We start from the raw sequence: 56,507 nt of genomic DNA, 5'->3' as shown, positions 1-56,507 counted from the left end.
TTGCCGACGTTCTGGCTCTGCGAGTAGGTGTTGCCGTTGTAGATGATGTTCACTGACTGGATGGCGTCATCCACTTCGCTGTGGAAGAGGGCTGCGCTGCCCTGTACGCCCGGCAGTATCTGGTCAGCGATGCCCAGTTCCAGATTGAGCGCGCGTTCCGGTTTCAGCCAGGGGTTGGAAAGGGCGCCGCCGAAACGCGAGGAGAAGCGCTCGAACATGGTGGGGAAGCGGGTGCGGTCGGAGGCGGAGAGATAAGCCTTGCCGGTGTCGCTGTAGCGATAGATGACGGCGGCCTGGTAGTTGGTGGCCCAGCGATCCGAGCGCGGCTGGTCGAACAGCACGTTGCTCGCATATTCCTCCGCCTTGCGCGAGAGGCGCGCGTCGCGGCTGATGCCGGCGACTAGGTCCCATTTCGGCGTGATGTGTACCGTGTTCTCGAAGGCGGCGGAGAAGACTTCCTCGGTGGTCTCCTGCTTGGGCTCGGTGAATCCGCTGCTATGAGTCAGCTGCCATTCCTTGTGCTGGTCGCGCCGCCAGTGCACAGCCGCTTTCATCGTGTTGTAGGGAACGAGGTCGGTGCCGAACTCCACGCTGACGCCGCTGGCGTTGTCGTCGTAGTAGCTGGTCCAGTTCTTTGCGCTCAGGCTGGCGTTGGTGTAGGCCACCAGGTCGTTGTCGAACTTGTTGTAGTAAGCCTTGGTATTGAGGTAGCTCTTGCTGCCGAGCTGGGTGTGGGACAGCCAGTACAGGTTCCAGGTATCCCAGGTCGGCCAGTCCCAGGTGCTGACGGGTGAAGTGCCGGTGACCGAGCCGGCGCCGTGCTTCTCGCCGCTCTGCTTGACGAAGTTGAGTGAGTACTCGTCGGTAGCGTTCGGGGTGAGCGCCGCCTTCAGGTTGACGCGCCAATCTTTCTTGGAGGTGTTGTTGCGTTCGCCCTTGTCCTGTACGGCGGTGGGCTTGAAGTCGTCGGAGAGCGACCAGGAGCGCGAGTCGCGCTGCTCGACGCTGCCCTGCACGTAGAACATCTCCTGCCGGCTGCCGACGCTGGCGTAGGTGGTATTGCCGTTGTAGTCGCCATCGTTGGCGAACGCGGCGGAGCTGCGCAGTTCCGCTTCGAAGGGCTTGACCGGCTTGCGGGTGACGAGGTTGATCGCGCCGCCCATGCCGTCCGGCCCGTTCAGCACCGAGACGTAGCCCTTGGAGACCTGGATCTCGGCGAGATCGGGGGTCAGGAAGCGGTCGAAGTCGATGCGGTTGTCGGCCGGCAGGTAAAGGCGGATGCCGTCCAGCAGCAGCGGCACCTGCCAGCGGTCGAAGCCACGCACGCTGATCAGCGCCTCATTGCGGTTGCCGGCGCCGGCGGTGGTGCTGACGCCGGGGATGAGGTTGAGCGCCTCCGCCAGGCCATCCTTGTTGAAATCCCACATCTCCTCGCTGCCCAGGGTGGCGGTGCCCAAAGGGGCTTCGTCCTCGGCGGTGGAGGTCACCGTGATCTGGCCCAGGGTGAAGACCTTCTTGTCGCTGGACGAGCTTTCGTCGGCGGCACAGGCGGGGCCGGAGAAGCCGAAGGCGATGGACAGCGCCAGCAGGCTGAGGGCGGGGAGACGATTCATGCTTGTCGAGTCCTTGTGAGGATGGGGCCGGAAGCCGCTCATGCCATCCGCTCTGGGGCATGCCACGGGTTGAAAGCAATTTCGCAATATATGTGCCAATACAACGGTAGGCGTGCCGGGTCCAGGCCAGGTCCCGCCGCGGGAGCGGCTTGGTCGTGCCCTGCTCTTATTGCGCATTGGCGCCATTCATTGCCAGCGGGCGGAGTCCAGATGGCAATGCGAAGGGACGCTCCGTGGCTGCTGATTCCTATGTCTTAGGGACAATGGAACCGGCATCGGAAGCATCACCCTTCATGGCTGGCGGAAAGGCGACATTCTAGAAGGATCGTTGTTAACTTTGATACATAGCGATGAAGGTATCCCTCGTGACGCCCATGCCACGAAGAGCATGACGAAGGTGGAAGAGCGCCATCTGGGAAAAATGCTGCGGGTTTCTGCCAATGCCTGCCGGACGAGCCAAATGCAAAGCCCGCTATCACCAACAGGCAACAGCGGGCTGAGTGCGACCGGAGGCGGAGAGCCGCCGGACGAGGCGTATTACTGGCCGGCGATCTTGGGAAATACCGCCTCGCGGATCTTGGCCTCGGTGAGCGCGGGGGCGCAGCACTCGATGAAGCGCAGGGCGTAGCCGCGCAGGTAGTGGCCGCGGCGCAGGGCGACGCGGGTGGTGTTGAGTTCGAACAGGCCCTTGCCGTCGATCAGCGTCAGGCCGGCGTCGCGCTGGGGGTGGAAGGCCATGGCGGCGATGATGCCGACGCCCAGCCCCAGCTCCACGTAGGCCTTGATCACGTCCGCGTCCAGCGCCGACATGACGATGTCCGGCACCAGCCCGGAGCGGGCGAAGGCGGCGTCGATGCGGTTACGGCCGGTGTAGCCCTCGTGGTAGGTGATGATGGGGTACTCGGCCACCGCATCCAGCGTCAGCGGGTTGAGGCGGGTCAGCGGATGGTCTGCCGGCACCGCCAGCGCGTGCTGCCACTGGTAGAAGGGGAAGGTGACTAGGTCGTCTTCGTCGCCCAGCGCCTCGGTGGCAATGCCGATGTCCACCTGGCCGCCGCGCAGCAGGGAGACGATCTCCTTGGGGCCGCACTGGTGCAACTCCAGGTGCACCTTGGGAAATTCCTGCTTGAAGCGCGTCACCACCGGCGGCAGGGCGTAGCGCGCCTGGGTGTGGGTGGTGGCGATGGCGAGGTGGCCCTTGTCCTTCTGCGCGAACTGCTCGCCCAGGCGCTTGATGTTCTGGGTGTCGAGCAGGATGCGCTCGACGAAGGGCAGCAACTCCTTGCCTGGCTCGGTGAGGCCCAGCAGGCGCTTGCCGCGGCGGACGAAGAGCTCGATGCCGAGCTCGTCCTCCAGGTCCTTGATGTGCTTGGAAACGCCGGATTGCGCGGTGTAGAGCGCGTTGGCCACCTCGGTGAGGTTGAAGTTGCGCTTCACCGTTTCGCGCACGATGCGCAGCTGCTGGAAGTTCATGATCAGGCTGCCTCGCGTGGGAATACGCGCAGTTGGGAGGGCACCAGGCGCACCCGCTGGCCCTCGGTGAGCGCCAGCTCGGCCAGGCGCTCGCGGCCCAGCACCACTTCGTAGTGGCGCGGCTGGCCTTCGGCGCCGGCGATGGCGTCCAGTTCCACCCGCACGCTGGCGCCGAAGGCCAGCACGCGGGCGACGGTGGCCTCGACGCCCTGGGACGAGCCGAGGTCGGTGACGATGTCCAGTTCATGCGGGCGGGCGAAGCCGACCACATCCACGCCGTGGGCGGCATCGCGGCCGTCGTGCGGCAGCACCGCCTCGCCGACGCGCACATGCTCGCCGTCCACCCGGCCGTGGAAGAGGTTCACCGCGCCGAGGAAGCCATAGACGAAGGGCGTCGCGGGATGCTCGTACACCTGCTGCGGGGTGCCGACCTGCTCGACCTTGCCCTTGTTCATCAGCACCACCCGGTCCGCCACTTCCAGCGCTTCTTCCTGGTCGTGGGTGACGAAGATGGAGGTGACGTGCAGCTCGTCGTGCAGCCGCCGCAGCCAGCGCCGCAGCTCCTTGCGCACCTGCGCGTCCAGCGCGCCGAAGGGCTCGTCCAGCAGCAGCACCCGCGGCTCCACCGCCAGCGCGCGGGCCAGTGCGATACGCTGGCGCTGGCCGCCGGAGAGCTGGGCGGGGAAGCGGTCGGCCAGCCAGTCCAGCTGCACCAGCTCCAGCAGGCGATGCACCCGCTTCTTGATCTCCGCTTCGTTCGGCCGCTCCCTGCGCGGCTTCACCCGAAGCCCGAAGGCCACGTTCTCGAACACCGTCATGTGGCGGAACAGGGCGTAGTGCTGGAACACGAAGCCCACCTGGCGCTCGCGCACATGGGTGCCGGAGGCGTCTTCGCCCTCCAGGATCACGCGGCCGGAGTCGGCGGTTTCCAGCCCGGCGATCACGCGCAGCAGCGTGGTCTTGCCGCAGCCGGAGGGGCCGAGCAGGGCCACCAGCTCGCCGGTGGGAAAATCCAGGGAGACCTGGTTGAGGGCGGTGAAGGCGCCGAACTGCTTGTGGATGTTTTCGACCTGGATGCTCATGGCGGACTTCCTTATTCGCTTTCCCTGGACTGCTGGCCGGCCTTCCACTCGATGAAGGACTTCAGGCCCAGCGTCACCAGCGCCAGCAGCGCCAGCAGGGAGGCCACCGCGAAGGCGGCGGCGAAGTTGTATTCGTTGTAGAGGATCTCGACGTGCAGCGGCATGGTGTTGGTCTGGCCGCGGATGTGGCCGGAGACCACGCTGACCGCGCCGAACTCGCCGAAGGCGCGCGCGTTACACAGGATCACCCCGTACAGCAGGCCCCACTTGATGTTGGGCAGCGTCACCCGCCAGAAGGTCTGCCAGCCGGAGGCGCCGAGCACGGTGGCGGCTTCCTCCTCCTCGCGGCCCTGGGCTTCCATCAGCGGGATCAGCTCGCGGGCGACGAAGGGGAAGGTGACGAACACCGTCGCCAGCACGATGCCGGGCACCGCGAAGATGATCTTGATGTCGTTGGCCGCCAGCCAGCCGCCGAACCAGCCGTGGGCGCCGAACAGCAGCACGTAGATCAGGCCCGCCACCACCGGCGACACCGAGAACGGCAGGTCGATCAGCGTGGTGAGGAAGTGCTTGCCGCGGAACTGGAACTTGGCGATGCACCAGGCGGCGGACACGCCGAACACCAGGTTGAGCGGCACCGCGATGGCGGCGGTGATCAGCGTGAGCTTGATCGCCGACAGCGCATCGTCGTCCGACAGCGCGGTGAGGTAGGTCACCCAGCCCTTGCGCAGCGCCTCGGTGAACACCGCCACCAGCGGCAGCAGCAGGAACAGCGCGAAGAAGGCCAGCGAGATGCCGAGGAGGGTCCACTTCACCCACGGGGCTTCGCGGGTGGCGGCATTGTTTTCGTAGCGGCGGGCGTCGGCCCGGCCGTGCAGTACGCCTGCGGCAGCCATCAGCGGTTCCTCCCGGTGCGCTTGGCGCTCCATGCCTGGAGCAGGTTGATGACGAGCAGCAGCGCGAAGGAGAACACCAGCATGACCGCGGCGATGGCGTTGGCGCCGGCGTAGTCGTACTGCTCCAGCTTGGTGATGATCATCAGCGGGGTGATCTCCGACACCATCGGGATGTTGCCGGCGATGAAGATCACCGAGCCGTATTCGCCCACCGCGCGGGCGAAGGCCAGCGCGAAGCCGGTGAGCAGCGCCGGCAGCAGGATGGGCAGGATGACCCTGGTGAAGGTCTGCCAGCGTTGCGCGCCCAGGCTGGCGGCGGCCTCTTCCAGCTCCGTCTCCAGGTCTTCCAGGATGGGTTGCACCGTGCGCACCACGAAGGGCACGCCGATGAACACCAGCGCCACCAGCACGCCCAGCGGGGTGAAGGCCACCTTGAGGCCCAGCGGTTCCAGGATGCTGCCGACCCAGCCGTTGCCGGCGTACAGCGCGGTGAGGGCGATGCCGGCCACCGCGGTGGGCAGGGCGAAGGGCAGGTCCACCAGGGCGTCGATCAGCTTCTTGCCCGGAAAGGTGTAGCGCACCAGCGCCCACGCCAGCATCAGGCCGAATACCGCGTTGATGGCCGCGGCCAGCAGCGAGGCGCCGAAGGAGAGCTTGTAGCTGGCGACCACCCGCGGCGCGCTCACCACCGCCCAGAACTCGGACCAGCCCAGCGTCGCCGTCTTGAGAAAGACCGCAGACAGCGGGATCAGCACCAGCAGCGACAGATAGACCAGCGTGTAGCCCAGCGACAGGCCGAAGCCGGGCAGCACGCGGGTCTGCCGCGTCGGGTTGAACAAGGTGGCAGCGGACATCAGCGATTCACCACGATCTGGTCATAGATGCCGCCGTCGGCGAAGTGCTTCTTCTGCACATCGGCCCAGTTGCCCAGCAGCTGTTCCACATAGAAGGCCTTGATCGGCGGGAAGCGGTCGGCGTTGGCCTTCAGCACCGCTTCGGAACGCGGGCGGAAGAAATGCTTGGCGATGATCTTCTGGCCCTCGTCGGCATAGAGGAAATCCAGGTAGGCCTTGGCTTCGGCGGCGGTGCCGCGCTTGGCGACCACGGTTTCCACCACCGCCACCGGCGGGCTGGCGTCGATGGTGATGGAGGGATAGACCACGTCGAACTTGCCCTCGCCCAGTTCCCTGGCGATCTGCGCGGCCTCGTTTTCGAAGGTCACCAGCACGTCGCCCAGGTCGCGCTGGGTGAAGGTGGTGGTGGCGCCGCGGCCGCCGCCATCCAGCACCGGCACGTTGCGGAACACCTTGGTGACGAAATCGCGCGCATCGGCCTCGGAGCCGCCCTTGGCGATCACGCTGCCCCAGGCGGCCAGGTAGGTGTAGCGGCCGTTGCCGGAAGTCTTGGGGTTGGGAACGATGACCGCCAGCCCGGGGCGGGCGAGATCGTTCCAGTCCTTGATGCCCTTGGGGTTGCCCTTGCGCACCAGGAACACCGAGTAGGTGGTGTAGGGCGTGGCGTCGTGCGGGAAGCGCTTGCGCCAGTCGGCGGCGACCAGGCCGCCGCGATCGACCAGGATGTCGATGTCGGTGGACTGGTTCATGGTGATCACGTCCGCCTCCAGCCCGGCCGCCACCGACAGCGCCTGCTTGCTGGAACCGCCGTGGGACTGGTTGACGGTGACTTCCTTGCCGGTCTTGGCCTTGTACCAGGTGGTGAAGGCCGGGTTGATGTCCTTGTACAGCTCGCGGGTGACGTCGTAGGAAACGTTCAGCAGCGTGGTCTGGGCCTGCACGGCAGGGGCGATCAGCAGGGCGGCGAAGCCGGCGGCGGCGATCAGGGAACGGAGACGCGGTTTCATGCATAGCCTCTTTGTATGGGGTTCGCGCAAGGCTATTGCGAGGGGAAAAGAACAGGAATTGATATGGCGGAATTTCTATAGACTCAAAAAAGAATATAGATGTAGGGCGCCCAGCGTCGGGCCGATGCGCAAGACCAGAAAGCCATTTAAAACATGCGCTTATGCCTTCATGGGGAGCGCCATGCTGGAAATGAAGAAAATCTGCGAAGAAAATCGCTTCCGTTGATATGGGGCGATGAAGCCGGGCAGGACGCTTCCTGGCGCGCAACTTGCACTGCCTTTCCGCAGGATCGTGAAAGGGCGCTTGCACGGCAGCCGGCGTGCGCGTGGCCGCCCAGCCTCTCCGCGCCCGCGTCCGCTTCACGACAACATCGCCCCTTGCCTCAGGAAACCGCCATGTCCGGAAAGCTCGAAACCCTGTCCGACGAGAACCTCAGCGAAGAAACCATCGCCCGCCTGGTGCAGGTCTTCTACGACCGCGCCCGCCTGCATGACGACCTCGGCCCGCTGTTCAACGCCGCCGTCGGCGACTGGGACCACCACCTCGGCATCGTCGCCGACTTCTGGTCGCAAGCCTTGCTCGGCACCGGCCGCTACAAGCGCCATGCCTTCCCGGTGCACATGAACCTGCCCATACAGCGGGAGCACTTCGACCACTGGCTGGCGCTGTTCCGCGAAGCGGCGGAGGAAGTGCTGCCGCCCAACGCGGCACGCACCGCCATCGGCCGCGCCGAGTTCATGGCCGAGAGCTTCCGCGCCGGGCTGTTCCCGTTCGATACCCCGCTACCGCCCCGCAGCGGAGGCTGAGCAGAGCGGCTGCGGCGAGCGTTGGAGGCCGCCGCCCCTGGCGGGGCGCCCCCTCTCCCCAGCCCTCTTTCGCGCGGGGAGGGGCCGGGGGAGAGGGGGGCCGCCGCTGAGCGCGCTCGGGCCCTTCTCAAAATCGCCCGACCGCCAAATGCGCACACAAAAGCTATATAAAAAAACAGTGTAAAGTCGCGCGATGTTCTTCCCGCTTTCCCCCGCGCTCTACTACCTGGCCAACTTCCATCGCGCGTTGGAGTGGCTGGGCCGCCATCACCTGGATCTGATGGATGACGCCGAGCGGGATTTCCTGCGCCGCTTCCCCGCCTTGCCGCTGCCCGCCCAGGCCCTGCTGGTGCGCATGGTGATGCGCAAGGGGCCGCACTTTCGGGCCGGCAAGCTGCGCTACGCAGAACTGGGCTGTCCGCTGCGGGCGGCGGAGGCGCTGCTGGGGGCCGGCTGGGTCAGCCGGGAGGCGCTGCTGACGGTGGCGGAGGTGGCCGGGCTGCTGCGGCGGGAGGAATTGCTGCAGCACTTCGGTTCCCATCTGCCGCGCCCGCCCCGATCCAAAGCCTTGTTGACCGCCACGCTGGCGGAGGCGCTGCCGGGCAGCCGCCCCTTTGCCGACTGGTGCCCGGCGGCGACGGAGGTAGTGCTGAGCCTCACCGTCGCCGGGCTGTGCGAGCGCCTGCGGCTGATGTTCTTCGGCAACCTCGCCCAGGACTGGTCCGAGTTCGTGCTCGCCGACCTCGGCATCTTCCGCTACGAGACGGTGGAGATGGCGCCCGGCGCGCGCGGCTTCCGCAGCCGGGCGGAGGTGGAGGCGCACCTGCATCTCTACCGCTGCCGGGAGCGGCTGGCGGCGGGCGAGGCGGTGGCTGCCCTGTGGCCGGAACTGGGGCCGCGGCCGGTGGACAGCCCCCATCTCGCCCGCCGCCACGGCCGCCTGGCGCTGGCCCTGGGGCGGCAGCTGGAGCGCGAGGGTGAGCTGGAGCAGGCGCTGGCCCTTTACCGCGAGGCGGGCGGCGAGGGCAGCCGGGTGCGACGGATTCGGGTGCTGGAGCGGCTGGAGCGGCATGCGCAGGCGCATGCGCTGGCGCTGGAGGCGATGGCGGCTCCCGAGAGCGGTGCCGAGGCGCAACTGGCCGCCCGCGCGCTGCAGCGGCTGTCGCCACGGCTGGGCCTGGGGCGGCTGCCGCGTGCGCCCAGGGCGGAGGAAGTGCGCATCCCGCTGCGGCTGCCCAGGGCGGCCGGCCGGGTGGAGGAGGCGGTGCGGGCGCATTTCCACACCGCAGAGGCGCCGGTGTTCTACGTCGAGAACACGCTGATCTGCAGCCTCTTCGGCCTGCTGTGCTGGGAGGCCATCTTCGCCCCGGTGCCGGGCGCCTTCTTCCACCCCTTCCAGGCGGCGCCCGCCGACCTGCACGACGGCGCTTTCCGCCAGCGCCGCGCTGCCCTGTTCGATGCCTGCCTGGCCCGGCTGGCGGATGGCAGCTACCGGGATGCCATCCGCCACAACTTCGCCGCCAAGCAGGGCATGCAGTCGCCCTTCGTGTTCTGGTCGATGCTGACGGAAGAACTGCTGGAACTGGCGCTGGCCTGCCTGCCCTCCGCACAGCTGCGCGCCTGCTTCGAGCGCCTGCTGCTGGACCTGCGCGAGAACCGCGCCGGCATGCCGGATCTGATCCAGTTCTGGCCGGCGCAGCAGCGCTACCGCATGCTGGAGGTGAAAGGGCCGGGCGACCGTCTGCAGGACAACCAGAAGCGCTGGCTCGCCTTCTGCGCCGAACAGGGCATGCCGGTGGCGGTGTGCTACCTGAGCTGGGAAGGCGAAGGCGGGGAGGCGGAAGCGTGAGCGCCGCCGTCGGGCCGGCGCTGTCCGCCGTGGCGGAGCCGGCCTGCGGGCAGCACCGGCCAGCCGAAGCGGCCTCCGGCCAGCCAGCCCCTCCCCCCGAGCCTGCCGCCGGACTTGGCGCTGGGGAGGAGGCCGGCGCAGCAGCGCTCCTGCGCGTCGCCGTGCGCGAGCTGTGCGAATTCACCGCCAAGGCCGGCGACCTCGATCTGCGCTTCACCCCGTCGCCCACCGCGCAGGAAGGCATCGCCGGCCATGCGGTGGTGGTCGGCCGGCGCGGCGCGGGCTATCTGGCCGAAGTTCCGCTGCGCGGCCGCTACCACGAACTGCAGGTGAGCGGCCGGGCGGATGGCTACGATCCCGCGGCCGGCGTGCTGGAGGAGATCAAGACCCACCGCGGCGATCTCGCCCGCCTGCCGGACAACCACCGCCGGCTGCACTGGGCGCAGCTGCGCATCTACGGCTGGCTGCTGTGCGCCGAGCGCGGGCTGGCCGGCATCACGCTGGCGCTGGTGTATTTCGACATCGCCAGTCAGCGCGAGACGGTGTTCCGCGAACAGGCCGACGCCGCCACGCTGCAGGCCTTCTTCGACGAGCACTGCCGCCGCTTCATCGCCTGGGCGCGGCAGGAGGCGGCGCACCGCGCCGGGCGGGATGCAGCGCTGGCGGCGCTGCGCTTTCCCCACGCTGAATTCCGCCCCGGCCAGCGCGCGCTGGCGGAGGCCGCCTATCGTGCCGCCCGCGACGGCCGCTGCCTGATGGCCGAGGCCACCACCGGCATCGGCAAGACCCTGGGCACGCTGTTCCCGCTGCTCAAGGCCATGCCCACGCAGAAGCTGGACCGCCTGTTCTTCCTCAGCGCCAAGACGCCCGGCCGCCAGCTGGCGCTGGATGCGCTGGACCAGCTCGGCGCGCAGTGGTCCGCCAGCCGCCCGCGGGTGCTGGAGCACATCGCCCGCGACAAGGCCTGCGAGCATCCGGACAAAGCCTGCCATGGCGACAGCTGCCCGCTCGCCCGCGGCTTCTACGACCGCCTGCCGGCGGCGCGCGAGGCGGCCTTGCGGACCGCTCGGCTGGATCGCGCCACGCTGCGGCAACTGGCCGCCGCCCACGGCCTGTGCCCCTATTACCTGGCGCAGGAGCTGTGCCGCTGGGCCGACGTGGTGGTGTGCGACTACAACTACTACTTCGACGCCGGCGCCTTGCTCCACGGCCTCGCCCAGGTGCGCGAATGGAGGGTGGCGCTGCTGGTGGACGAAGCCCACAACCTGGTCGAGCGCGGGCGCGCGATGTACAGCGCGGTGCTGGAGCCGCGCGACTTCGACCTCGCCAGGAAACTCGCGCCGGCAACGCTCAAAACCCCGCTGCGCCAGTTGCAGCGGCAATGGAGCGCGCTGGCGCGGGAGCACGCCGAGGCCAGCCACTGCGTGCTGGCGCAGCCGCCGGCCCAACTGCTCGATGCGCTGCAGCAGGCGGTGGCGGCGGTGGGCGAGCAGCTCGCCGAACAGCCGGAGGGCATCGCGCCGGAACTCCTGCGTTTCCACTTCGACATGCTGCGCTTCTGCCGCCTGGCGGAGGATGCCGGCGAGCACTCCTTCTTCGACCTGGAGCCGCGCGCGGCGGCCGGTGGCCGGGTGCAGGCGCGCGTCGGTTTGCGCAACCTGCTGCCGGCGCCTTTCCTCGGCCCGCGCTTGCGCGGCGCGCATTGCGCGGTGCTGTTTTCCGCCACGCTGCAGCCGGCGCACTACCATGCCGACCTGCTCGGCTTGCCGGCGGACCACGCCCGCATCACGGTGGAGTCGCCCTTCCGCGCCGGGCAGCTGGATGTGCGGGTGATCGCCGACCTCTCCACCCGCTACCAGCACCGCCAGCGCAGCCTGCCCGGGCTGGTCGGCTTGATGGCGGCGCAGTTCGCCCGGCGGCCGGGTAACTACCTGGCCTTCTTCAGCAGCCACGACTACCTGCGCCAGGCGCATGAGGCCTTCGCCGCCGCCTGGCCGCAGGTTCCCGCCTGGGCGCAGGTGCCAGGGATGGACGAGGCGGCGCGGGCGGCATTCCTGGCCCGCTTCCGGGAGGGGGGCCGCGGCATCGGCTTCGCGGTGCTGGGGGGCGCCTTCGGCGAAGGCATAGACCTGCCGGGCGAGCGCCTGGTGGGCGCCTTCATCGCCACCCTGGGCCTGCCGCAGATCAACCCGCTGAACGAGGAGATGCGCCGCCGCCTGCAGGCGATGTTCGGCGCCGGCTACGACTACGCCTATCTCTACCCCGGCCTGCAGAAGGTGGTGCAGGCCGCCGGGCGGGTGATACGCACGCCGCAGGATCGCGGCTGCGTCCATCTCATCGACGACCGCTACTGGCAGCCGGCGGTGCGCGGGTTGCTGCCGGCGTGGTGGAAGGTGGCGCGCTGCAGGGCGGCGGAGGTGGGGCGGCCAGGCTCGGCCGACGCCGCGTGTGGCGACGGCGGATCAGGGGGATAGGGCGCGCGGGGCAGGGGGAGCGAAGGTCGCTCCCGCCAGGCACCGCCCGGAGTTCAGTGCCGCCTGTCCTTGCCCTCGGTGGCGTAGAACTCGCGCTTGACGGCGTACATCTGCGCATCGGCGGTGTGGATGGCCTTGGACAGGGGCTGGTCCTGCCCGCAGGTGCCGACGCCCAGTGAGAAGCTGAGCGGCGCACCGGTGTAGAACTGGTTGTTCAGCGTGGTTACCGCGTTGATGCGGTTCACTACTTCCTGCACGCCACGCTCGTCCACCCCGGGCAGCAGCACCGCGAATTCGTCGCCGCCTATGCGCGCCGCGCACACGCCGTCGCCCACCGCTTTCTTCAGCACCTCGCCGGCACGCCGCAGCAGGCCGTCGCCGGCGGCGTGGCCCATGGTGTCGTTGGAAGTCTTGAGGCCGTTGAGGTCGGCGATGACGACGCTGATCGGGTAGGGGCCCTTGCGTGCCAGCCGCATCAGTTCCTCGTCGTAGTAGGCGCGGTTGTACAGCTTGGTGAGGGCATCGTGGCGGCCGAGGAATTCCAGGTAGGCCTCGGCCTTCTTGCGCGCGGTGATGTCGGTCAATGCAATCAGCACCCGGTCCCAGCTGTCCTCGTGGCCGGGCAGCACCGAGAACTGCAGGAAGACGTTCACCTCGCTGCCGCCCAGGGCGTAGTTCACCGTCTCCCGCTGGTGCATCAGCTTGCCGTTCCACAGGTCCAGCAGCTGGCCGGTGAAATGCTCCAGCATGTCGTCGCGGAACACCTTGTCCAGGTTGGCCAGCAGTTCCTCCTTGCTGCGGGCACCGAACAGCGTCAGCGTCTGCTGGTTCACGTCTATTACCTGGATTTCCTGGATGCAGCGGCTGACGAAATCCGGGTGTACGTCCAGGAAGACGCGGAAGTCGGTGATGCCGGCGTCGCGCACGCCCTGCAGCAGGTGGCGTACGCCGCTGAAGTTCTCCACCCACAGCGACACCGGCGAATGCTCGAACAGGCCGCGGGCGTACTGCTCGGAGAACTTGAGCCCGCGCTGGGCGGAGACCTTGTCGGAGATGTCCTCCAGCGAAATCATCACCCGCTTCCAGTCGTGCTCATGGCCGGGGAGGATGCGGGCATTCACCTGCACGTCGATGCGGCGGCCGTCGAGCGCGTAGTTCACGCTCTGGCTGTTGAAGCCGGCGTGCCCTTTCCACAGCGCGGCCATGTCGCGGGCGTGCTGGTCATGCATGTCGTCGCGGAACACCGCGCCCAGGTTGGCCACCAGGTGGGCGAGGTCGCGGGCGCCGAACATCTGCAGGGTGCGCTGGTTCACGTCCAGCACCCGGATCGCCGCCGAGCAGGCTTCCACCTGTTCCGGGAAGGCGGCGAAGTAGGCGTCGATGTCGGCGATGCCGGCGGAGCGCCAGTCGTCGAACAGCGCCTTGATCGCCGAGAAATCCTCCAGCCACAGCGAGATCGGCGCCAGCTGGAAGAGATCGTGGAAATTCACATCGTGGGTGGAGACGGGAGAAACGCGGGGGGAGGTACTCATGGCCAGGGAGACTTTCGGAAAGGGCGGCCGGCAGAGGCTGCACGGTGATGATTTATATCACTTTCGGTCGATTCCGAGCGCTTATGTTCGTTTTGCCGGGAGGCGGCGCAAGGGCAGGGTAAGGCCGCAAGGGCCGGCGTAATCCCTCCCCAGGCCACCAGCGTGCCGGCCATCCCGCCCGATGGCGCTGACCTCAGCAAAACCCATTCCTGTATATCCACGCGCCTCCGAGGTGGTATGCGGTTGCAATTGAACCGTGGGCCGCGGCGCCCACCTAACCTGTGGCTTTTCCCCGATGCAGCGGGCACTTGCGCGAAGCAAGCCGCCTGCTGACGGCACGCCGCCCCACCGCAGAGGAGACCCGCCCATGTCCAGCCCCTTCCCCCGCCATCTCGCAGGCGTCATCCGCACCGCTTCCGTGGCTTTCGCCATCACTGCCAGCACCACCGTCTTGGCCCAGGCGGTGCCGGACGCGCCCATCGGCTACGGCCCGGCACCCGAGCTGCCCGCCCCGGAGCGCTCGCTGTTGCCCACCATCAACGTCGCCCCGGCCAAGGGCTGGGCAGGCGACACCCAGCCGGTGCCGGCTGCCGGCCTGCAGGTGGGGGCCTTCGCCCGCGGCCTGGACCACCCGCGCTGGCTGTACGTGCTGCCCAACGGCGATGTGCTGGTGGCGGAGACCAACCGCCCGCCCAAGGAGAGTTCCGGCGGGCCGATGGAATGGGTGCGCGGCCTGTTCATGAAGCGCGGCGGCGCCGTCACCGAGAGCGCCAACCGCATCAGCCTGCTGCGGGATGCGGACGGCGACGGCGTGGCCGAGCTCAAGACCGCCTTCCTGCAGAACCTGTCCTCGCCCTTCGGCATGGTGCTGGTCGGCGACGCCTTGTACGTGGCCAACGCCGACGCGCTGATGCGCTTTCCCTACCGCGAGGGCCAGACCGAGATCAGCGCGCCGGGCGAGAAGGTGGTCGACCTGCCGGCGGGCATCAACCATCACTGGACCAAGAACGTGGTCGCCAGCAAGGACGGCAGCAAGCTCTACGTCTCGGTCGGCTCCAACAGCAACATCGCCGAGAACGGCATGGAGGCGGAGGAGAACCGTGCCGCCATCCTGGAGATCGACGCCGCCAGCGGCCGCAGCCGGCTGTTCGCCTCCGGCCTGCGCAACCCGGTGGGCATGGACTGGGAACCGCGCACCGGCACCTTGTGGACCGCGGTGAACGAGCGCGACGAGCTGGGCAACGACCTGGTGCCGGACTACATGACCTCGGTGAAGGACGGCGGCTTCTACGGCTGGCCCTACAGCTATTTCGGCCAGCATGTGGATGAGCGGGTGGAGCCGCAGCGGCCGGAGCTGGTGGCCTCGGCCATCGTGCCCGACTATGCCCTCGGCTCCCACACCGCCTCGCTGGGCCTGTGCTTCGCCGCTGGCTCGCGGCTGCCGGCGCCCTTCACCGAGGGTGCCTTCGTCGGCCAGCATGGCTCCTGGAACCGCAAGCCGCACAGCGGCTACAAGGTGATCTTCGTGCCCTTCGCCGACGGCAAGCCGCAGGGCATGCCGGTGGATGTGCTCACCGGTTTCCTCAACGCCGAGGGCGAGGCGCTGGGCCGGCCGGTGGGCGTGGTCATCGACGGGCGTGGCGGGCTGTTGGTGGCGGACGATGTCGGCAACGTGGTGTGGCGGGTGAGCGCCGCCGCGCGTTGAGTTCCCCCTCCCGGCCCGCCCCGGGAGATCGTAGGTTTTTGGATATAAGTCAAACGCTTGTGCCAGCTCCTCGGCTACTCTCCTGCCCCCAATCGGCATTCTATTTGCTTTATGCCGGGCGGGACGGAGATCGCGGGAGATGCTGACGTATCGGTAGATCTTCGCCCCGGAAACGGAAATCCGCCAACAGCCGGCCGTGATGTCCACGGCCGGCGCCGGTTCGAGGCAAGAATCTGCAATGAGAAAGAATACGACGCTGGTGATATGGCAGGACAGCTACGCGCTGGGCCTGGAAGAGATCGACCATCAGCACAAGATGTTGTTCGACATCATGAACCGCCTGTGGGTGGCCATCCTCGACCATGCCGAGGGGCGCCGCCTGGCCAACATCCTGGAGGATCTGGAGCGCTACACCGTGCTGCATTTCACCGAGGAAGAGACCTTCATGCGCTCCATCGACTATCCGGACTTCGACGGCCACGTGGCCTACCACCGCAAGTTCGTACGCAAGCTGATGGAGGAGAAGGAAGCGGCGCATGCGGGGCGCACGGTCAGCCTAGAGCTGATCCATTTCCTGCGCGACTGGCTGGTGAATCACATCCTGGTCGAGGACAAACGCTACGCGGCGCAGTTTCGCAGCGAGAAGCGGAGCAGTTCGCTGCTCGGGCGTTTCTTCGCCCGCCTGCGCTGAGCGCCGGCGCCGTGTGGCAAAACGGACAGCTCATGCCCGCCGCATGGCGGGTGCCGCGCAAGAAGCCGTCATGACGTTGTCCCGGTTGCCGGGCGATCTTCAAACCGGGGCCGGCCTGTGAACGCCGCCTTGCCACCTTCGTCGCCTGGAGGAGCGCTGGCACCGTTGCCTCCGTGAACGCCGCACTCCCCCTTTCCCCGATTCCCAGGCCAGCCTGCGCAGCCGCCTCACGCTGTGGTTCGCCGGCCTCCCCCATGCTCACCCTGCGCAGCACCGGCATCTATGTCGTCCGCATCGCCACCGGGCTGATGAAACAGGCCTGCGGCGACGCGCCGCCGGGTATCGCCGAGGTGGGTGGCATCACCATCAGCGTCGGCTTGGCGCTGGCCTCCGGCCGGGACGGCGAAGCCGGCGTGCCGCTGAAGCGCGTCGACCATGCGCTGCGCCAAGCCCAACATGCCGGTTGCAACCGGGTGGTGAAGGCGCCGCCGCCGGTGCAGGAAGCGGTGCTGAGCGACTGAGGCGGCGCTGGCGTTCCTGCCCGCCCGCGGGCTCAAGCCCTCGCCCGGTGCTTCCGTCCCAGGCGTGCTGCCCGGGGACCGGCGTTCGTCGTCTTTGTTGCCGGCAGGCCCTTCGGCTCCGCTTGGCATGGCGCCTTCGTCATGCCTGGCCGAGCTGGCCAGGGGGCGATCCGGCAGCCAGGCCGCCGTTCCCGTGCCCACTCGCCCTCAGGCCCTCGCCAGTTTCACCACCCAGCTCACCAGCTCGCCCTGCCGGTGGGCGCCGGTCTTGCGGAAGACGGACTTCAGCTGCGCCCGCACAGTCTCCAGCGCCACCTGGCGTTGCTCGGCGATGCGCTCCAGGCTGTCGCCCTGGGTCAGCATCGCCGCCAGCTCGGCCTCGGCGGCGGTAAGGTGGTAGAGGCGCTGCAGGCGGGCGCGCAGGCCGCGTGGCTGGCCGTGCACCGCGGTGAGCCGCAGCAGCGCGAGGCCGGGTTTGCCTATCAGTGGGCTGGCGATGGCGACCCAGGTGCCGGCGGCACCGCTGGTCTCGATCAGTGCTTCGGCCTCGCAGCGGCCGCGCAGGCTCTCCAGTACCAGCTGGCGCAGCGGTCGCAGCAGCATCTCCTCGCCGCGGCTGCGGCTGGCGTGCTTGCGCAGTCCGCTCCACAGCTCGCCGTTTTCCTCCAGCGCGGCGAGGTTGGCCCAGATCACCGACAGGTGGGCGTCCACCACCACCAGCGGCGTCGGCAACTGGGCGGCGATGTCGCAATTGCGCCGGCGGGCCCCGGCGCCGCTGTCGTCGAAGCCCAGTGGCTGCGGCATGGCGTTGCCGATGCGCCAGTGGTGGATGAGCTTGTCCAGCTCGCGGCCCTGGTCGACGCTGAAGGGCGCGGCGCCGGCGAAGCGCTGGAAGCCGAGCAGCCGCAGCGAGCCGTCCGGCAGCTGCCAACGGGCGGCGGCTACATGGCGGATGCCGTTGGGGCGGATGTAGCCGTCCATCAGCTCCCGCTGCGCCAGGTAGGCGGGATGGTTGTCGGTGTCCAGGATGAGGGCGCGGCCGGCCGGGCGGATGGCGAGCAGGCTGGCGAGTGGGTCCAGCCGGGAGTAGTGGTCGCGGTAGGCCAGGGCGGCGCTTTCCTCGTGGCCCCGGGAAATCAGCGTCTGGGTGCCGTCGGGGTGGCGGGTGAGCATGCCGTGTGCTTCGGCGCCCAACATGTCGGCGATGTGCGCCAGCCATTCGGCGGCGGCCTCGTCACGTAGCGTGAGGCTGTCCATGCTGTTCTCATCTGCGGGGCTGATGCCTAACCGTAGCGCTGGAGAGGAACGAAGGCATCTGACTTTATGCATAGTGCGTCGGCCAAGAAACCCGTTCTGGGGAAATGGTCAAGCAGGGTGGATGCGCTGCAACGGGGCAGGCCGCCCGTCCGGGGAAAGCAATCTGGCTGCACGCGGCGCTTGGCCGCTGCCGCTTAAGAGGTATGACACCTATCGTGGCAGGGACGCCTGCCGGGCGGGTGTTGGCAGCGGGAAGGCGCTCGGCCGGCGGCTAGTGGTCTGCGGCCAGTTGTCAGTGCAGCCTGCCGCGGCGGCGGCAGGCTTCCACCCTTCAGCTGCGGGGCCGCAGCTTTCTGGCGGCGAGCAGGGCGCCGCCGAGCAGCAGCAGGCCGGCGCTGCCGGGTTCGGGCAGGGTGCGGGGATCGGGGAAGGGGGTGGCGGCCACATCCAGCCAGTTGCTGGCGATCTCTTCGAAGCCGTCCGGCGTTTCCCGGTACCAGAAGAAATCGACGCGGCCGGTATCCAGCGCAGGGATGTCGGCCGGCAGGGCGCTGCTGTCCAGGTAGCTGTGCAGCACGCTGGCGGGATCGCCGGACAGCCAGTTGCCGAGCAGGATGAGGGTGATCTGCTCGCCCAGCACGTCGAAGCTGAACATGATGCGGTCCGCTTCCGCCTGGTGTGGGGCCGCGCAGCCGCCGTCCGCGGTGGGATGGATGCAGCGCAGGTAGTCGTTCCACACCGCGATGTGGCCGTTGGTGACGGTGCGGGAGACCAGGCCGGTGTCGAAGGTCCATTCGGCGATGGCGTTGCGGTAGAGCAGGCGGTCGCCGAGATCGCCGGGGCCGCGGGAATCGACGATCTCGCTGGCGGCGGTGTCGTAGGTGATGCTGCCGGCCACGTGCCGGCCGATGCCCTGGTCGGCGATGCGGCCGCCGAAGTAGAAGGTCACCGGTGCGGCCTGGGCGGCGCCAGCGAGCAGCATGAACATGGCGGCGGCGCCCAATGCCCGGCCGGATCTTTTTTTCAACATTGCCTCCCTCCTGATGGTGGCGGCCGCCGGCGGCGGCCGTGGCTGCGATATAGCAGCGGATGGAGCCGTCATGGCGCGGAATGGCAATGTGTTACGACTGGGCTGCCTGAAGTGGGGCGTCGGCGCCGCGGAGCGCCGCATCCAGGCGCTTACGGCAGGAAGCGGTAGCCGACGCCGGTCTCGGTGATCAGGTGGCGGGGCTGCGAGGGATCGGCCTCAACCTTCTTGCGCAGCCCGGCCATGAACACCCGCAGGTACTGGGTGTCCGCCTCATGGGCGGCGCCCCATACCGCCTTCAGCAGCTGGCGGTGGGTGAGTACCCGGTCCGGATGGGCGCACAGGTGGGTGAGCAGGCGGTATTCCAGCGGGGTGAGGTGCAGCGGCTCGCCGGCGCGTTCCACCAGCCGCCGCGGCAGATCGATGCGGATGTCGCCGAAGCTGAGGATGGCGCTGTCGTCCACGCTGTTGCGAGCGCGGCGGCGCAGCAGGCTGCGTACCCGGGCGAGCAGTTCGCCGGTGCCGAAGGGCTTGACCAGGTAGTCGTCGGCGCCGCTGTCCAGGGCCTTGATCTTCTCCACCTCGGCGCTGCGGGCGGACAGCACGATGACCGGCATCTCCGACCAGCCCCGCAGGTCGCGGATGAAATCCACGCCGTCGCCATCCGGCAGGCCCAGGTCCAGCACCACCAGGTCGGGCCGGCGGGTGCCGGCCTCGATCAGGCCGCGCTTGAGCGAGGCGGCTTCGAACACCTGCAGGCCCTCCGCCTCCAGCGCCATGCGCACGAAGCGCAGGATGCCGGCGTCGTCCTCGACGATGAGCACCCGGATGGAGGCCTCGCTCATGCGGCGCTCCCCGGCTCGTCGGCCTCAACGGGAGCCCGCAGTGCCGGCGGCTCGCCACGCGGCAGGCGCAGGGTGAAGCGGGCGCCGCCTTCCGCGCGGCTGGCGCCGGTGATGTCGCCGCCGTGGGCGCGGGCGATGGCGCGGCAGATGGCCAGGCCGAGACCGACGCCGCTGGTGGCGCTCTCCCGGGTGCCGCGCTCGAACTTGTTGAACAGCGCTTCCTCGCGGCCGGCCGGCAGGCCGGGGCCGTGGTCGTCCAGCCACAGCAGCACGCTGTCGCCGGCCACGGCGGCGGCGATCTCCAGCGGTGTACCCGCCGGTGTGTATTTGGCCGCGTTCTCCAGCACGTTAACCAGCACCCGTTCGATAAGGACGGCGTCGATATACACCAAGGGCAGCGCGTCCGGAAGGGCGACGCCGACGCTGCGCCCGGCCAGCGCAGGCCGCGCCGCCGCCAGCGCGCTGCCCACCACCTCCTCCAGCGGCTGCCACTGCCGGTTCAGTTGCACCGCGCCGGCTTCCAGCCGGGCCATGTCCAGCAGATTGGAGACCAGCGCGTTCATGCGCAGCGCCGAATCGCGGATGGCGTCGGCGATCTCCAGCGCCTGGCCGGCCACCGGCGGCCGCGCCAGCGGCAGCGCTTCGGCGAGGCCGACCAGCGAGGCCAACGGGGTGCGCAGATCGTGGGAGATGGCGGCGAGCAGGGAGTTGCGCAGCCGCTCCGACTCCATCTGCAGCGTGGTGCCCTGGGCGACCTCGATGTAGTGCAGCCGCTCCAGCGCCAGCGCCAGCAGCGAGCCGCAGGTCTCCAGCAGGCGGCGCTGCTCCGGCGTCGCCAGCCGGACGGCGTCGGGCGCCTGCAGCGCCAGCACGCCGCGCACCCGCATGGAGGCGCGCAGCGGCAGGTAGAGGGTGGCGCCGGCGGGCAGGGTGTCGGTGCCCGGGCCGGCGGCGCTCTGGTGGTCGTAGCACCACTGGGCGACGGCCGCGTCCAGTTCCGGCGGTTCGCCGGCGCTCAAGGGCGCTTGCAGCGCATCCTTGTCGTCGGCCACCAGCAGGGCGGAGCGGGCGTCGAACTCCGCCGCCAGGAAGCGGCCACCGATCTCCGCCACCTGCTCCGGCAGCAGCGCGGCCGACAGGCTGCGCGACATCTCGTACAGCGCCCGCATGCGGTTCTCGCCTTCCTGGGCGACGCGGGCCTGGAAGCTGAGGCGGGCGGTGAGCTGGCCTATCACCAGGCCGACCAGCAGCATCACGCCGAAGGTCACCAGATACTGGATGTCGCTGACGTTGAAGGACAGCCGCGGCTGGACGAAGAAGAAGTCGAAGGCCGCCACCGACAGGAAGGCCGCCAGCACCGCCGGCCCGCGGCCGCAGCGCAGGGCCACGCCCACCACCGCCAGCAGGAAGAGCATGACGATGTTGGGCAGCTCGAACACCGGGAACAGCAGGCCGGCGAGCAGCGCCGTCAGCCCGCAGGCGGCGGCGCTGACGGCATAGGGGCGCCAGCGCCGGCCGCGCGCCGCTGCACCGGCCTCGTTGCGGGCACCGTCCGCCGGCGTATGGCGGCGAGGCGGGCGGGCGATCTGCATCACGTCCAGCTCCGCGCCCAAGTCGCCGAGGCGCTCCGCCAGGCCGCGCCGCCAGGGCGGCAGCCGGCGCCGGCGGCGGCCGATCAGCACGCGGGCGAGGTTGTGCCGGCGGGCGTACTCGACCACCGCGCCGGCCACCTCCTGGCCGGCCAGGGTGGCGGTTTCCGCGCCCATCTCCTGCGCTAGCCGCAGCAAGCGCAGGGCGCGTTCGCGGGCCGCCTGCGGCTGGCGCTGCACCGCCGGCGTCTCCACGTGCACCGCATGCCAGGGCGCATCCAGTTGGGCGGCGAGGCGGGCGGCGGAGCGCAGCGTCTTGTCGTCGTCCTCGGCGGTGCCCAGGCAGACCAGCAGCGCCTCGCGGTTGCCGTAGGCCGGCGGCGGCGCGCCGCGCTGGCGGTAGCGCTGCATCTGGCTGTCCACCCGGTCGGCGGTGCGGCGCAGGGCGAGTTCGCGCAGGGCGATGAGGTTGCCCTTGCGGAAGAAGTTGCGCACCGCCTGCTCGGCCTGCCGCGGCAGGTAGATGCGGCCTTCCTTCAGGCGCTGCAGCAGGTCGTCCGGCGGCAGGTCGACGATGACGACTTCGTCGGCGGCGTCGAACACCCGGTCCGGCACCGTCTCCCACACCCGGATGCCGGTGATGCCGCCGACGATGTCGTTCAGGCTTTCGAGGTGCTGGACGTTCATCGTCGTCCACACGTCGATGCCGGCCGCCAGCAGTTCCTCCACGTCCTGCCAGCGCTTGGGGTGGCGGCAGCCGGCAAGGTTGGAGTGGGCAAGCTCGTCCACCAGGATCAGCGCCGGGCGGCGGGCGAGGCCAGCATCCAGGTCGAACTCCCCCAGCTCGCGGCCCTTGTAGGCGATGCGCCGCGGCGGCAGCCGGGCGAGGCCGGGCAGCAGGGCCTCGGTTTCGGCGCGGCCGTGGGTTTCGACGATGCCGATGAGGATGCCGCCGTCCGCGGCGCCGCTGGTCTCACCGGGCACCGCGGCGAGCGCCCGGGCGGCGCTCAGCATGGCGTAGGTCTTGCCCACGCCGGCGCAGGCGCCGAAGAAGATCTTCAGCCTGCCGCGGCCTGCGCGGCCGCTGGCCTCCTGCACCTGGGCGAGCAACTGGTCGGGGTCTGGGCGCTGTTCAGGCATTTGCGGTCATCCTACGCCGGGGCGATTGTGGCGGGGATTGCATTGGCGGCATCAGTTCCGCGCGGCGCGCTTGCCCGCAGCCAGCTCGTCCAGCGCCAGGTTCAGCTGCAGCACATTCACCTGGGCTTCGCCGAGGAAGCCGGACAGCGGCTGCTCGGCGTGTTCCGCCAGCAGGCTGCGCAGTGCCTGCGGCGGCAGGCCGCGCGCCCGCGCCACCCGTTCCAGCTGGTAGCCGGCGGCGGCCAGGCTGATGTGCGGGTCCAGGCCGCTGGCGGAAGTGGTGGCCAGGTCCGCCGGCACCGGCCCCGGCTGTTCCGGGTGGGCGGCGCGCAGGGCGGCGACGCGCGCCTCCACTGCCCGCAGCAGCGCCGGATTGGTCGGCCCCTGGTTGGCGCCGCCGGAGGCGGCGGCGTTGTAGGGCAGGGGCGCGGTGGCGGAGGGCCGGCTCCAGAAATATTCCGGCCCGCTGAAGGACTGGCCGATCAGCGCCGACCCCACCGGCTTGCCCTCGCGCAGCAGCAGGCTGCCGGCGGCCTGGGCGGGGAACAGCGCCTGCGCCAGCGCGGTGATGAGCAGCGGATAGGCGAGGCCGGTGAGCAGCGAGAGGGCGAGGAAGAGCACGAGGGCGGGGCGCAGCAGGGAGCGGTGGGGCAGGGTGGACATGGGGTGACTCCGTGGGATCCGGCGAGGGGAGGAAGGCGGTTTCGATACGGGGCGAGCGGCCTGGGCCCGCCTTGGCTCAGGCCCAGCCGGCCGCTGCCAGCCCGAGGTCGATCAGCTTGATGCCGGCGAAGGGCGCCACCAGCCCGCCAGCGCCATACACCAGCAGATTGCGCCGCAGCAGCGCGGCGGCGCCCACCGGCCGGTAGCGCACGCCCCGCAGGGCGAGCGGAATCAGGGCGACGATGATGAGGGCGTTGAAGATGACCGCCGACAGGATGGCCGAGCCGGGGCTGGTCAGCCCCATCAGGTTGAGCGTGGCCAACTGCGGATAGGTGCCGACGAAGGCGGCCGGGATGATGGCGAAGAACTTGGCGATGTCGTTGGCGATGGAGAAGGTGGTGAGCGAGCCGCGCGTCATCAGCATCTGCTTGCCGGTCTCCACCACTTCGATCAGCTTGGTCGGGTTGCTGTCCAGGTCCACCATGTTGCCGGCCTCCTTGGCCGCCTGGGTGCCGGTGTTCATCGCCACCGCGACGTCGGCCTGGGCCAGCGCCGGGGCGTCGTTGGTGCCGTCGCCTGTCATCGCCACCAGGCGGCCGGCGTCCTGGTAGCGGCGGATGAGGCGCAGCTTGTCTTCCGGCGTGGCCTCGGCGAGGAAGTCGTCCACCCCGGCTTCGGCGGCGATGGCGGCGGCGGTGAGGCGGTTGTCGCCGGTCACCATCACCGTTTCTATGCCCATGCGGCGCAGCTCGGCGAAGCGCTCCTTGATGCCGCCCTTGACCACGTCCTTCAGTTCGATGGCGCCCAGCACCCGGCCGCCGTCGGCCACCACCAGCGGCGTGCTGCCGCGGCGGGAGACTTCGTCCACCGTGGCCTGCACCGCCGGCGGGAAATGGCCGGCCTGGGCTTCCACATGCCGGCGTATGGCTTCCGCCGCGCCCTTGCGCAGCTGGCGCGCGCCCATGTCCACCCCGCTCATCCGCGTCTGCGCCGAGAAGTGGACGAAGCTGGCGCCCAGCGCGGCGATGTCGCGCTCGCGCAGGGCGAAGCGCTGCTTGGCCAGCACCACGATGCTGCGGCCCTCCGGCGTTTCGTCCGCCAGCGAGGCGAGCTGGGCGGCGTCGGCCAGTTCGCGCTCGGAGATGCCCGGCGCCGGCAGGAAGGCTGCAGCCTGGCGGTTGCCCAGGGTGATGGTGCCGGTCTTGTCCAGCAGCAGCACGTCCACATCGCCGGCGGCTTCAACCGCGCGGCCGGAGGTGGCGATGACGTTGGCCTGCATCATGCGGCTCATGCCGGCCACGCCCACCGCCGACAGCAGGCCGGCGATGGTGGTGGGGATGAGGCAGACCAGCAGCGCCACCAGCACGGTGAGCGTCACCGGCTGGCCGGCGCCGGCGGCCGCCACGCTGAACAGGGAGAAGGGCAGCAGGCTGGCGGTGACGACCAGGAACACCAGGGTGAGCGCCACCAGCAGGGTGGAGAGCGCGATCTCGTTCGGCGTCTTCTGCCGGCGGGCGCCTTCCACCATGGCGATCATGCGGTCGACGAAGGTTTCCCCGGGATTGGCGGTGACGCGCAGCACGATCCAGTCCGACAGCACCCGGGTGCCGCCGGTGACGGCGCTGAAATCGCCGCCTGCCTCGCGGATCACCGGCGCGGATTCGCCGGTGATGGCGGATTCATCCACCGAGGCCACGCCGGCGATGACCTCGCCGTCGGCCGGGATCAGGCCCTGGCTGTCGTCGCCGGCTTCCACCCGTACCAGGTCGCCGCGGCGCAGCGCGTTGGCGGCGATGCGCTCGCCCTCGCCGCGGGCCTCCGCGTCGCGCACCCGGCAGGCCCAGCTCTCCTGCTTCAGCGCCCGCAGCGAGGCCGCCTGCGCCTTGCTGCGGCCTTCGGCCAGGGCCTCGGCGAAGTTGGCGAACAGCAGGGTGAACCACAGCCACAGCGCCACCGCCAGGATGAAGCCGGCGGAGGCCTCGCCGTTGCCGCCCAGGGCCTGCAGCCACAGCAGCGTGGTGAAGGCGGCGCCGGCATAGACGACCAGCATCACCGGATTGCGCCACTGCACGCGCGGATGCAGCTTGCGCAGCGCCTCGACGGCGGCGGGGCCGGCCAGGGCCGGGTCGAACAGGGTGAAGGTCTTGCGTGTCATGTGAGGTCTCGCTTCCGCGTTGGGGCGGCGCGCCGGAGCGGGCCGGGGCAGGGAAGGGCAAAGGCAGTGGTGTCGCCGGCCCGGCTGGGGCCGGGCGTCCGGAGGTTCAGTGGCCAAACAGCGCCAGATGCTCCACCACCGGTCCCAGCGCCAGCGCGGGCAGGTAGTTGAGCAGGCCGACCAGCAGCACGGTGCCGGCCAGCAGCGTCACGAACAGCGGGCCGTGGGTGGGCAGGGTGCCGGCGCCGGCGGCCAGCCGCTTCTTCGCCGCCAGGCTGCCGGCGATGGCCAGCACCGGCACCATCACCGCGTAGCGGCCCAGGCACATCGCCACGCCGAGCAGGGCGTTGTAGAAGGGGGTGTTGGCGGAGAGGCCGGCGAAGGCGCTGCCGTTGTTGTTGGCGGCAGAGCTGAGGGCGTAGAGAATTTCGCTGAAGCCGTGGGCGCTGGGGTTGGCGATGCCGGCGCGGCCGGCGTCCGCCATCACCGCCAGCGCGGTGCCGCCCAGCACCAGCAGCGGCGTCACCAGGATGGCGATGGCCACCATCTTCATCTCGTAGGCCTCGATCTTCTTGCCGAGGTATTCCGGCGTGCGGCCTATCATCAGCCCGGCGATGAACACCGCCAGCAGCGCGAACACCAGCATGCCGTAGAGGCCGCTGCCCACGCCGCCGAACACCACTTCGCCCAGCTGCATCAGCGCCAGCGGCACCGCGCCGCCCAGCGGGGTGAGGGCATCGTGCATCGCAATCACCGCGCCGCAGGAGGCGGCGGTGGTGATGACCGCGAACAGGCTGGAGGCGGCGATGCCGAAGCGCAGCTCCTTGCCCTCCAGGTTGCCGCCGTCCGCCACCCCCAGCGCGGCCAGGCGCGGGTTGCCCAGCGCCTCGTAGTGGGTGAGGGCGATCACCGCCAGCACGAACAGCAGGGTCATCGCCGCCAGCAGCGTCCAGCCCTGGCGCGGGTCGCCCACCAGCCGGCCGAACACCAGGCAGAGCGCCGCCGGGATGAGGAAGATGGCGACCATCTGCGCGAAGTTGCTCAGCGCGTTCGGGTTCTCGTAGGGATGGGCGGAGTTGGCGTTGAAGAAGCCGCCGCCGTTGGTGCCCAGCACCTTGATCGCTTCCTGCGAGGCCACCGGGCCCATCGCCAGCGTCTGGCTGCGGCTCTGCTGCGGCTGCATGTCGGGTTTGCCGTCGGCGTCCAGCAGCGGTGCGCCGTCCGGCCCGGTGCGCGGCGCCTCGTACTGCAGCGCTTCCAGCGTTTCCACCTGCTGGTAGGGCGCCAGGTTCTGGATCACGCCCTGGCTGACGAAGAACAGCGCCAGCAGCGCCGAGGCCGGCAGTAGCACCCACAGGGTGACGCGGGTGAGGTCCGCCCAGGCGTTGCCGATGCCGGCGCTGCTGCCGCGGGCGAAGCCGCGGATCAGCGCTGTCGCCACCGCGATGCCGGTGGCGGCGGAGAGGAAGTTCTGCACCGTCAGCGCCAGCATCTGGGTGAGGTAGCTCATGCTGGTCTCGCCGGCGTAGCCCTGCCAGTTGGTGTTGCTGGCGAAGCTGATGGCGGTGTTGAAGGCGGAGTCGGCGGCGATGGCGCCCATACCTTCCGGGTTGAAGGGCAGCACGGCCTGCAGCCGCTGCAGTGCATACACCGCCAGCGTGCCCAGCAGGTTGAACAGCAGCAGGGCGAGGGCGTAGCGCAGCCAGCCCATGTCCTCCTGCGGGCGCACGCCGGCCAGGCGGTAAAGCGGCGCTTCGATGCGCGCGCCCAGGGCGAAGCGGCCTTCCATCACCCGCGCCAGCCAGGCGGCGGTGGGCACGGCGAGCAGCAGCAGAACGGCGAGAAAGGCGCAGAGCAGCATCCAGGCCTGGGCGTTCACGAGAAGTCCTCCGGGAACAGCAGGGCGGCGAGCAGATAGACGAGCAGGCCCGCGGCCACCAGCCCGGCGAGCAGATAAAGGCCGTTCATCCGCGCCTCCGGGCGAGGGCGGCACAGCCGTGGGCGAGGCCGGCGACGGTGGCGAAGCAGAGCGCGGTGAGCGCGAGGAAAAGCAGGTCCATGACGAATCCTCCGGTGATGCCCAGAGCCTAGGAGGAGCCGCATCAAGATGCTGAAAAGCCGGGTGGTGCGGGGATCAAGAAAGTGTAAAGAGTGGCGGGGAGGGTGCTTTGGCCGCGGGAGCGTGGGGGCTGGAGGCGGCATTGGCGGGTTCGTGGCCGGGCACTGGCCGGTGCCACGGCCGGTTTCGCCCTGTTTGCCGCCAAGCCGGGAGCGAAGCCGGCCGTTGAAGGCGCCCAGCCGTTCGGGCCGAGTTCTCCGGCTGGTTCAGGACGGAGTCAGTACGAGCCTGGGACGGGTTGGAGGCGAACGGAATCTCTCATCCGCTTGCCGGCTGGATGGCTTCTCCGCTCAGGCGTCCGCCTGCTGCGCCAGCCACACCGTGTGCTGGCCGCAGTCCGGGTCTTCGCTGCGGTGGGCGAGTACGGTGAAGCCGTTTTCCGCCAGCAGCGTGCGGTACTCCTCCGGCGCCAGGCTGGCGTGGTAGAGCGGCTCGCCCTCGAACTCGCCTATCGCCTCGCCGGCGCCGGGGCCGCTGGTGAACAGCAGCGCGGCGCCGGGCAGGGCGTGGGCGCGGAAGCGGGGGAACATGGCGCGCTGGTCGTCGGCGGTGAGGTGGAAGAAGCTGTCCCAGGCGATGAGGCCGTGGAAGCGGCGCTCCAGCGCCAGCCGGCGCATGTCGCCGGCCAGCCACTCGCCTTGCGGCAGGCGGCTGCGGCAGTAGCCCAGCATCGCGGGCGAGCTGTCCACGCCGGTGACGGCATGGCCCTGCTCAAGGAGCCAGCGGGCGATGGGTTGGCCGGTGCCGCAGCCGATGTCCAGCACGCTGGCGTTCGGCGGCAGCAGGGCGGTGAAGCGCTGCAACCAGCCCAGTTCCATGTGCAGCGCGGCGGCGCGGCGGCTGTCCCAGTGCGTCGCATGGCGGATGTAGAGGCCGATGATGTTGGCGGCGAGTGGGCTGTTGTCGGCGGGAGGCTGTTCCATTGGCACGGCGGTTCGTGATGGGGAAGGCGCAGCCTAGCGCCAATGGGGGCGGAATAGGGCGGAATGGGGCGGAATAGGGCGGAATGGGGTCAAACGAGGCCGGGATGAGTAGGGCTGCGGTTTTTCCCTTCGGCCCAGCGCAGGCGGGTGTGTCGGCGAGGACCGCAGCCCGTGCGCGCTTTCCTTCACCCGCAATGCCCCGCAGGGCCGATACTTCCACCGATGAACGACGAGCAGAAAGCCGCGCTGCGCCTCGCCCTGTCCGATGCCTTCGTGGATAAGGAGGTGGATTTCGCCGGCATTGCCGCCCGGGTGGGGAGCTACCCTTGGGAGGAGGTGGAACGCATCTTCTTCCGCGAGGTTGCGCTGGTCTGCCATGCCAACCTGGAGACCTCGGTGCCGCCGGTATGGACCGCCTTCGACGGCGAATGGCTGCAGCGGGAGATAGAGCAACGGCTGGCGAGGCAGCGGCGCAGCGCTTGGTGGCGCTGGCGGGATGGGCTCACCGTGGTCTGGCTGCGCTGGTCCTGCCGTCCGCTCTGGGCGGCCATACGCCAGGGCTGAACCCGCCGCCGGGTTGCCCATTCCGATACATGAAAACTTGCTTGCGTCATCACGCCCGCTAAGCTGAAACGGCTTCTGCCCGTCACCGTTGTGTATCGGAGGTGTCATGAATCCATCAGCGCTGTGCCCGCCGGACTCCGGCCGCGGCCGCTCCACCGGCCTTGTCGCATTCGTCCTTGCCCTGTTGCTGAGCCTGCTGGCGAGCAGTGCCCAGGCGGCGCCCTTCTATCGCTACAGCTATGTGGGAAACCCTTTCGGGGAGGGAAATCCCGGCGCAAGCGCGCCGCCTTACACCGCCGATCATTTCATCTACGCCGAGATCCTCTCTCCCACCCGGCTGACCGGGAGTGATCAGAACCTGATCACGCTGCCCGGCTTGCGCTTCACCATCGGCGATGGCGACGTCCAGTTCACCTACCGCGAGAGCGATCCGGTGATGGGCATGCTGTCGCCGGAGCAGATCGCCGAGGCGGAAACCTGGCCCGAATGGCTGCGCTACGAGACTTATCCGGACTATCCCTACCAGGTCATCTACCCGCGCGAAGCTTTCGACGGCGGGGTGTTCATCTACCAGGTGGACGCAGCGGGCCTGCCGACCGCGTGGTTCCTGGACCTGCTGTATTCGGCGATCTGGGATCCGCGGCTGACCGAAGGCTACCGCCTCAGCTCCTACAATGACCGCCCCGGCGTGGACGGCAGCGAGGACAGGACGGACCGCGGTTCCACGCTGGGCGGCTGGGGCTACGCCTACGGCTGGGCCTACGGCAACCCCGGCCAGTGGGCGCTGACGGTGATAGACGTCGCCGCGGTGCCGGAGCCTGCCAGCCTGACGCTGCTTGCGCTTGCCCTGGGCCTCGCGGGCATGGTCATGCGCCGTCGCCCGCCCGGCGGGCAGGGGCGGGCTCTGGCCGCCGGCTGAGCCTCAGCGTTCGCCCTTGCGGCCGAAGGCCGGCCGCAGCGAGGCCCACAGCCCGTCTTCCACCGCCTGCACCAGCAGATCGTCCAGGCGGTGGAAACGCATCAGGGAGATGCGGATGGCCGCCCTGCTGCCGCCGGCCCAGCGCTGCAGATGCAGCGAGAACACACCGCGGCCTTCGGCACCCAGGTGTTGCCGCAGCCGCGCCCGCGGCGTCTTGGAGCGGCCCACGTACAGGGTATCGGTGGGCAGGTTGCCCGGGTTGAGCCGGGAGTAGTCGGCGCCCAGCTTGCGTGCTTCGGCCAGCTGCGCCGCCAGCTCCCCGGCGAGCCCGCTGCCGGGCGCGGCTGCCTGGATGAGGTAGACGTGGTCATCTTCCCGCTCGTCCTTGCGATAACCGGTTGGCACGCCGGCCAGCAGTGCTTCGATGCGGTGCCCGTCTAGCTCGTCCAGGCGGATTTCCAGGGTGGTGATGGCCGGGCAGGCCAGCGCCTGCAGGGCGCGGCGGGCGGCGTCCAGCTGTGCGGCGGCGCTGGTGACCGCTCCGGCGAATTCAGCAGGGGTGAACAGGGCTTCTTCCTCGAAAGAGGCAGCCCGCCAGGGTGGGCCGCCTGGCTTGTTCAATGGGAGCGGCCGTCGTAATGGGTAACGGGGACCCTTTCCGGCTCGATGTTTTCCAGGCAGCGTATGTTGATCGCCGCCATTGCCTCGCCGTCCGGCCCAATGCCCTCGCCGTAGGGGTGGATGCCGCATACCGGGCAGAAGCGATGCTGGATCACATGCTTGTTGAAGGTGTAGGTGCTGGCGTTGGTCGCCGGCGTTTTCAGCTTCAGCCTGTCGCGCGGCACGAACCACATCAGCGCGCCTTTGCGCTGGCAGATGGAACAGTTGCACGACATGGCCTGCTCCAGTTCGCCTTCGACCTCGAAGGCGATGCGGCCGCAATGGCAGCTTCCGGTGTAGTTCATCGCTGTCTCCTCTGGGGGCGGGAGGGGGAGGATACTCCGCCGGCCGGGGCATGCGGCCAGCCGCCTGCGCGGCGCGGGTTGGGGGAGGCGGACGAGGTGGTCGGGGCAGCACTCCTTCCAGGAGGAAAGCCGGCCGGGCTTGCTGCGTTGCGCAAGTCCGACCTTCCTCAGCCTCCCGGCTGCGGCGGCGAAGGCCCGCTGCTGCGGTTGCCGCTCCGCTCAGGAAATGCTTCCACAAGCTTCCAGCGCCCGCCGCCGCTGCTGTGGTCGACCCTGTTCCCGGCGCCGGTGATGTGATCCGCATGGCTCGCACGCTGCGGCGAACTATGTCGAATTATATATGCCCATTTTAGGTTTCGGTGCTGGCGGATGTTTCCCGGCGGGAGCGGCTTTGCCCGGCCGCTTGCACGCCACCGCGTGTATCCGGAGATGACAAATGAAAAAATGGTGGTATTGAAGTGCTGTGGCCGACGCCGGCAAGACGCTAGCCGGATCGGCCTAATTCTTTGAAAACCTTGATTAAAGAATGGTATTGAGAAGCGCGCGGCGGACGCATCTCTTGCCTGCCGGGTGACTACGCTCTCCCTTTGCCTGGGTATATATTGGGCATTGGCGCGCCCAATCCGGGCACTTCGAGTAGGCGGGATTGCTTGCCGCAGAGCACAAATCCCGGCGAGGAGATCGTCATGAAATGCCCCCCCGTGTTGCCGACCGAGCCGGAGCGCATCAAGGCGCTGGCTGCCTATGGACTGGGCAGCGACCGTCCGCTTCCCAGCCTGGATCCGGTGGTGCAGATTGCCGCCTGCATGTTCGGCATGCCGGTGGCGGCGGTGAACATGATAGGCAGCGATCATGTGTTCTTCGCCGCCAGCACCGGGCTGGAAGGGGCCGACGTCAACATGAGCCGCGACGTCTCCTTCTGCGCCCATGCCATCACCCAGAACGGCGTGATGGTGGTGCCGGACGCGACGCAGGACGAGCGCTTCCACGACAACCCCCTGGTCACCGGCAGCGCCAACCTGCGTTTCTACGCCGGCGTGCCGCTCACCTCGCCGGAGGGCCATGCGCTGGGCGCGCTGTGCGTGATCGACGGCAAGCCCCATTACGATTTCTCGGAAGAGGACTGCCAGCGCCTGCGCGAGCTGGCCAGGATGGCCGCCGACCGGCTGGAACTGCGCCGGGTGGAGATCTCCACCGAGCAGGCAAAGCGCCCCTTCGAGGAATTCGCCCGCAACTCGCCGACCGCGGTGGTGTGGTTCGATGAACAGCGCAGCATCGTCGCCTGGAACGAGGCGGCGGCGAGGCTGCACGGCTATGCGGTGGAGCAGGGGGCCGGCCGCTCCATCGACACCCTGGTGCCGGAGCGCTATCGCGCCGGCATCGCCGATCTGGTTGCCCGCGCGGTGGCCTCCGGTTCGGTGGACGGCCTGACCATGCCTGCCGAGCTGCACGGCCTGCGCAAGGACGGCAGCGAGTTCCTGCTCGGCTTCTCCCTGTTCTGCTGGCGCGAGAACGGCATGCTCACCTTCAACGCCCATCTGCAGGACCTGACCGAGCGCCGGCGCGAGGAGGCGGAGCTGCACCGTATCGCCCACACCGACATCCTCACCGGCCTGGCCAACCGCGCTTGCTTCTACCGCCGCATGGAAGAGACGCTGACCCAGCCGCTGGCCGCGGCCGCGCTGATGGTGGATCTGGACGGCTTCAAGGATGTGAACGACACCCTGGGCCATGCGGTGGGCGACGGCATCCTGTGCGAGGTGGCGCGCCGGCTGGAGCAGGGCGTGGGGGCCGGCGACACGGTGGCGCGCATCGGCGGCGACGAGTTCGCCATCCTGCTGCCGGGCGTCGCCATTCCGGAACTGGCGATGGAGGTGGCGCGCACGCTGATGGCCCGCATCGCCGAGCCCATCCTGGTGGATGGCCATGAGGTGAGGGTGGCGGCCAGCTGTGGCGTGGCGGTGGCGCCGGAGCAGGCGCAGGAGGCGCTGGAACTGATCGGCGATGCCGACCTGGCCTTGTTCAAGGCCAAGAGCCTGGGCCGTGGCCAGTGCTTCCTCTTCGTTACCGCGCTGCGCATGGATGCGATGGCGCGGCGGCTGTACAACATCGAGCTGCACCGCGCGGTGAACGACGGCGAGTTCGTGCTCTTCTACCAGCCGCAGGTGCGGCTGTACGACGGCGAACTGGTGGGCGCGGAGGCGCTGATCCGCTGGCGCCATCCGCAGCGCGGCCTGCTGGCGCCGGCCGCCTTCCTGCCGGCGCTGGAGGGCGGGCCGCTGGCGGCCATCGTCGGCGCCTGGATCATCGACGAGGCATGCGCCCAGGCGGCGCAGTGGCGGCGCGCCGGGGCGGGGAGCTTCCGCATGGGGGTGAATCTGAGCGGTGCCCAGTTCCGTGTGGGCGATCTGGTGTCCCAGGTCATCGCCGCGCTGAACCGTCACGGCCTGCCGCCGGATGCACTGGAGCTGGAAGTCACCGAGAACATCGTGCTCGACAACGACGATGTGGTGCTGGAGATCCTGAAGCGGCTGCGCAACTACGGCGTCGGCGTGGCCTTCGACGATTTCGGCACCGGCTACGCCTCGCTCAGCCTGCTGAAGAGCTATCCGCTGAGCCGGATCAAGATAGACCGCTCCTTCGTCCAGGGCATGCTCGGCTCCGAGCGGGACGCATCGGTGATACGCGCCATCCTGGACATGGCGAACAGCTTCCAGCTGGAAACCATCGCCGAGGGCATAGAGGACGAGAACCAGATGCGCTGCCTCTATCGCTATGGCTGCGAGGAAGGCCAGGGCTATCTGTTCGGCAAACCGGTGTCCGCCACCGAGTTCGCCGAGCTGTTCGGCATCAGGCCGCTGCGGCAGGTCGCGGTACGTTGAGAGGAGGAGGCCGGCGTTGGGGCCGTGGCCCCGCCGCCGGCTCAACTCAGGCGGATGCAGCCCTTGCCGGCATGCTTCGCTTCGTACATGGCGGAGTCGGCGCGCTTCATCAGCACATCGGCGCTCTGGTTGGTATGCGGCTCGTGGATGGCCAGGCCGATGCTGACGCCCACCTGGGCGGTGTGGGTGTTGATGTGGATGGGTTGGGTGATGGCGTGGAGGATGCGTTCGGCGCACTTCATGGCCTGGTCGCTGTCGCTCGTCAGCCCTTCCAGCACCACGGTGAATTCGTCTCCCGCCAGCCGTACCAGGGTGTCGCTGCCGCGCGCCACCCGCCGCAGCCGTGCCGCGACTTCACGCAGCAACAGATCGCCGGTGTCGTGGCCGAAGGTGTCGTTCACCGCCTTGAAGCCATCCAGATCGAGGAAGAGCACCGCCAGCGCTGAGCCCCTGCGCCCGGCGCGCTCCATCGCGCCCGGCAGCATCTCGGTGAGGGCGCGGCGGTTGAGCAGGCCGGTGAGCGGGTCCATCAGCGCCTCCCGCTCGCGCAGGGCCTGCGCCTTGCGGCGGTCGGTGATGTCGTGCAGGAAGGCGCTGAATACGCGCTGGCCGTCGAGGTTGAGGGCGCGGATGCGAACTTCCACATGCAGCGAACTGCCGTCGCGTCGCAGCGCCGGCAACTCCAGGCGCTGGTCCACCACCTTGGATTCGCCGGTAGCGAGGTAATGCAGCATGCCCAGGCGGTGAGCCTCCCTCAGTTCGGGTGGCACGATGAGGTCGTGCAGCGACTGCCCAAGCGCTTCTTCCGCGCGCCAGCCGAAGGTGGCCTCCGCCTGCCTGTTCCAGCCGGTGACGGCGCCGGTGGCGTCTATGCTGATGTAGGCGTCGTTGGCGTTTTCGATGACGGAGCGCAGTTCGAGCTCGCGCTTGTTCAGCTGGCGGGTGCGCTCTTCCACCCGCTTCTCCAGTTCGAGCCGCAGACCTTCCAGCGCGGCTTCCGCCTCCTTGCGCGCCTGGATGTCGGTGAGGGTGGAGATGAAGTACTCCAGCTCGCCGCCGGGGGACTGCTTCTTGGTCACATTGAGATTGACCCACACCGTTCCGCCGCCTTTGCGCAGGTAGCGCTTCTCGATCTGGTAGCGGTCGATGTCGCCGGCAATCAGCTTGCGCAGGGCCTTGAGGTCGCTCTTCAGATCGTCCGGATGGGTGATGTCCTGGAAGGTCAGCCGTTGCAGTTCCTCACGGCTGTAGCCGGTGATCTCGCACACCGCGTCGTTCATGCTCAGCCAGCCGCCGCCGGGGGCGATGGTGGCAACGCCCACCGCGGCGCGCTCGAACACCGCGCGGAAGCGCGCTTCGCTCGCCTCCAGCACGTTGTCGGTGCGGCTGAGCTGTTTCTGCGCCAGGCTCACCGTCTCGCGCAGCTGCATCTCCTTGCTGGCGATGTCGGCCAGGTCCTGCAGCACTTCCAGCTGCTCCGCGCTGAGCTGGCGCGGGTGAGAATCGATGGCGCACAGGGTGCCCAGCGCCAGGCCGCCAACGGAGCGTATCGGCACGCCGGCGTAGAAGCGCACGCGGGGGCCGCCGGTGACCATGGGATGGTCGGCGAAGCGCTCGTCACGGGTGGCGTCTTCCACCACCATCGGCTGGGTGCCGAGGATGGCGTGGGCACAGAAGGACAGGTCGCGCGAGGTTTCGCTGTCGGTTACGCCGACGCGGGATTTGAACCACTGGCGCTCGCTGTCCACCAGCGAGATCAGCGCCATCGGTACCTTCAGCAGGTGGGAGACCAGCCGGGTGATGCGGTCGAATTCGGGCTCGGGATCGCTATCCAGCACATTCAGGGCGTGCAGCAGCCGGATACGTTCGACTTCGTCGGGTGGCAGAGGCGCTATGAGCATATCGGTCCAGGAGTGAGGGCTTGGCCAGAGGCCGCACGGCTGTCGCGAACGGGAAGCGATCCTGTCTGCAGTATAAGTAGGCCGGCGGGCCCTGTCGCCCGCGGGGGGCGGGCCGCTAGGCCGGGCCGCCTGTGGCGGGGCGGCTCAGCCCAGCGTGGTCTGGAGGTGGGAGACCGGTGCCGGTCGGCCCAGCAGATAGCCCTGGGCCTTGTTCACCTTGAGCTTGCGCAGCACGTCCAGCTCGCTCTGGGTCTCCACGCCCTCGGCGACGATCTTGCTGCCGGTTTCGGCGGCGAACTGGATCAGCGCCACCGCCAGCGCGCGGCGGGCGGGGTCGTGGTCTATGCCCTGGGTGAGGCTGATGTCCAGCTTGATGACGTCCGGCTTGAGCCGCAGGATGTGGCGGAAGCTGGCATAGCCGGCGCCGGCGTCGTCCACCGCCAGCGCCAGGCCGTGCTGGCGCAGGGGCGTGACGGCGCGGGTGAAGGCCTCGTAGTCGATGATGGATTCATGCTCGGTGATTTCCAGCACCATGCGGTCCAGCGGCCCGCGCTCCAGCACTTCGGCGATGCCGTCCCGCAGCAGCGTGGCCGGCGACACGTTGAGCGACATATAGGTGTGGGCCGGCAGCTGCGGCATGGCTTCCAGCGCCCGCTCTATCACCGCGACCTCCAACTCCGCCTGCAGGCCGGCCAGCCCCGCCTCGCGGAACCAGACATCCGGCGTGCGATACGGATCGGAAGAAAAGCGGGCGAGCGCCTCGTAGCCGATGATGCGGTGCTCCGGCACGTGGATGATGGGTTGGTAGACGATGGTGTAGTCGCGTGTTTCCAGCACGCGCTCTATGCGTTCGCGTATCGCCTCGGTGTCGTGCCGGCGGGAGGCATCCTGCTCCAGGCGGTGGGCGGTGAAGTCCGCCAACACCTTCATCATGCCGAGGTCGCGGTCGTTGAGGGAGTAGTCGGCAGTGAGGTTGAAGCAGCACAGGGTGCCGTAGACGCTGCCGTCGCTGAAGCAGATGGGCACGCTCAGATGGGCACCCACCGGCACCGCGCGGGTAGCGGCCAGCTCCAGCGCGGCGGGGAGTTCCTGGGCATTGTGGATGAGCTGCGGCAGGCGGCCCTCCACGATGCGCTGGCAGTAGCTTTCCTCCAGCGGCCCGCCACCGCCCACCTCTATCGGTACCGCCACCAGGCCGGAGTCTATCTGGCGGAAAACCCGCCGGCCGCCAGTGAATTCGGAGATGAATGCCACATCCATGCCGAGGTGGGCGCGGATGGAGCGCACCACGTCCTGCAGTACCTGCCCCAACGCGGTGGCGCTTTCGCCCTCCAGCCCCAGCATTGCACGTGCGAGCGCAGTCTTGCCCGGCAACAGCGCCTTGCTTGGAAGGGGGTCGCTCATTCCGATCTCCTGTAGGCGAAGCCGTGACGGGTGAAAAACCACGCAGCGCTACGTCATCCCGCTGTGTGTTGCACAGCATCGTTATAGTGGGTTTGCGGCCTTGCCGTGGGCCTGAGAGGCCGTACGGCAGGCGGGCCCGCGGCGGTGGCCGTGGCTTTCACCATCGGCCTGCAGCGGCCGGAGTTGAGGCGGTGCTCAGGCGCGGCGCGAGACCGTCGATGGAAGCCAGCAGCATGCTCGGGAGGAGGGATACGTTTCCCGCCGAGCTCTCCCCCTCCGCCTTGATCGGCCCGCCTCGAGCAGGGTCCCTGGCCCTACGCATATTGCGCTGGCCGGCGGGCGCCGAAGTGTGGATTTGTGCACGGTCCGCTCTCAGCCCGCTGCGCCGGGCACATTGGTCGCAGCCGCGTTCAGCCACAGTGCGGCGGCAAGCAGCAGGCCCAGCAAGGCCACCGCCAGGTTGAGGCCCATGCCCCAGGTGGCGCGGTAGCCAGGCGGGAACTCGGCGGGGGTCAGGGTGCGCAGCACCACCCGGTACTCGCGGCAGGAGTGCAGCGCGGCGGTGACGCCGAGCAGGATGAAGGCCAGCCCCAGCCACAGGGCGTAGCCCGGGTGCAGTGCTGCGTTGCGCTGCGGTGCCGCCAGTTCCAGCAGCAAGGCGCTGCGTTCGATGAGGAAACCGAAGGCGATCAGGGCCAGGCTGCTGCGGTTCCAGGCCAGCAGCGTGCGCTCGGCGGCGAACAGCACGCGTGGATCCTTGAGGTCGGACACGGGGGGACTCCAGGCAAGAGGAAGCAGGGGCGGAGTGTAAGACAGTGCTGCCGGCGCCACGGTCGCGGAGGTGCCGCTTGTATGCTTCGCCGCAGGGCTTCCGCTCACCAGCGGCCCACCGGGTGCTAGAACGAAACATCATGCGCGGCCCTCGCGGAGGCGGCCGGCGGCGAGCGGAACCCGCCGCCGGCAATACCGTGGCGGCCCTGGAACAGGACGGGAACATGCCCCGAATGCGCGGCGCCAGCCGCAGCCTGCTGCTGCTGGGCAGCCTCTTTCTTGCCGCCGGCCTGCTCGCCGCAGCCGGCGCCTGGGTGAAGTATTGGCGCGACAACGCCATCGCCGGCCAGGGGGCCTCGGCCACCGGCCAGATCGTGCGCAAGACCTTCCTCGCCGCCGCCGACGGCGATAGCGATTACCAGCTGGAATACTGGTTCGTGGCGCCTTCCGGGCAGCGGGTGGAGGCGGTGCGCAGCATAGGCGAGCGGCTGTGGAAGGCGCTGCCGGAAGAAGGGCCGGTGGAGGTGCTGTATGCGCCGGCCGATCCGCTGCAGAACTTTCCCCGCGGCGCCGGCCTGACTTCGGCCGGGCTGCCGCTCTTCCTTTCCGCGCTGGGCGCGCTGTTCATGCTGCTGGGCGGCGCCTTGCTGATGGTCTACTTCAGACCCCCGGGCGTGATCGGGCTGCCGCCGGCGCGGCGGGAATGAGGTGGCGGGCGGGATGCCCGGCTGCCGGCCCGTTCTCCTTCCACCTGCCGTCGGTCCGGTCGCGTACTCGGTAGCGCACTCGATAAGGCCCCGGCTAACGCTGCCCTGCGGCCTGGTATCTCAAGCGGTCCATACCTGTCCGCGCCTGTCCTCCACCCGCTTGGCCTTGTGGGTGGCGCGCGGCAGCGCTTCCGCCGCCAGGATGCTCACCTGCGCGCCAACGCCGGTGAGTGCCTTCACCCGTTCGCGCAGGCGCTCGGCCAGCGCCGCATCGCTGCCGGCGTAGGCGGCGCTGCGTTCGGCCTCGATGGTGAGGCGGTCGAGGTGGTCAGGGCGATCGACGATCAGCCGGTACTCGCCGCTGAAGTCCTGGTCCTGGCGGACGATGGCTTCGACGTCGCTGGGGAAGATGTTCACTCCGCGGATGATCAGCATGTCGTCGCGGCGGCCATGCACACCCAGCAGGCGCTGGCTGGTGCGGCCGCAGGCGCAGGGCTCGTCGGTGAAGCTGACGATGTCGCCGGTACGGAAGCGGATCAGCGGCCGGGCCCGCTTCTTGAGCGTGGTCAGCACCATCTCGCCGCGCTCGCCCGGGGCGACAGGCTCGCCGCTGTCCGGGTCCAGCACTTCCACCAGGATGTGGTCTTCCGCCCAATGCAGGCCGTTCTTCTCTTCGCACATGCCGGCGCAGGCGCCGAAGATGTCGGAGAGGCCGTAGTAGTCATAAACCTGCGCGCCCCACAGCGCCTCGATGCGGGCGCGGGTTTCTGGGATGGAGCCGCCCGGCTCGCCGGCGACGAAGATGCGCCGCACCGCCAGCTCCGTGCGCGGGTCCAGCCCTTCCTTCTGCGCCGTCTCGCCCAGGTACCAGGCGTAGGAGGGCGTGGTCCAGATGGCGGTGGCCTGGAACTGCTTGAGGATGGCGAGCAGGCGCTCCGAGGGCACGGTGCCGGCGTGGATGGTGAGCGCGCCCAGCTTCTGCGCGCCGAGCACGCAGGGACCGCCGATGAACAGCGAGAAGTTGAGCGAGTGGGCGTAGCGATCGTGCGGGCGCAGGCCGGAGGACCAGAACTGGCGCGCCTCATAGTCTATCCAGTCGTCGAAATCCTGCTGGGTGAAGGGCGACACCGTGGGCACGCCGGTGGAGCCGGAAGAGGCGGAAACGTAGACCACTTCCCGCTCGGGCACCGCCGCAAGGTCGCCCAGCAACGGCTGGGCCTCCTGGCGTTCGCGCAGGATCTTCTTGTCCAGGGTGGGGAAGCGGCGCAGGTCGTCCAGGCTGCGCAGCTGCTCCGGCCGCACGCCGGCGGCCTCGAAGCTGGCGCGGTAGTAGGGCGAATTGTCATAGGCGTGGCGCAGGTGGCGCTGCAGCAGCTCCAGCTTGAGGGCGTTCCAGGCGGCGCGGGACTGGGTTTCGAGCGCCGGGTCCCAGTACTTGCGATCGGTATCGTTCGTCATGGTCGGGAAAGGAAAGGGGTAAGGCGGCTGGATGCGTGCCGGCCTGCGACCGGACGCGCATGCGGATTCCGGCCGGGAGCGCCGGTGCTGGGGTGATGTCTGGCCGGGCTGTAGCGCCCGGTCTGCGGCGGCGGGCGCTGGATCTGCCGCGCTGCCGCCGTCCTGGAATCAGGCGATGGCTGCCTTCAGCCGCCCTTGCCGTGGGCGGCCTGCCAGACGGGGAAGGGCGCTTCCTCGTAGCCGGCTTCGGCGACATAGCGCGTCAGCTGACGCCATTCGGCGACGGAGAGCGCGCTGCCGGTCTGGCGGGCGACCGGCAGGCCGTCGAGGTCGTAGAACACCAGGGTCGGCAGGGCGAATACCCGCTCGTCGCGGGCGAAGCCGGCAAGGGTGGTGGCCTGGCCTTCGAAGTTGGTGAGGGCGCCGGGTTCGTCCGCCATCAGCGAGACGGCGACGAAGCTGCGGCGGAAGTCCTGGCGCAGGGCGGCGTCCTGCAGCGTGGTGGCGCGCAGCTTGGCGCATTCGCCGCAGCCATTCATTTCGTACAGCACCGCCACGCCCTTGCGGCCCTGCTTGCGGGCCTCGGCGAGCGCGGCGGAGAGGTCGGCGGTGCCGGGGAAGAAGCCGTCGCCATGCGCCTTGGTGGCGGTAGCCGGCGCGGAGCCGCCGGCATGCGCGCCACTTTCGCCGAACAACAGGAAGGCCAGCAGCAGGGCGACGCCGACCAGCCCTATCCACAGGCCGCGGCCGAGCAGGGTTTCGCGGCCGGCCTGCAGGCCGGGCGGCAGGGGCAGCGGCTCGCCGGGAATGAGCTCCGGGCGCTCCGGCGGCAACTCCGGCACGGTGGGGTCGGCGAAGGTGTTGCGGGGAGGCTTGGGGGAGCTCATGACCTTCTTACCTCAGCCAGAACAGGGCGCGGTGGCGCAGGGCATCGAGCAGGCTCATGACCGCCCAGGTGACCGCGCCGGTGTAGAGGATGCCGGCCACCATGCGCGGGTAGTCGGCGAAGTCGGCGTAGTACTGCACGAAGCGGCCCAGGCCGGCGTTGGCGCCGAACAGCTCGGCCACGGTGAGCAGGATGAAGGAGAAGCCCAGGCCCACCGCCATGCCGGAGAAGATGTGCGGCAGCGCGGCCGGGAACACCACCTTGCGCAGGGTTTCCAGGCGGGAGAAGCCGAGCACGCGGGCGTTGTCGCGGTGGCGGCCTTCCACTGCCAGCGCGCCGGCGGCGGCGTTCTGGAAGATGGGCCAGAAGGCGCCGAGGAAGACGACAAAGGTGGCCGACAGGTGGAAGGTCGGCAGCACCGCGATGGCGTAGGGGATGAACACCGTGGGCGGGATAGGCGCCGCCACCTTGGCGAAAGGGAAGAAGGCGCGCGCCAGCCGCGGCGTGGTGCCGCACAGCAGGCCCAGTGCCACCCCCAGCACCAGGGCGAGGCCGAAACCGGGAATCAGGATCAGGAAGGAGGACACGGTGCCGCGGCCCAGTTCCGGCAGCGACTGCCACAAGGCGTCGAAGACGATGGCCGGCGTCGGCAGCAGGGGGTTGCCCTGGCCGGCGAGAGAAGCGCCTATCAGCTGCCAGGCAACAAGCAGCACGGCGGCCAGCAGCAAGGGTTCCCAGGCGAAGGGGGCACGCTTGCGCGCCTGGGCGGCAGCGTCCGATTGGGCCGGGGCGGCGAGCGTGTTCTGCTCGGATGACATTCAGTACTCCTTGGCTGCAACAGCTGCGATGGCCGCCGGGTGGGCCGCCAGCGGCGTGAAAACGGGTGGCCGGAGCTGCCGGCCGGGGTGAAACGGGGCCGCGGGCCGTGCCTGCCGTACAGCGCCGCGGCCGGGAAGGGCGCGGTGCTGCTCGGAGGGGGCGGCGCGGCAGGTGCTCATGCCGGGTCCAGATGGGCCAGGGTGTCGGCGTCCAGCGCGTCGGTGATGCGTTCACGCAAGGCGTGGAAGCTGTCGTCGCCCAGCAGGGCGGCGCGGCGGCGCGGGCGCGGGAAGGGCACCGTGTGCTCGGCGATGATGCGGCCGGGCGAAGCGCCCATCACCACCACGCGGTCGGCCAGCAGCAGGGCCTCGTCCACATCGTGGGTGACGAAGATCACCGTGCGCCGGGGCTGGCCGCGCTCCCACACTTCCACCAGCAGATCCTGCAGGCGGGCGCGGTTCACCGGGTCCAGCGCGCCGAAGGGCTCGTCCATCAGCAGGAAGGGCGACTCCAGCGCCAGCGCGCGGGCAATGGCGGCGCGCTGCTGCATGCCGCCGGAGAGTTCGAAAGGATGACGGGCGGCGGCCTCGCCGAGGCCGACGCGGTCCAGTTGCTCCCAGGCGCGGCGGCGGCGCTCGGCGCGGTCCAGCTTGGGATGGGCCTTGGCGACCGCCTCGGCGACGTTGTCGCCCACCGTCATCCAGGGGAACAGCGAGTAGTTCTGGAAGACCACCGCGCGGTCCGGACCCGGCCCGGCGACCTCATGGCCGCCGGCACTGATGCGGCCGCGAGCGGGCTTCTCCAGCCCGGCCAGCAGCCGCAGCAGCGTGGACTTGCCGGAGCCGCTGGGGCCGAGCAGGGCGACGAACTCGCCGCCCGCCACCGTCAGGTCTATGCCCTGCAGGATGAGCTGCTCACCGTAGGCGAAGGCCAGCCCATTCACCTGCAGGTCGTTGCCGCCGTGTCCGCCGCGGGTGCTCACAGAACGTTCCTGGCCTTCTCCGCCTGGAGCTTTTCCTTCCAGTACGGATCCTTGGGGTTTTCCTTGGCCAGCTTTTCCAGCGCGCGGTGGTAGGGGCCGGTTTCGAAGATGGGTTCCAGCGGACGGGTGCCATCGACGAATTCGGCTTCGACCAGCGTGGTCCAGAACTTCTGCGTGCCCTTCACGTTGGGGTCGCTGGTCTGGTCCAGGTGCGGGGAGTAGTAGCCCTGTTCCAGGATGTCGCGGTCCAGCTTCACGTACTTCTGGATGGAGTCGATGGTTTCCTTGCGGTTCTGGGCGGCGAACTTCTCCGCCTTCAGGATGGCGCGCAGGAAGCGGTCCCAGGTGTCGCCCTTGGCCGCGCGGTCGGACTTCACCACCAGGCGGCAGCAGGGGTGGCCCGGCTGCACGTCGGAGGAGCGGATGACGACCTTCAGGCCCTGGCGTTCGGCGCGGATGTCATGCGGACCCCACACCACGCCGGCGTCCACCTGGCCGGACTTCACCGCTTCCAGCACCGCCGGCGGGTTCTTCAATTCGAAGATCTGGACGTCGTTCTTCCAGTTCAGCTTCTCGTCCTTCAGCGCCGCGCGCAGCACCGCGTCGCCGGTGGCGAGGCGGATGGTGGCGATCTTCTTGCCGCGCAGGTCGGCCACGGTCTTGATCGTGCCGGCGTTTTCCGGCTTGACGATGATGGCGGCGTCTTCACCCATGATGCCGCCGATGATCTTCAGCTCGGAGCCGCGGGCGTAATGCACCAGCGGGGCGGCGGTGCCGAAGGCGCCCACGTCCAGCTTGTTGGCCACCACCGCGTTGAGGCCGTCGGCGGAGTTCACGAATTCCACCAACTCCACGTCCAGGCCCTCTTCCTTGAAGAAGCCCTGTTCCTTGGCGACGAAGAACTTGGCGTGGCCGGTGACCGGCAGATAGCCCACCTTCAGCGATTCGGCCAGCGCGCTGCCGGCGGCGAGGGCGAGGATGAGGCCGGCGAGGCCGGCGCGTAGGCGTTGTCCGGTGCGGTGTCCGCTTTGCATGCTTGCTCCCTTGGTTTTTGCTGTCTCGCCGCATGTTCCCCAATGGAACAGGCGCGAAAAGGTCGGGAGTTTAGTGCGGAAGTTTGACGGCTGAAATAATAATAAATGTGTTCTTAATCACTATTGGCAATATGGGGGAAGGGTACCGAAAGCCGCGCCAGCAGTGGATCTCCACGCTGGCAGACAGGATGCCGCGCCCTTTCATGCCATCCGTATAGGCCGGATGAGGGGGAGCGCCGTAGAGGGGCTTGCCGGCGCGCGGCCGGGGATGACGCGCCGCATCACTTCCGCCCGGCGCCTGCGGGGGCGCCTGCCTGCACGGCGTCCGGATGCGTGGCTCGCGCGGCGGCTACTATTCGCTGCACTGCCTTGCCGCCTCCGGGAGCCGTCGATGTCCTTGCTCAGCCGTTATGCCTTCTTCGCCTGCTGTGTGCTGTTCACCCTGGCCTGCGTGCCCTTCCTGCAGCACGACTGGCTGTGGCCCTTCGCCCTCGCCAGCGCCTTGCTGAGCCTGGTGGGGGTATGGGACTTGCTGCAGAAGCGCCACGCGGTACGGCGCAACTACCCGGTGCTGGGCAACATCCGCTACCTGATGGAGGCGATACGGCCGGAGATCCGCCAGTACCTGCTGGAGGCGGACCGGGAGCAGCTGCCTTTCTCCCGCGCCCAGCGCTCGCTGGTATATGCGCGGGCGAAGAACGAGGGCGCGGACAAGCCCTTCGGCACGCTGGTGGATGTCTATGACAACCACTTCGAGTTCATCAACCACTCGATACGGCCGGCGCCGCCGCGCGATCCGGCGGCGTTCCGCGTCGCCATCGGCGGGCCGCAGTGCAGCCAGCCTTACTCGGCCTCCATCTTCAACATTTCGGCGATGAGCTTCGGCTCGCTCAGCGCCAACGCCATCCGCGCGCTGAACAAGGGCGCGCGCCTGGGCGGCTTCGCTCACGACACCGGCGAGGGCAGCATCAGCCCCTATCACCGTGAGCACGGCGGCGACCTGATCTGGGAGCTGGGCAGCGGCTATTTCGGCTGCCGCAAGCCGGACGGCAGCTTCGACCCGGAGGCCTTCGCCCGCCAGGCGCGCGATCCGCAGGTGAAGATGGTGGAGATCAAGCTCAGCCAGGGCGCCAAGCCCGGCCACGGCGGCATCCTGCCGAAGAAGAAGATCACCCCGGAAATCGCCGCCACCCGCGGCGTGTCCATGGACGAGGACTGCGTGTCGCCGGCCGCCCACAGCGCCTTCTCCACGCCCATCGAGTTGCTGCAGTTCATCGCCCGCCTGCGCGAACTCTCCGGCGGCAAGCCCACCGGCTTCAAGTTCTGTCTGGGCCACGGCTGGGAGTTCATGGCCATCGCCAAGGCCATGCTGGAGGCCGGCATCACGCCGGACTTCATCGTGGTCGATGGCAAGGAGGGCGGCACCGGCGCCGCGCCGCTGGAATTCACCGACCACCTCGGCGTGCCGATGCGCGAAGGCGTGCTCTTCGTGCACAACACCCTGGTCGGGCTGCGGCTGCGGGACAAGATCAAGATTGGTGCGAGCGGCAAGATCGTCAGCGCCTTCGACATCGCCCGCGCGCTGGCCTTCGGCGCGGACTGGGCGAACTCGGCGCGCGGCTTCATGTTCGCCATCGGCTGCATCCAGAGCCAGTCCTGCCACACCAACCGCTGCCCCACCGGCGTCGCCACCCAGGACAAGCTGCGCCAGCGCGCGCTGGTGGTGGAGGACAAGGCGGAGCGGGTGTTCAACTTCCACCGCAACACCCTGAAGGCGCTGGCCGAGATGCTGGCCGCCGCCGGCCTCACCCATCCCGCCCAACTGGACGCCAACCACCTGGTGCAGCGCCTGTCCGCCAGCGAAATCCGCCTCTACGCCCAGCTTCACACCTTCCTCAAGCCCGGCGAGCTGCTGGAGGGCAGGGTGGAAGGGCGCTTCTACGAACGCTCCTGGGAAATGGCGCGGGCGGACAGCTTCGATCCCGTGGGCGCCTAGTGTTTCAGCCTGCCCGGTTTCAGCCTGCCCGCGGTGGGGTGTGCAGGCGCTCGGCCATAGGCAGGGAGGCGTGCCTGGAAGGCCTGTGGCTGCTGACATTCAACCGGATCTCCCCTGTGTTGCTCTGCAGCGAGACTGAATAAGCAACGCAAAAAATAGTATTGGAAGTTATAAGAGGCCTTCTGCAAATTATCCCGACGACGCGAGGGAATACCTGGAACGGGTAGCCGCGATTCGGGAGAAAACAATGAGGGCATTGGTAGTTGGAGCCGACCGGGTGGATGCCATCCGGGCGGAACTTGAGCGGGCGGCGCACCTGGGCGTGAGCCGCACCGAACATTGGTCGGGCCGCCATGTGGGCGACAAGCGCCGGCCGATTCCCATCGATACCCGCCTGGTGGTCGTGCTCTGCGACCGCATCAACCACGACCTGCTGTACAGCGTGCGCCGGCAGGCTGCCAGCCGCGGCCTGCCGGTGGTGTATTGCCGCCATTCGCTGGTGGACATGCGCGACAAGCTCGCCCGTGTCGTGCCCGGCGCCACCGAATGCGCCGCCGCCGGCTGCCCGGTGGAGATGCAGCGCAAGGGCAAAGCGAACTAGGCCCGGCGCCAGCTCATCCGCGCCCTATTGCCGCTAGCTGCGGTCCCGCCCGGTCTGCCCACCGCTTTCCCTTTTCCGCATCCCGCTTCAACACCTCGACGCCGCCCGCACCCTGCCCGGAAGCAGGGACGCGGCGCGGGATTCACCCCGACACGCAAGGAGCCATTCATGTCCATCCAGTCCATCAACGTGCGCAACCAGTTCCGCGGCCGCATCAAGGAGATCATCCGCGGCCCGGTGGTTTCGGAGATCGACGTCGAGACGCCGCACGGCCTCGTCACCTCGGTGATCACCACCCGCTCGGTGGATGAGCTGCAACTGCAGCTCGGCAGCGAGGTGATCGCCCTGGTGAAGTCCACCGAAGTGTCCATCGCCAAGGTTTGAGGAGCACGCCATGAGCATCCTGACGCTGGCCGGCAGCCCGGCCGCCTCCTCGCGCTCGCGGGCGCTGCTGGAATGGATAGGCGCCCGCCTGGGCCGCAGCGGCGAGCGGGTGGACAGCCTGGCGGTGCGCGATCTGCCGGCGGAGGACCTGCTGTTCGCCCGCGCCGACACGCAGGCCTTGCAGGCGGCGCTGGCCAAGGTGGAACGCGCCCAGGCGCTGGTCATCTCCACGCCGGTCTACAAGGCCGCCTACAGCGGCGCGCTCAAGACCTTCCTCGACCTGCTGCCGCAGAAGGGCCTGGCCGGCAAGGTGGTGCTGCCGGTGGTCACCGGCGGCTCGGTGGCCCACACCCTGGCGGTGGAGTACGCGCTGAAGCCGGTGCTGGCGGCGCTGGATGCACGGGTGGTGCTGAACGGCGTGTTCATCGCCGACAGCCAGCTCGAATACACGCCGGACGGACTGCGCATCGCCGGCGAGGCCGAGAGCCGGCTGCACGAGGCGCTGGACCGCTTCGAGGATGCCGCCCTGCGCTTCCGCTGGCCGCTCGCCGGGCCGCGCAGCGCGGTCGCGGTCGAGTCCGCGTTTCCGCTGCCGGTCAGCGGCTGAAGGCCGCAGCTGAGCCCACCACCCGTTTTCGTAGAAACGCAGCACTTCCATCGAGCAGCGCTCGTACAGGAGTTCATCCAGATGAAGACCGTTTCCCCCCGCCGGCGCCTGCTGCGCCTGGCCCTCAAGACTTCCGCCGCCATCGTTGCCGTGGCGGCGCTGGGCGGCGTGCCCGCCCATGCGCAGCAGAAGGAGATCCGCATCGGCTGGCAGAAGGGTTCCACCCTGTCCATCGTCAAGGCGCGCGGCAACCTGGACGAGCGCCTGAAGGCGGAGGGCGTGAAGGTGAGCTGGACGGAATTCCCCGCCGGCCCGCAGATGCTGGAAGGCCTCAACGTCGGCAGCATAGACATCGGCGTGGTCGGCGAGACGCCGCCGGTGTTCGCCCAGGCCGCCGGCGCGGACCTGGTCTATGTCGGCAACGAGCCGCCGGCGCCGCGCGCCGAGAAGATCCTGGTGCCCAAGGATTCGGCGATCAAGTCGCTGGCCGAGCTGAAGGGCAGGAAGGTGGCGCTGAACAAGGGCTCCAACGTGCATTACCTGCTGGTGAAGGCGCTGGAGAGCGGCGGGCTGAAGTACAGCGACGTGGAGGTCGCCTTCCTCACGCCGGCCGACGCCCGCGCCGCCTTCGAGAAAGGCGCGGTGGATGCCTGGGCCATCTGGGACCCCTTCGGCGCCGCCGCCGAAGCGCAGATCGGCGCCCGCATCCTGGCCGACGGCAACGGCATCGTGAACAACTACAACTTCTACATCGCCGCCCGCAGCTTCGTGAACAAGCATCCGGAGGTGCTGGCCTCGGCGCTGGTGGCGATCAACGAGACCGGCACCTGGGTGGGCAAGAACCAGCGCGACGCGGCCGCCATCGTCGCGCCGCAGATCGGCCTGCCGGTGGAAGTGGCCGCGGTGTCCGTCTCCCGCTACGGCTACGGCGTCAAGCCGCTGAGCGATGACGTGGTGAAGCACCAGCAGCAGATGGCCGACACCCTGTTCGAACTCAAGCTCATCCCCAAGAAGCTGGACGTGGCCTCCGCCGTGTGGCGGCCGGCGCCCTGATGCCAGCCGGCGCGGTTGCCGGCGCAAGCCGCGCGCCGCGCCTCCTGTCTTTCCCTGCGCCTCTCCCCGGCCCGAGAGCCCGACCGATCATCCCTTTTCCGGAGACTTCCGTGAGTCAGGACACGCCGCTCAACATCTTCTGGTTCCTTCCCACCCATGGCGACGGCCGCTACCTGGGCACCGCCCACCAGGCCCGCGCGGTGGATCACAACTACCTCAAGCAGATCGCGCAGGCCGCCGACGGCCTGGGCTACGGCGGGGTGCTCATCCCCACCGGCCGCTCCTGCGAGGATTCCTGGATTGTCGCCTCCAGCCTCATCCCGGTGACGCGCAAGCTGAAGTTCCTGGTGGCGCTGCGGCCGGCGACCATCTCGCCAACGGTGGCGGCGCGCCAGACCGCCACGCTGGACCGCCTCTCCGAAGGCCGGCTGCTGGTGAACGTGGTGGCCGGCGGTGACGCCTCCGACCTCGAAGCCGACGGCATCTTCCTCGGCCACGACGAGCGCTACGAACACGCCGACGAGTTCCTCGACGTGTGGAAGCGCCTGCTCTCCGGCGAAACGGTGGATTACGACGGCAAGTACGTGAAGGTGAAGGGCGCGCGCCAGCTCTTCCCGCCGCTGCAGCAGCCGCATCCGCCGCTGTTCTTCGGCGGCTCTTCCGACCGTGCCCACGACACCGCCGCCAAGCATGTGGAGCTCTACCTCTCCTGGGGGGAGCCGCCGGAAGAGGTGGCGCGCAAGTTCGCCGACGTGAGGAAGCGCGCCGAGAAGGAAGGCCGCCAGGTGCGCTTCGGCGTGCGCCTGCATGTGATCCCGCGCGAAACCGAGGCCGAAGCCTGGCAGGCGGCGGACGAACTCATCCGCTACCTGGACGACGACACCATCGCCAACGCCCAGGCCTCGCTCGGCCGCATGGATTCCGAGGGCCAGCGCCGCATGCGCGAGCTGCACGGCGGCGACCGCAGCAGGCTGGAAGTGGCGCCCAACCTGTGGGCCGGCGTCGGCCTGGTGCGCGGCGGCGCCGGCACCGCGCTGGTGGGCGACGGCAAGATCATCGCCGAGCGCCTGAAGGAATACGCCGCGCTGGGCGCCGACACTTTCGTGCTCTCCGGCTACCCGCACCTGGAGGAAGCCTACCGCTTCGCCGAACTGGTCTTCCCCCACATCAAGCTCGCCGGCGCCGAAAGCACGCTGCCGGACGGCCTGCGCAAGGCGCCGACGCTGATCAGCCCCTTCGGCGAGATGGTGGCCAACGACCTCTATCCCAAGGCCCTTTACCCAAAGGCCTCGGCCAGCTGAGCCGGGCGCCATGAAACCGGGCAGGGCGCCTGCCGCCTTGCCCGGGCTTCCCCACAGGACACGGAAATGAACAACAAAGACGTATTGCCGGAGCGCAGGCACACGCTGCAGCGCAAGCCCGGCACCACCCGGCGCAAAACCCTGCAGGCCCTGGGCGGCCTCGCCGCGCTGGCGCTGCTGCCCGCTGCTGTCCCCCTGGCCCGCGCCGCCGCCTGGGAAGGCAAGGCGCTGCGCATCGGCTACCAGAAATCCTCCACCCTCACCGTGCTGCTGAAAACGCGCGGCTCGCTGGAGCGCCGGCTGGCGCCGCTGGGGCTGAAGGTGGAGTGGTACGAATTCACCAGCGGCTTGCCGCTGCTGGAGGCGCTCAACATCGGCAGCCTGGAGTTCAGCGCCGACGTGGCCGACACCGTGCCGGTGTTCGCCCAGGCCGCCGGCGCCCGCCTCACCTACGTCGCCCAGGAAACGCCGTCGCCCGCCGCGCAGGCCATCGTCGTGCCGGAAGCCTCGCCCATCCGCAGCCTGGCAGACCTCAAGGGCCGCAAGATCGGCCTGGCCAAGGGCGCCGGCGCCCACTACCTGCTGATCGCTGCGCTCGCCAGCGTCGGCCTCACGGTGAAGGACGTGGAAGTCGCCTACCTGCCTCCTGCCGATGGCCGTGCCGCCTTCGAGCGCGGCGCCATCGACGCGTGGTCCATCTGGGACCCCTTCCTCGCCGGTGTGCAGCGCCAGTCCAAGGTGCGCCTGCTGACCGGCGAGCCGGCGGTGGCGCAGTACAAGCGCTACTACCTCGCTGCCGACGCCTTCGCCGAAGCGCGGCCGGACGTGCTGGCGGTACTGTTCGAGGAGCTGCGCGAAGTCGGCCGCTGGGTCAAGGCCAGCCCGAAGGAAGCCGCGGCCCTGCTGTCGCCGGTATGGGGCCTGGATGCGGACACGGTGGAACTCGCCAACAGCCGCCGCAGTTACGAGCTGCGGGCGGTAACGCCGGATCAACTGGGCGAGCAGCAGCGGATCGCGGATGCCTTCTTCGCCGAGAAGCTGCTGCCTAAGAAGGTGGTGGCGACCGAGGTGAGGATCTGGACGCCGGGTTGAGGTGCGGGATGGCCCGAGGCGGGCTCCGCTGCCCGCGGTTCCGCCTCGATCGGCGTGGCTGCCGGCCAGAGGGGCCGGCATCGCCGCCCGATAAAGCATCGCCCCCCAAGGCTGGACGAATCCCCCTGACGAGAGAGCCCGAACCATGAGCAAACCCAAATCCCCCGCCCGCCAGCGCTGGCGCGGCCTGCTGCCCTGGCTGGTGCCGGTGCTGATCGTTGCCCTGTGGCAGCTGGCGGCGCAGGTAGGCTGGCTGTCCACCCGCATCCTGCCGGCGCCCTGGGCGGTGCTGCGGGCCGGTTATGAGCTGGCGCTGTCCGGCGAGCTGTTCACCCACCTGGGCGCCAGCTTTGCCCGCGCCGCCACCGGCTTCGCCATCGGCGGCGGCATCGGCTTCTTCTTCGGCCTCATCAACGGCGGCTACCGGCTGGCGGAGCACCTGTTCGACACCACCCTGCAGATGGTGCGCAATGTGCCCCACCTGGCGCTGATCCCGCTGGTCATCCTGTGGTTCGGCATCGGCGAGGAGGGCAAGCTCTTCCTCGTCGCGCTGGGCGTGTTCTTCCCCATCTACCTCAACACCTTCCACGGCATCCGCGCGGTGGATCCGGCGCTGGTGGAGATGGGGCGCTCCTACGGCCTCAACGGCTGGGCGCTGTTCCGCCAGGTGATCCTGCCGGGCGCGCTGCCCAACATCCTGGTCGGCGTGCGCTATGCGCTGGGCTTCATGTGGCTGACGCTGATCGTGGCCGAGACCATTTCCGCCACCTCGGGCATCGGCTACATGGCGATGAACGCGCGCGAGTTCCTGCAGACCGACATCGTGGTACTCGCCATCCTCCTTTACGCGGTGCTCGGCAAGCTTGCCGACGTCGCCGCCCGTCTGCTGGAGCGCACCTGGCTGCGCTGGAACAGCGCCTACCAGCCCGCCTGAGGAACCCGGATCATGAGTGGAATCGACCGCAAGGAATTCGAGCGCGTGGCCGAGCAGGGCCTGCGTCCGGCCAATGGCGTGGCGGTGCAGGTGCAGGGCGCGGAGCGCCGCTTCGGCGAGCGCACCGTACTGAGCACGCTGAACCTGGACATCCGCCCCGGCGAGTTCGTCGCCATCGTCGGCAAGAGCGGCTGCGGCAAGAGTACGCTGCTGCGCCTGCTGGCCGGGCTGGATGAAGCGGACGGCGGCGCGCTCAGCATCAACGGCAAGCCGGTGCGCGGGCTGGACGACGACACCCGCATCATGTTCCAGGATGCCCGCCTGCTGCCGTGGAAGAAGGTGGTGGAGAACGTCGCCCTCGGCCTGCCCGGCAAGAAGTGGGCGGTGTGGGAGGCGGCGCGCAAGGCGCTCGCCCAGGTCGGCTTGGCCGACCGCGCCGGGGAATGGCCGACCCGCCTCTCCGGCGGCCAGCGTCAGCGTGTCGCCCTGGCTCGGGCGCTGGTGCACCGGCCGCGCCTGCTGCTGCTGGATGAACCGCTGGGCGCGCTGGATGCGCTCACCCGCATCGAGATGCAGCGCTTGATCGAGCAGCTGTGGCGGGAGCACGGCTTCACCGCGGTGTTGGTCACCCACGACGTCGGCGAGGCGGTGGCGCTGGCCGACCGCATCGTGCTGATCGAGGACGGCCGCATCGCGCTGGACCAGCGTGTCGAACTGCCGCGCCCGCGCTCCCGCGGCGACGCCGCCTATGCCGCGCTGGAGGGCAGGGTGCTGGACCGCCTGCTCACCGTGCAGGCGCTCAACGCCCGCAACCAGGTGCGCGGCAAGGTGGTGGCGATACGCAGCGACGAGGTGCTGTCCGAAGTGGAGATCGAGGTGGTGAGCGCTGACGGCCGCCGCGACAGCGTCATCTCCACCCTCACCACCCGCAATCTGCGCGAACACCCGCTGGAGGTGGGCGCCGAGGTGGTGGCGGTGTTCAAGTCCAACGAAGTGGCGCTGGCCTTGCCGCGCTGAGCGGGCGGGCGCCGGACTACTCTATCGCTACGGCGGCTCTGCCCTGTTTGCTCGGGAACAGGTCGGTATGGTCCGAGTAGATCAACAAGGCATTCGCATTCGGAATGAGGTTCATCGGCTCCAGCGCGACGAAGAACGGGCCTTGCTTGCCGCATTGATCTCACATGTACAGATGGGAACGCAGCCGCCACTCGCCAGGCGCGTGAATAGCGGCACGGCGGGAGCTTGATGTATGGAGGGAGACCGCTGGATAGCCCGGGAGATTGATGGGGGCCGGGCCACCCCTGGGGGCCAGTCCGCCTGCGACATTCAATATCCTGCTGAATGCATTTGACATTGAAGCGTCTCCTCTGTTTCAAGCGATAGATCGTTATGCGCTGCTTGCATCGATTCGAAGCAGTGACCCCCAATGCAATAGTCAATGTCGAGCGGATTTCCAGATCTTCGCTTGGCTTTTCATTGAGCCATTGCCTTCGGCCAATTCGCCGAGGCGGCAATTTCTTATGTATATGCGATGTCCATGCGATCCTGGATGCCCTTGTTCTGAAAGTCGACCGGGCGTGGCCGGGCTAAACGTGCCTCGAATCGGCGCTGGCCGGAGCCCTGAGTCATCTGCCTGGAGAACGGGGGGCGGATGACCGCGCCGCCAGAACCCGCTTGGGAAAGACCGGTGCGCTGCCGCTTGCACTGGCGCATATCGATCCCGCCTGTGTCCGTGCTCATTCATTCCCGAGGGTGAGCAGGCTTCCTTTGCCCTCGGTCAACGTCCCTGGAACTTCCTGGTGCCACAGTGCGAGAGCCGCGCCATATGGTCATCTCCGGGTAAGGGTGCGAACCGGCTTCCTGTCATGCCCGATTTCATGCGTGGCATATGGTGTTCAGGTTTTGCCGTTTCCGGTCGTAAAGCGACGGGGCGGGGCGGAAGACTCCGCCCCTGCTGTCTCGGCCCGCCGGCCCCCCTGCGGGCGGCGCCGACAACATCCACGCGTTACCCGGCTCATGCGGAGGGGCCAAATCATGTTTCGAAATATGGGATTGAAGGGCCGGCTGCTCGTACTTGTCGCAATTGCGCTGGTCGGGCTGGTCGGCCTGGCCGGCGTGCAGGCCTTGCATCTGCGCAGCCAGTTGATGGACGACCGCAAGGCGACGCTGAAGGCGACCATGGACCTCGCGGTGTCCACGGTGAAGTCCTTCCAGGCGCGCGAGGCCAAGGGCGAACTGAGCCGTGAGGAAGCCCAGCGCCGCGCCACCGAGGTGCTGCGCGATATGCGCTTTCTCGGCAACGAATACTTCTATGTGTATGACAGCAAGGCCATGGGCGTCATGCACCCGATACAGGCGGACTACGTCGGCCGCAGCCACTGGGACCGCAAGGACAAATCCGGCCAGTACGTGATGCGGGCGCTGATAGACGCCGCGCTCAGTGGCAAGGGCTACGTGCAGAGCTTCACCGCCCGGCCGGGCAGCGATGAACAGGTGCCCAAGCTGCACTACCTGGAGCACTTCCAGCCCTGGGACTGGGTGCTGGGCACCGGCCTCTACATCGACGACCTGGACCGCACCTTCCACGCTCAGCTGCTCAAATCCGCCATCGGCGTGCTGGTGGCGATCCTGCTGGTAGGGCTGGCGGCCTGGGCCATCACCCGCGCCATCTTCAACCAGATCGGCGGTGAGCCGCTGCTGGCGACGCACCTGATGGAGCGCGCCAGCCAGGGCGACCTCACCGCCAGCGTCGGCCGGGTGCCGCCTGGCAGCCTGCTGGCCTCGCTGGAAACCATGATGAGCGGGCTGCGCGGCATGGTGGCCGGCGTCGGCGGCAACGCCCACACCCTCATCGGCAGCGCCAGCCACATCGCCGAAGCGGCCGACCAGGTGGCGCTGGCGGCGCGCAACCAGTCCGACGCCACCTCGGCCATGGCCGCCGCGGTGGAGCAGATGACGGTGAGCATCAACCACATCTCCCAGAGCGCGCAGGACACCGAAGACAGCTCCGCCACCGCCGCCGAAAAGGCTTCCGAGGGCGAGCAGCGGGTGAGCCAGGCAGCGCAAGAAATCGGCAAGATCTCCGACAGCGTCACCGCGGCCGCCACCGCCATCCGCCAGCTGGAAGCGCGGGCGGGCGAAATCAGCACGGTCACCGGCGTCATCCGCGACATCGCCGCCCAGACCAATCTGCTGGCGCTGAATGCCGCCATCGAAGCCGCCCGCGCCGGCGAGCAGGGCCGAGGTTTCGCGGTAGTGGCCGACGAGGTGCGTGGCCTGGCCGAGCGCACTGCCACCGCGACAGTGCAGATCGGCGACATGGTGGGCGCCATTCAGAGCGAGACCGGCGCCGCGGTTTCCGCCATGGATGCGGTGTTGCCACAGGTGGAACACGGCGTCGGCCTGGCGCACGATGCTGCCGCCTCCCTGCGCGCCATCCGCGAAGGCGCGGCCGCCACGCTGGAACGTATCCGCGAGGTGGCGCTGGCGACCCGGGAACAGAGCGCCGCCAGCACTGCCATCGCCCAGCAGGTGGAGACCATCGCCCAGATGGTGGAGGAAACCAGCGCGGCGATGGCTAGCACCGCCGATTCCGCCAAGTCCGCCGAGCGGGTGGCGGACGACCTCAACAGTATGGTGGCGCGCTTCCGCTGCTGAGCCTCGTGGCAGGGCCAGCCGCCTGCGCCGGCTCTGCTGGATATCTTTCCCGCGCGGCGGTGGCGGAGCGCGGAAATGCTCGTGCCCCGGGCCTCTCCCGCGGCACCGCTTTCCAACATCATTTATCCGGCTCCCCGCCGCATCCGGCGGACGGGCTGCCGCTACCTGCGCCGGTTTTTCTCCCTCCCGCCAACCGGATGGTGCCGCGGAACTATTTCATAGCTAGTCCATAAGCAATACGTTCAGGATGCGTTCCGGCCAGCCTGGGAAGGGCTGGCGGCGGCGGGGAAGGGGGTTCTCCGCCGCCAGCGCGCCACCAGCAATTGCCGGGGCGTGGACTAGTCTTGGATCATCGTCGCCCGCCCACGGAGGGGTCTGCATCATGTTCGAAAAACTGGGTTTGAGGGGGCGCCTGATCGTCCTGGTAGGGGTGGCGCTGGCAGGTCTGGTCTGTCTTGCCGGCGCGCAGGTGATACATCTGCGCGGCCAGATGCTGGAAGACCGCAAGGCCACCCTGCATGCCGCGGTGGACATGGCAATGTCGGTCGTGAAGGACATGCAGGCCCGCGAGCAGAAAGGCGAGCTCAGCCGGGAAGAAGCCCAGCAGCGCGCCAAGGAGGTGCTGCGCTCCATGCGCTACCTCGGCAACGAATACTTCTACGTCTACGACAGCAAGGGCATGGGCGTGATGCACGCCACCCAGCCCGATTACGAAGGCGTCAACCATTGGGAGCGGAAGGACAAATCCGGCCAGTACATCGTGCGCCAACTGGTCGGCGCCGCCACCGGCAGTGGCTATGTAGAGACCTTCAGCCGGCGCCCGGGCAGCGATGTGCAGGTGCCCAAGCTGCAGCATCTGGCCTATTCCCAGCCCTGGGACTGGGCGGTCGGCACCGGCCTCTACCTGGATGACCTCGACGCCATGTTCCGCAACGAACTGCTCAAGGTCGGCATCGGCATACTGGTAATGTTCCTGCTGGTAGGCGCCTCCGCCTGGGCCATCACCCGCGCCATCCTGCGCCAGATCGGCGGCGAACCGCTGGTGGCGATGCGCTTGATGGAGCGCGCCAGCGAAGGCGACCTCACCGCCGAAGTCGGCAAGGTGCCGCCTGGCAGCCTGCTGGCCTCGCTGGACAAGATGCTGATAGGCCTGCGCGGCATGGTTACCGGCGTCGGCAGCAATGCCCGCACCCTGGTCGGCAACGCCGGCCACATCGCCGAAGCCGCGGACCAGGTGGCGCTGGCGGCACGCACCCAGTCGGATGCCACCTCGGCCATGGCCGCCGCGGTGGAGCAGATGACGGTGAGCATCAACCACATCTCCCAGAGCGCGCAGGACACCGAAGACAGCTCCGCCACCGCCGCCGA

Annotated in this window: 47 protein-coding genes (1 of these 47 only partly in view); 21 read left to right on the top strand and 26 right to left on the bottom strand. The window is 68.9% G+C overall.

Annotated elements, in window-relative coordinates:
• The 6 genes from C7389_RS18010 to C7389_RS17985 form a co-directional block, all read right to left on the bottom strand.
• Positions 1-1,613: the 5' portion of a TonB-dependent receptor plug domain-containing protein gene (locus C7389_RS18010; RefSeq protein ID WP_133594038.1), read on the bottom strand. Its footprint begins 421 nt before the window's first position; the window shows 1,613 of its 2,034 coding nt (coding positions 1-1,613); the start codon lies at positions 1,611-1,613; its stop codon lies beyond the left edge, outside the window.
• Between the two features lie 537 nt (positions 1,614-2,150).
• The gene (locus C7389_RS18005) at positions 2,151-3,086 is read right to left on the bottom strand and encodes a CysB family HTH-type transcriptional regulator (RefSeq protein ID WP_133594037.1); all 936 of its coding nucleotides are present in this window, start codon (positions 3,084-3,086) and stop codon (positions 2,151-2,153) included.
• A 2-nt stretch (positions 3,087-3,088) separates the two neighbouring features.
• A complete protein-coding gene (locus C7389_RS18000; RefSeq protein ID WP_133594036.1) occupies positions 3,089-4,168 on the bottom strand; it encodes a sulfate/molybdate ABC transporter ATP-binding protein in 1,080 nt (359 codons plus the stop codon).
• A gap of 11 nt (positions 4,169-4,179) precedes the next feature.
• Positions 4,180-5,064, bottom strand: a complete 885-nt coding sequence (gene cysW / locus C7389_RS17995) for a sulfate ABC transporter permease subunit CysW (protein WP_133594035.1) — start codon at positions 5,062-5,064, stop codon at positions 4,180-4,182.
• Positions 5,064-5,918, bottom strand: coding sequence for a sulfate ABC transporter permease subunit CysT (gene cysT / locus C7389_RS17990; protein WP_133594034.1), 855 nt, complete (start codon positions 5,916-5,918; stop codon positions 5,064-5,066). The genes cysW and cysT overlap by 1 nt, the downstream gene beginning before the upstream one ends.
• The gene (locus C7389_RS17985) at positions 5,918-6,925 is read right to left on the bottom strand and encodes a sulfate ABC transporter substrate-binding protein (protein WP_133594033.1); all 1,008 of its coding nucleotides are present in this window, start codon (positions 6,923-6,925) and stop codon (positions 5,918-5,920) included. The genes cysT and C7389_RS17985 overlap by 1 nt, the downstream gene beginning before the upstream one ends.
• Before the next feature lie 396 nt (positions 6,926-7,321).
• Here C7389_RS17985 and C7389_RS17980 point away from each other — a divergent pair, with 396 nt between their 5' ends.
• The 3 genes from C7389_RS17980 (at position 7,322) to C7389_RS17970 (ending at position 12,055) form a co-directional block, all read left to right on the top strand.
• The gene (locus tag C7389_RS17980; protein ID WP_133594032.1) at positions 7,322-7,732 is read left to right on the top strand and encodes a group III truncated hemoglobin; all 411 of its coding nucleotides are present in this window, start codon (positions 7,322-7,324) and stop codon (positions 7,730-7,732) included.
• Positions 7,733-7,925: 193 nt separating this feature from the next.
• Positions 7,926-9,581 (top strand): VRR-NUC domain-containing protein, encoded by a 1,656-nt coding sequence (locus tag C7389_RS17975; protein ID WP_133594031.1) that lies wholly within the window; start codon positions 7,926-7,928, stop codon positions 9,579-9,581.
• Positions 9,578-12,055, top strand: coding sequence for an ATP-dependent DNA helicase (locus C7389_RS17970; RefSeq protein WP_246034868.1), 2,478 nt, complete (start codon positions 9,578-9,580; stop codon positions 12,053-12,055). The genes C7389_RS17975 and C7389_RS17970 overlap by 4 nt, the downstream gene beginning before the upstream one ends.
• Positions 12,056-12,108: 53 nt before the next feature.
• Here C7389_RS17970 and C7389_RS17965 read toward each other — a convergent pair whose 3' ends face one another.
• The gene (locus tag C7389_RS17965) at positions 12,109-13,587 is read right to left on the bottom strand and encodes a sensor domain-containing diguanylate cyclase (protein WP_133594030.1); all 1,479 of its coding nucleotides are present in this window, start codon (positions 13,585-13,587) and stop codon (positions 12,109-12,111) included.
• A gap of 367 nt (positions 13,588-13,954) precedes the next feature.
• On the opposite strand from C7389_RS17965, the gene C7389_RS17960 reads away from it, so the two are divergent.
• The 3 genes from C7389_RS17960 to C7389_RS17950 all read left to right on the top strand — a co-directional run bounded on the left by C7389_RS17960 (position 13,955) and on the right by C7389_RS17950 (position 16,504).
• Positions 13,955-15,292 (top strand): PQQ-dependent sugar dehydrogenase, encoded by a 1,338-nt coding sequence (locus tag C7389_RS17960; protein ID WP_133594029.1) that lies wholly within the window; start codon positions 13,955-13,957, stop codon positions 15,290-15,292.
• Positions 15,293-15,530: 238 nt separating this feature from the next.
• A complete protein-coding gene (locus tag C7389_RS17955; RefSeq protein ID WP_133594028.1) occupies positions 15,531-15,983 on the top strand; it encodes a bacteriohemerythrin in 453 nt (150 codons plus the stop codon).
• Positions 15,984-16,237: 254 nt separating this feature from the next.
• Complete coding sequence (locus C7389_RS17950) at positions 16,238-16,504, top strand: hypothetical protein (protein ID WP_133594027.1); 267 nt, start codon at positions 16,238-16,240, stop codon at positions 16,502-16,504.
• Positions 16,505-16,711: 207 nt separating this feature from the next.
• On the opposite strand, the gene C7389_RS17945 is transcribed toward C7389_RS17950, so the two are convergent.
• The 9 genes from C7389_RS17945 to C7389_RS17905 form a co-directional block, all read right to left on the bottom strand.
• Complete coding sequence (locus C7389_RS17945; protein WP_133594026.1) at positions 16,712-17,761, bottom strand: helix-turn-helix transcriptional regulator; 1,050 nt, start codon at positions 17,759-17,761, stop codon at positions 16,712-16,714.
• 331 nt (positions 17,762-18,092) lie between these two features.
• Positions 18,093-18,791 (bottom strand): PEP-CTERM sorting domain-containing protein, encoded by a 699-nt coding sequence (locus C7389_RS17940; RefSeq protein ID WP_133594025.1) that lies wholly within the window; start codon positions 18,789-18,791, stop codon positions 18,093-18,095.
• 149 nt (positions 18,792-18,940) lie between these two features.
• Positions 18,941-19,633, bottom strand: coding sequence for a response regulator (locus tag C7389_RS17935; RefSeq protein WP_133594024.1), 693 nt, complete (start codon positions 19,631-19,633; stop codon positions 18,941-18,943).
• On the bottom strand, positions 19,630-22,362 hold the full coding sequence (locus C7389_RS17930) for a DUF4118 domain-containing protein (RefSeq protein WP_133594023.1): 2,733 nt from the start codon (positions 22,360-22,362) through the stop codon (positions 19,630-19,632). The genes C7389_RS17935 and C7389_RS17930 overlap by 4 nt, the downstream gene beginning before the upstream one ends.
• A gap of 51 nt (positions 22,363-22,413) precedes the next feature.
• Entirely contained in the window at positions 22,414-23,025 is a 612-nt protein-coding gene (kdpC, locus tag C7389_RS17925; protein ID WP_133594022.1) for a potassium-transporting ATPase subunit KdpC, read from the bottom strand.
• Between the two features lie 76 nt (positions 23,026-23,101).
• Complete coding sequence (kdpB, locus tag C7389_RS17920) at positions 23,102-25,180, bottom strand: potassium-transporting ATPase subunit KdpB (RefSeq protein WP_133594021.1); 2,079 nt, start codon at positions 25,178-25,180, stop codon at positions 23,102-23,104.
• 106 nt (positions 25,181-25,286) lie between these two features.
• Positions 25,287-27,059 (bottom strand): potassium-transporting ATPase subunit KdpA, encoded by a 1,773-nt coding sequence (gene kdpA / locus C7389_RS17915; RefSeq protein WP_133594020.1) that lies wholly within the window; start codon positions 27,057-27,059, stop codon positions 25,287-25,289.
• Complete coding sequence (gene kdpF / locus C7389_RS17910; protein WP_133594019.1) at positions 27,056-27,148, bottom strand: K(+)-transporting ATPase subunit F; 93 nt, start codon at positions 27,146-27,148, stop codon at positions 27,056-27,058. The genes kdpA and kdpF overlap by 4 nt, the downstream gene beginning before the upstream one ends.
• Positions 27,149-27,589: 441 nt before the next feature.
• Entirely contained in the window at positions 27,590-28,222 is a 633-nt protein-coding gene (locus tag C7389_RS17905; protein WP_133594018.1) for a class I SAM-dependent methyltransferase, read from the bottom strand.
• A gap of 222 nt (positions 28,223-28,444) precedes the next feature.
• On the opposite strand from C7389_RS17905, the gene C7389_RS17900 reads away from it, so the two are divergent.
• Complete coding sequence (locus C7389_RS17900; protein ID WP_133594017.1) at positions 28,445-28,786, top strand: DUF7079 family protein; 342 nt, start codon at positions 28,445-28,447, stop codon at positions 28,784-28,786.
• Positions 28,787-28,892: 106 nt separating this feature from the next.
• On the top strand, positions 28,893-29,705 hold the full coding sequence (locus tag C7389_RS17895) for a PEP-CTERM sorting domain-containing protein (RefSeq protein WP_133594016.1): 813 nt from the start codon (positions 28,893-28,895) through the stop codon (positions 29,703-29,705).
• 3 nt (positions 29,706-29,708) lie between these two features.
• Here C7389_RS17895 and C7389_RS17890 read toward each other — a convergent pair whose 3' ends face one another.
• Positions 29,709-30,326: a hypothetical protein gene (locus C7389_RS17890; protein WP_133594015.1), complete on the bottom strand. Its 618-nt coding sequence runs from the start codon at positions 30,324-30,326 to the stop codon at positions 29,709-29,711.
• Complete coding sequence (locus C7389_RS17885; protein WP_133594014.1) at positions 30,323-30,670, bottom strand: GFA family protein; 348 nt, start codon at positions 30,668-30,670, stop codon at positions 30,323-30,325. Before C7389_RS17885 ends, C7389_RS17890 begins: the two co-directional genes overlap by 4 nt.
• Positions 30,671-31,356: 686 nt before the next feature.
• Here C7389_RS17885 and C7389_RS17880 point away from each other — a divergent pair.
• Positions 31,357-33,552, top strand: coding sequence for a putative bifunctional diguanylate cyclase/phosphodiesterase (locus C7389_RS17880; RefSeq protein ID WP_133594013.1), 2,196 nt, complete (start codon positions 31,357-31,359; stop codon positions 33,550-33,552).
• 41 nt (positions 33,553-33,593) lie between these two features.
• Here the strand turns inward: C7389_RS17880 and C7389_RS17875 are convergent, their stop codons facing one another.
• The 3 genes from C7389_RS17875 to C7389_RS17865 form a co-directional block, all read right to left on the bottom strand.
• Positions 33,594-35,453: a PAS domain S-box protein gene (locus C7389_RS17875; RefSeq protein ID WP_133594012.1), complete on the bottom strand. Its 1,860-nt coding sequence runs from the start codon at positions 35,451-35,453 to the stop codon at positions 33,594-33,596.
• 144 nt (positions 35,454-35,597) lie between these two features.
• On the bottom strand, positions 35,598-36,857 hold the full coding sequence (locus C7389_RS17870; protein WP_133594011.1) for a sensor domain-containing phosphodiesterase: 1,260 nt from the start codon (positions 36,855-36,857) through the stop codon (positions 35,598-35,600).
• 372 nt (positions 36,858-37,229) lie between these two features.
• Positions 37,230-37,628, bottom strand: coding sequence for a YidH family protein (locus C7389_RS17865; protein WP_133594010.1), 399 nt, complete (start codon positions 37,626-37,628; stop codon positions 37,230-37,232).
• A 224-nt stretch (positions 37,629-37,852) separates the two neighbouring features.
• Between C7389_RS17865 and C7389_RS17860 the strand changes: the two genes are divergently transcribed.
• Positions 37,853-38,335: a DUF3592 domain-containing protein gene (locus tag C7389_RS17860; RefSeq protein WP_162851778.1), complete on the top strand. Its 483-nt coding sequence runs from the start codon at positions 37,853-37,855 to the stop codon at positions 38,333-38,335.
• 120 nt (positions 38,336-38,455) lie between these two features.
• Here the strand turns inward: C7389_RS17860 and C7389_RS17855 are convergent, their stop codons facing one another.
• The 5 genes from C7389_RS17855 to C7389_RS17835 form a co-directional block, all read right to left on the bottom strand.
• On the bottom strand, positions 38,456-39,793 hold the full coding sequence (locus tag C7389_RS17855; RefSeq protein ID WP_133594008.1) for a phenylacetate--CoA ligase family protein: 1,338 nt from the start codon (positions 39,791-39,793) through the stop codon (positions 38,456-38,458).
• Positions 39,794-39,978: 185 nt separating this feature from the next.
• Entirely contained in the window at positions 39,979-40,680 is a 702-nt protein-coding gene (locus C7389_RS17850) for a thioredoxin family protein (protein WP_133594007.1), read from the bottom strand.
• 7 nt (positions 40,681-40,687) lie between these two features.
• The gene (locus tag C7389_RS17845) at positions 40,688-41,497 is read right to left on the bottom strand and encodes an ABC transporter permease (protein WP_133594006.1); all 810 of its coding nucleotides are present in this window, start codon (positions 41,495-41,497) and stop codon (positions 40,688-40,690) included.
• A 176-nt stretch (positions 41,498-41,673) separates the two neighbouring features.
• The gene (locus tag C7389_RS17840) at positions 41,674-42,480 is read right to left on the bottom strand and encodes an ABC transporter ATP-binding protein (RefSeq protein WP_133594005.1); all 807 of its coding nucleotides are present in this window, start codon (positions 42,478-42,480) and stop codon (positions 41,674-41,676) included.
• On the bottom strand, positions 42,477-43,514 hold the full coding sequence (locus C7389_RS17835; RefSeq protein WP_133594004.1) for an ABC transporter substrate-binding protein: 1,038 nt from the start codon (positions 43,512-43,514) through the stop codon (positions 42,477-42,479). The genes C7389_RS17840 and C7389_RS17835 overlap by 4 nt, the downstream gene beginning before the upstream one ends.
• A gap of 391 nt (positions 43,515-43,905) precedes the next feature.
• On the opposite strand from C7389_RS17835, the gene C7389_RS17830 reads away from it, so the two are divergent.
• The 11 genes from C7389_RS17830 to C7389_RS24930 form a co-directional block, all read left to right on the top strand.
• Positions 43,906-45,510 carry an FMN-binding glutamate synthase family protein gene (locus tag C7389_RS17830; protein ID WP_133594003.1) on the top strand — a complete coding sequence of 535 codons (1,605 nt, stop codon included), beginning with the start codon at positions 43,906-43,908 and terminating at the stop codon, positions 45,508-45,510.
• Positions 45,511-45,757: 247 nt separating this feature from the next.
• Positions 45,758-46,111 (top strand): DUF2325 domain-containing protein, encoded by a 354-nt coding sequence (locus C7389_RS17825; RefSeq protein ID WP_246034867.1) that lies wholly within the window; start codon positions 45,758-45,760, stop codon positions 46,109-46,111.
• 168 nt (positions 46,112-46,279) lie between these two features.
• Positions 46,280-46,495: a TOBE domain-containing protein gene (locus tag C7389_RS17820; protein WP_133594002.1), complete on the top strand. Its 216-nt coding sequence runs from the start codon at positions 46,280-46,282 to the stop codon at positions 46,493-46,495.
• 10 nt (positions 46,496-46,505) lie between these two features.
• Complete coding sequence (gene ssuE, locus C7389_RS17815) at positions 46,506-47,102, top strand: NADPH-dependent FMN reductase (RefSeq protein WP_133593999.1); 597 nt, start codon at positions 46,506-46,508, stop codon at positions 47,100-47,102.
• A gap of 81 nt (positions 47,103-47,183) precedes the next feature.
• Positions 47,184-48,155: a sulfonate ABC transporter substrate-binding protein gene (locus C7389_RS17810; protein WP_133593997.1), complete on the top strand. Its 972-nt coding sequence runs from the start codon at positions 47,184-47,186 to the stop codon at positions 48,153-48,155.
• A 110-nt stretch (positions 48,156-48,265) separates the two neighbouring features.
• The gene (gene ssuD, locus C7389_RS17805) at positions 48,266-49,456 is read left to right on the top strand and encodes an FMNH2-dependent alkanesulfonate monooxygenase (RefSeq protein WP_133593995.1); all 1,191 of its coding nucleotides are present in this window, start codon (positions 48,266-48,268) and stop codon (positions 49,454-49,456) included.
• Positions 49,457-49,522: 66 nt separating this feature from the next.
• A complete protein-coding gene (locus C7389_RS17800; RefSeq protein WP_133593993.1) occupies positions 49,523-50,548 on the top strand; it encodes an aliphatic sulfonate ABC transporter substrate-binding protein in 1,026 nt (341 codons plus the stop codon).
• Positions 50,549-50,693: 145 nt separating this feature from the next.
• On the top strand, positions 50,694-51,482 hold the full coding sequence (gene ssuC, locus C7389_RS17795; RefSeq protein WP_133593991.1) for an aliphatic sulfonate ABC transporter permease SsuC: 789 nt from the start codon (positions 50,694-50,696) through the stop codon (positions 51,480-51,482).
• A gap of 12 nt (positions 51,483-51,494) precedes the next feature.
• The gene (locus C7389_RS17790) at positions 51,495-52,499 is read left to right on the top strand and encodes an ATP-binding cassette domain-containing protein (RefSeq protein ID WP_133593989.1); all 1,005 of its coding nucleotides are present in this window, start codon (positions 51,495-51,497) and stop codon (positions 52,497-52,499) included.
• Positions 52,500-53,516: 1,017 nt separating this feature from the next.
• On the top strand, positions 53,517-55,139 hold the full coding sequence (locus C7389_RS17785; protein WP_133593987.1) for a methyl-accepting chemotaxis protein: 1,623 nt from the start codon (positions 53,517-53,519) through the stop codon (positions 55,137-55,139).
• Positions 55,140-55,521: 382 nt separating this feature from the next.
• Positions 55,522-56,507 (top strand): cache domain-containing protein (locus tag C7389_RS24930; protein ID WP_162851777.1); only part of this gene is annotated, 986 nt, incomplete at its 3' end.

The sequence above is a fragment of the Azoarcus indigens genome (assembly GCF_004361735.1).
GTDB classification, from domain to species: Bacteria; Pseudomonadota; Gammaproteobacteria; order Burkholderiales; family Rhodocyclaceae; genus Azoarcus; species Azoarcus indigens.
The sequence above is the reverse complement of the archived record's forward strand: the minus strand, read 5'-3'. Positions and strand labels throughout refer to the sequence as shown.

Excerpts from the sequence above, each read along its gene's own strand:
- C7389_RS18005 (WP_133594037.1), bottom strand. The coding sequence starts at position 3,086 with ATGAACTTCCAGCAGCTGCGCATCGTGCGCGAAACGGTGAAGCGCAAC.
- C7389_RS18000 (WP_133594036.1), bottom strand. The coding sequence starts at position 4,168 with ATGAGCATCCAGGTCGAAAACATCCACAAGCAGTTCGGCGCCTTCACC.
- cysW (WP_133594035.1), bottom strand. The coding sequence starts at position 5,064 with ATGGCTGCCGCAGGCGTACTGCACGGCCGGGCCGACGCCCGCCGCTAC.
- cysT (WP_133594034.1), bottom strand. The coding sequence starts at position 5,918 with ATGTCCGCTGCCACCTTGTTCAACCCGACGCGGCAGACCCGCGTGCTG.
- C7389_RS17985 (WP_133594033.1), bottom strand. The coding sequence starts at position 6,925 with ATGAAACCGCGTCTCCGTTCCCTGATCGCCGCCGCCGGCTTCGCCGCC.
- C7389_RS17980 (WP_133594032.1), top strand. The coding sequence starts at position 7,322 with ATGTCCGGAAAGCTCGAAACCCTGTCCGACGAGAACCTCAGCGAAGAA.
- C7389_RS17975 (WP_133594031.1), top strand. The coding sequence starts at position 7,926 with ATGTTCTTCCCGCTTTCCCCCGCGCTCTACTACCTGGCCAACTTCCAT.
- C7389_RS17965 (WP_133594030.1), bottom strand. The coding sequence starts at position 13,587 with ATGAGTACCTCCCCCCGCGTTTCTCCCGTCTCCACCCACGATGTGAAT.
- C7389_RS17960 (WP_133594029.1), top strand. The coding sequence starts at position 13,955 with ATGTCCAGCCCCTTCCCCCGCCATCTCGCAGGCGTCATCCGCACCGCT.
- C7389_RS17955 (WP_133594028.1), top strand. The coding sequence starts at position 15,531 with ATGAGAAAGAATACGACGCTGGTGATATGGCAGGACAGCTACGCGCTG.
- C7389_RS17950 (WP_133594027.1), top strand. The coding sequence starts at position 16,238 with ATGCTCACCCTGCGCAGCACCGGCATCTATGTCGTCCGCATCGCCACC.
- C7389_RS17945 (WP_133594026.1), bottom strand. The coding sequence starts at position 17,761 with ATGGACAGCCTCACGCTACGTGACGAGGCCGCCGCCGAATGGCTGGCG.
- C7389_RS17940 (WP_133594025.1), bottom strand. The coding sequence starts at position 18,791 with ATGTTGAAAAAAAGATCCGGCCGGGCATTGGGCGCCGCCGCCATGTTC.
- C7389_RS17935 (WP_133594024.1), bottom strand. The coding sequence starts at position 19,633 with ATGAGCGAGGCCTCCATCCGGGTGCTCATCGTCGAGGACGACGCCGGC.
- C7389_RS17930 (WP_133594023.1), bottom strand. The coding sequence starts at position 22,362 with ATGCCTGAACAGCGCCCAGACCCCGACCAGTTGCTCGCCCAGGTGCAG.
- kdpC (WP_133594022.1), bottom strand. The coding sequence starts at position 23,025 with ATGTCCACCCTGCCCCACCGCTCCCTGCTGCGCCCCGCCCTCGTGCTC.
- kdpB (WP_133594021.1), bottom strand. The coding sequence starts at position 25,180 with ATGACACGCAAGACCTTCACCCTGTTCGACCCGGCCCTGGCCGGCCCC.
- kdpF (WP_133594019.1), bottom strand. The coding sequence starts at position 27,148 with ATGAACGGCCTTTATCTGCTCGCCGGGCTGGTGGCCGCGGGCCTGCTC.
- C7389_RS17905 (WP_133594018.1), bottom strand. The coding sequence starts at position 28,222 with ATGGAACAGCCTCCCGCCGACAACAGCCCACTCGCCGCCAACATCATC.
- C7389_RS17900 (WP_133594017.1), top strand. The coding sequence starts at position 28,445 with ATGAACGACGAGCAGAAAGCCGCGCTGCGCCTCGCCCTGTCCGATGCC.
- C7389_RS17895 (WP_133594016.1), top strand. The coding sequence starts at position 28,893 with ATGAATCCATCAGCGCTGTGCCCGCCGGACTCCGGCCGCGGCCGCTCC.
- C7389_RS17885 (WP_133594014.1), bottom strand. The coding sequence starts at position 30,670 with ATGAACTACACCGGAAGCTGCCATTGCGGCCGCATCGCCTTCGAGGTC.
- C7389_RS17880 (WP_133594013.1), top strand. The coding sequence starts at position 31,357 with ATGAAATGCCCCCCCGTGTTGCCGACCGAGCCGGAGCGCATCAAGGCG.
- C7389_RS17875 (WP_133594012.1), bottom strand. The coding sequence starts at position 35,453 with ATGCTCATAGCGCCTCTGCCACCCGACGAAGTCGAACGTATCCGGCTG.
- C7389_RS17870 (WP_133594011.1), bottom strand. The coding sequence starts at position 36,857 with ATGAGCGACCCCCTTCCAAGCAAGGCGCTGTTGCCGGGCAAGACTGCG.
- C7389_RS17860 (WP_162851778.1), top strand. The coding sequence starts at position 37,853 with ATGCCCCGAATGCGCGGCGCCAGCCGCAGCCTGCTGCTGCTGGGCAGC.
- C7389_RS17855 (WP_133594008.1), bottom strand. The coding sequence starts at position 39,793 with ATGACGAACGATACCGATCGCAAGTACTGGGACCCGGCGCTCGAAACC.
- C7389_RS17850 (WP_133594007.1), bottom strand. The coding sequence starts at position 40,680 with ATGAGCTCCCCCAAGCCTCCCCGCAACACCTTCGCCGACCCCACCGTG.
- C7389_RS17845 (WP_133594006.1), bottom strand. The coding sequence starts at position 41,497 with ATGTCATCCGAGCAGAACACGCTCGCCGCCCCGGCCCAATCGGACGCT.
- C7389_RS17835 (WP_133594004.1), bottom strand. The coding sequence starts at position 43,514 with ATGCAAAGCGGACACCGCACCGGACAACGCCTACGCGCCGGCCTCGCC.
- C7389_RS17830 (WP_133594003.1), top strand. The coding sequence starts at position 43,906 with ATGTCCTTGCTCAGCCGTTATGCCTTCTTCGCCTGCTGTGTGCTGTTC.
- C7389_RS17825 (WP_246034867.1), top strand. The coding sequence starts at position 45,758 with ATGAGGGCATTGGTAGTTGGAGCCGACCGGGTGGATGCCATCCGGGCG.
- C7389_RS17820 (WP_133594002.1), top strand. The coding sequence starts at position 46,280 with ATGTCCATCCAGTCCATCAACGTGCGCAACCAGTTCCGCGGCCGCATC.
- ssuE (WP_133593999.1), top strand. The coding sequence starts at position 46,506 with ATGAGCATCCTGACGCTGGCCGGCAGCCCGGCCGCCTCCTCGCGCTCG.
- C7389_RS17810 (WP_133593997.1), top strand. The coding sequence starts at position 47,184 with ATGAAGACCGTTTCCCCCCGCCGGCGCCTGCTGCGCCTGGCCCTCAAG.
- C7389_RS17800 (WP_133593993.1), top strand. The coding sequence starts at position 49,523 with ATGAACAACAAAGACGTATTGCCGGAGCGCAGGCACACGCTGCAGCGC.
- ssuC (WP_133593991.1), top strand. The coding sequence starts at position 50,694 with ATGAGCAAACCCAAATCCCCCGCCCGCCAGCGCTGGCGCGGCCTGCTG.
- C7389_RS17790 (WP_133593989.1), top strand. The coding sequence starts at position 51,495 with ATGAGTGGAATCGACCGCAAGGAATTCGAGCGCGTGGCCGAGCAGGGC.
- C7389_RS17785 (WP_133593987.1), top strand. The coding sequence starts at position 53,517 with ATGTTTCGAAATATGGGATTGAAGGGCCGGCTGCTCGTACTTGTCGCA.